Below are 57,671 nucleotides of genomic sequence, written 5' to 3'. Positions count from 1 at the left end.
TTCATACCTTTTTTGCCGGCCACAGTGAATAAATCTTTCTTGTCAGCTAATTCAATATGGTCGAGTAAATCGGTGAGCTGCTTACCCAAAAACGATGAGATAATGGCAGGAGGTGCCTCGTTGGCTCCCAAACGATGGTCGTTTGTGGCACTCATCACACTGGCTTTCAGCAGGCCATTATGCTTATAAACAGCCATCAAGGTCTCCACAATAAAGACCACAAAGCGCAGATTTTCTTCCGCCGTCTTACCCGATTTATGCAATAAAATGCCCGTGTCGGTCGTCAGACTCCAGTTGTTATGCTTACCACTGCCGTTAATTCCGGCAAATGGTTTTTCATGCAAAAGCAAACGAAAACCATGATGTTTGGCCACACGTTCCATCAAACTCATCAGCAACATGTTGTGGTCAACGGCCAAATTGCATTCTTCATAGATGGGCGCTAATTCGAATTGACCGGGCGCAACCTCATTATGTCGGGTCTTACAAGGTATGCCCAACTCTAAAGCTTGACACTCTAAATCTTGCATAAAGGCCTGGACACGCTCGGGAATGGTACCGAAATAGTGGTCGTCCATTTGCTGATTCTTAGCCGAATCATGCCCCATCAACGTGCGACCCGTCAACATTAAGTCGGGACGTGCATGGTATAAATCTTCATCAACCAAGAAATATTCCTGTTCCCAACCTAAATTAACGGTCACCTTTTTCACATCTTTATTGAAATAATGACACACGGCTGTGGCCGCCAAATTGACGGCATGTAGCGAACGAAGCAAGGGACATTTATAGTCTAAAGCCTCACCTGTATAGGCAATGAAAATAGTAGGTATGCACAAAGTGTCGTCGATGATGAACACAGGTGATGTAGGATCCCATGCACTATAGCCCCGCGCTTCAAACGTATTGCGTATGCCGCCATTGGGAAAAGATGAGGCATCGGGTTCTTGTTGCACCAATAGTTTACCCGAAAACTCCTCTAACACGCCACCTTTACCATCGTGTTCGATAAAGGCATCGTGCTTTTCTGCCGTACCTTCTGTTAAGGGTTGAAACCAATGGGTGTAGTGTGTGACGCCCATATCCATAGCCCATCGTTTCATTCCTTCAGCTACAGCGTCGGCAATAGAGCGCTCCAAACGCTCACCATCATCCATCACATGACAGAGCTTTTTGTACACTTCAACGGGTAGATACTGATACATTTTCTCACGATTGAAAACATATTTGCCGAAATAAGCCGATGGACGGTATGCACGAGCAGCCATCTTCACGGGCTGTTTGTGTGATGCTGCTTCTACAGCTTCAAACCTTAAATTTGTCATGTTGCACGTTATTTTAATTCGATGAAGCCGCCTATTTCGTCCATGCTGTCATTCTTTCCATCGCTTCGATACAGTCTTCACGATCGCCAAAAGCTGTAAAACGAATGTAACCTTCACCACTTGGACCGAAACCTACACCCGGAGTGCATACCAAAGCGGCACCCTCTAACAACCGATGGAAGAAAGTCCAGCTGTCAATACCATCAGGTGTCTTCACCCAAAGATAAGGAGCATGCTCGCCACCAAACACGGTATAGCCTAATGTCTGTAAGGTTTGCCGCATGCGTGTTGCATTCTCCATGTAATAATCAATGGTTTCTTGCACCTGCTTCTTACCTGCTTCGGTATAAATAGCCGCAGCAGCACACTGGCTGATATAACTTGTTCCATTAAATTTTGTGCACTGACGTCTGTCCCAAAGTGCATTCAATGACACTCGTTTCCCATCCCTATCAACCACCGAAACTTCCTTAGGAACAATGGTATATCCACAACGTACACCGGTAAATCCGGCTGTTTTAGAATAGCTTCTAAACTCTACTGCCACGTTTTTTGCACCCGGGATTTCATAAATAGAACGTGGAATTTCGGCATTACGAATATAAGCTTGATAGGCGGCATCATATAAAATGATGGCATCATGCTGCTGTGCATATTCCACCCAACGCTGCAATTCGCGCTTCGAAAGCACCGTTCCTGTGGGATTATTGGGATAGCATAAGTAAATGAGATCGACCTTTTTAGTTGGTAACTGAGGCACAAAATCATTCTCCATCGTGCAGGGAAGATAGGTCACTTCGGTCCATTTGCCATCAGCAAACACACCCGTTCGTCCACTCATCGCATTGGAATCGATATAAACAGGATACACAGGATCGGTGACAGCCACGCTGTTTTCACGTGCAAAAAGCTCTTGAAAATTGCCTGTATCACTCTTTGCACCATCGTTAACAAACACTTCATCGGCTTCTAAAGCAATACCCCGAGGAACATAATCATTGGCGATAATGGCCTCACGCAGGAAACTATACCCACGCTCGGGGCCGTAACCACGAAACTTTTCGTGCTGCCCCATTTCGTCAGTAGCACGATGAAGCGCATCGATTACCGCTGGACAGAGTGGACGTGTGACGTCACCTATACCCAAACTAATCACCCGTTGTTGCGGATGAGCAGCTTTGAAGGCTACCACTTGCTTTGCTACTTCTGCAAAAAGATAATTACCTGGAAGTTTTAAAAATTGCTCATTTACTTTTGCCATATCTTTATTTTTTATATCATCTGCTATTCCTGTGGTAACGCTATCTCACCTTCGAAAACAAAAGCTGCAGGACCTGTCATATAAATATGGTGGTCATCGCGATGCCAGTCAATGTGAAGCGTCCCACCATCCATCACGACATCTGCCGCATGATCGACCCGCTTGGTGTGCGATGCCGCAGCCACTGTGGCACAAGCACCTGTTCCACACGCCATTGTGATGCCACTTCCACGCTCCCAAACACGTGTTCTTAATGTACCAGGAGCCGTTAATTGTACAAATTCTATGTTACAACGCAGTGGGAAGGCGGCATCATGTTCTAACCGTTTGCCATGCAAAGCCACGTCTATGGTTTCGATATCATCCACAAAAATAACATAATGTGGGTTACCCATTGACACGAAAACGCCTTCTTTCACACCCGGGATGGCTGTTAAAGAGGGCGCAATGCCTGTGAATTGCTCGGCAACTTCGAAAGAAGGAGCCAACATATCAACCGTGACTTTCTCAACTTGATGCTGCGTATTTAAGGTGAGATGAAGCACCTTGATGCCTGATAAAGTCTCTAAACGAATCGTTGTTTTATCGGTCAATCCCTTCTCATAAAGATATTTTCCAATGCATCTGCTGGCATTACCACACATCATTGCTTCCGAACCATCCGCGTTAAAAATGCGCATAGAGAAGTCAGCTTCTGCCTCATTCTGTGCACGATTAATTAACACTAAGCCGTCACTTCCTATGCCAAAATGTGGTGTACTCCACCGTTTTGCAGCCAATTCGGGATTAGGTATAACATATTTTTGCAAATCAACATAAATATAGTCATTGCCAGCCCCGTGCATTTTTGTAAAATGAATATAATCTGCCATCTTTTAATTTTGAACGAATGCTATTGTCTCTTTTACCCCTTCAGTCCGCCACTTCTTTGCAATAAGGGGAATAAGCCTACTGCTTCTCGCATGACTGAAGTTCACTATATTGCACAAAGATAAAGGTTTTAGTCAAGACGCCCAATGATTTTAGCACGAACAGCATCATTTTTTAAGAAAAATAGCAGAAGCGTTAAAAGTCTTATTAAAAGTAAAGTTTTCGGCTTTTTATTGCTAAAAAGTTTAAAATACAAGTATAAAAGTAGGGCTATCTCTCACTACTTTTTGACTACTTAGTGCTGCAAATAGCATCCCCTTGCAAGTTCTATCAAATTTATTGCGTAACTTTGCAGTCTTGAAATCCTTTCATGATGAAAGCCATATTGAAATTATTCTCCATTAAAAAAGATGAGCGATGGGCTACTTTGCTACTAACTTGCTACCTTGTCATGCTCAATGTGCTTGCTATTCAGCAGCATTTTGAGGAATTTACATGTAGTGAACACGTTGGATTTTACTCGCTCTTTTTTCAATATTTCCATCTTTCGGGCTTCGATCCTTTTACCTATGTCATCCTTTCCGAGTGGCGTTCGCTTTATGTTTTGTCGCGTCATCCCCTGTTAGCTGTGTTCATTTATCCGCTTTATGCGCTTAATTCGTGCCTCATGGCGCTAACAGGTTTCAACTGTACGATATTCATTTGGAGCGCCGTTTTAGTGGTGCTTGGGGTCTATTCTTTCCTATTTTTAAAACGTATTTTGCACGAGATTGTGGGCTGTAAAAGGGGAGATAGCTGGCTACTCGTAGCTTTCTTTGCCTCTTTTGGCTATATTATGTTGTCGTTGGTTGCGCCCGATCATTTTGCTCTCTCCTTGTTTTTTTTACTGCTTACACTCTATGTTTGCGGTAAAGTGCTGGTTCATCATCACGTAGAAATCAGCGATTGGCATATCGCTATCCTCCTTTTTCTCACAACAGGTATCACCACAACGAATGCCCTTAAGATAGCCTTAGTACAATGGTTCATGCGGGGTCGCAAATTCTTTCAGCCGAAATCATTCCTCATCAGCATCGTCCTACCCATCGTTTTAGTGGCAGGCGGCTATGCACTTGTGAATGAATATATTCAAAAACCCGAACAAGAACGAAGAGAACGCAGCATTGCACAGCGCATGGAACGCGATGCTTCGTTTAAGAAGAAGTTAGCACTTTCGCATGCAGCCGCAAAGAAACGCCATGCCAAGGGGCTCGCTGAAGGCGAGAATCTATATTGGGTTGATTTACATTTGTCGCGTCCTCGCTCCATCATCGAGAATTTCTTTGGGGAATCTCTCCTCTTCCATGCCGACCATTTATTCGAAGATGTCAATGTCAGTCGCCCCATATTTGTCAGCTATCGCCATTCCTGGTGCTACAGTGCTGTGTATATTGTGCTGGCACTCCTGATATGGAGCTGCATCATTGCGTTCAAAAACCGTTTCATGCAACTATGTCTTTCTTGGTTTGGCTGCGATGTCCTCTTGCACCTTTGCTTAGGATTCGGCCTCACTGAAGTTTATATCATGACAGCACATTGGGCATTTGTCATTCCCATTGCCTTCGGCTTCTTATGCGTAAGACTGCAACAACAAGCCCAAGGTCGGCTTATGCGTCAAGCTGTTTCTACGTTTCGTTTGCTGATAGGCAGCTGTACCTTGCTGTTTTTCAGTCATAATTTGCAACTATTCATCACCTTCATGCTTCAGAAATAACATGCAGAAAGTATCTATTTTAGTCCCTGTCTATGGCGTTTCGGCCTATATAGAAGCGTGTGCACACAGCCTCTTTTCACAAACTTATGACAATCTTGAATTTATTTTTGTAGACGATTGTAGCCCCGACGATAGCATTGCGCGCCTTCAAAAGGTGCTCCACGACTATCCTTCACGGCAACAACAGGTGCGCATCATTCATCATACTGAGAATAAAGGTTTAGGTGGCGCACGCGAAACTGCTTTGCAAGCTGCTACAGGAGAGGCAGTGATGATTGTCGATAGCGATGACATGGTGCCGCGCCATGCCGTAGAACGATTGATGACTACGCTTGAAAAAGACAATTTAGACGTGGTTACAGGCAACTATAACCTTTACCATCAGGGCCAAGAAACGCCCATACTGAGTAAACCTTTCACCTCAAAACAGCAATTCTTGCGCAAGGTGTTATGCCAAAATTTAGTGAAACATCAGGTTTGGGCACGCCTCTATCGCCGACCATTTTTACAAGAACAAGACATTCATTTTCACCCGGGAATTGATTATGGTGAAGACTTTTCTGTCACGCCTTGTGTGTTTTTTGCAGCGCATGCCGGCTGGATTCCCGATGTCGTTTATAGCTATCGCACCGACAATTTCAATTCCTATACGCATCAAATATCCGAAAAGAACTGGATTTCCAACATGAAATCGAACAGTGTGGTACAAGCCTTTTTCCGTCAACACGATGTAAAACACGTTTACGCTCAAGCGCTTGATATGGGACTTTTAAACCTCTATCGTGGAGCACTTGCTGCAGGTTTCTCCCCAGAAACCATTCAACAACACTGCCCTTTCTTGCCACTTAAGCTGCGCAATCGCCTGTTTCTACACGCAATGATACATCTCCTTCCGCTGAAATGGGCAGACTTCATGTACTTAGTTTATCGCAGGCTCAACGTTTTTTAATAAAAAGAAGCAACTCATCCATCATTTCTACATGCAACAGCTTCATGATTGCGGCATAAAGCAATGCAGCGATGAGGATGCGACAGATAAGCAACAGCAACAAATGGTGTAACGAAAGTGTCACGAAGTAGGTTGTTGCCATCACCAACAGTGCAATACACAGCGTGGGCATAACGTCTTTTATCACTTCCCAAAACCGCAAGCCAATGATGCGACGTGCGGTCCATTGCCAGACAAAAAGCCAAGCAATGGTGAACAATGTGTAGACCATCACCATTGTATTGATGCCGAGATGATAGAAGAAACCAATGATGACAAGCTGCAAAACGATTTGCACAATGTTGCAAAACATATAGATATCCGAACGTCCATTGCTAATTGCTACGTTTTGATAAAGCGTGTAAAAAGGAACAAAAGCACCACCAATACAGAGCATTTGCAACAAGGGAACGGCATCAATCCAGCGCTTTCCGATGGTGAGTAGGATAAATTCATTTGAAATTATCGCTAAACCAAACATCGCAGGAAAGGATAGAAAGGCTGTGAAACGCAGCATTTTTCGAAACACCCGCACCGAACGTCCTTGCTCTTCTTTCACAGAAGCCAACACAGGTTGCGCCACTTGCCCCACGGCATTCGCCACAAATGCACTTGCCATCGTGTTCCATTTGTAGGCTTGTGAATAGTTTCCAACGGCCTTTATGGGATACAACCGACCGAAAAGCAGCGTGAGAATGTTATTACTCAAGGTGTTGATGATGTTGGTTATCAAAATTTTTACACTGAAACCAAACATTTTTCTTACGGGTTCGAAAGTGAAATGCCACGACGGCCGCCATGGGGTGTAATAGTAACGGCCGATGTTGAGCACCGTAATATAAATGATTTGCTGCCACGCCAAACTCCAATAAGAGAAGCCATAGAAAGCTAAAAATGTGGCTACCCCACCCGAACAAAGCAGCGCAATCGCACCGATAATGGCCAATTCACGATTCATCATGTTCTTCGTCATATAAGCATTGTGGGCAATGCCAAATGAAGAAATGACGAAACTAAGGAACACAAAGCGCGAAACCTCTACTAAACAAGGCTGATGAAAGAACCGCGCAATGAGCGGAGCCGATAGGAATAGGAGCGCATAGAGCACGAAACTGGTGAGGGTGTTAAACCAAAACACGGCTGTATAGTCTTCATTTCGCGGTGCTTTTAGGTTGACTAACGCCTGCGTAAAACCACTACTTTGCAAATTTCCTGCAATGAGTGTAAAGATAGATAGTACGCCAACAATGCCATATTCGGCGGGAGTGATGAGCCTTCCGAGGAAAATGCCAAAGATAAGATTTAGTAATTGTGTAGAACCGCTATTCAAAGCACCCCACAATAAGCCCTTCGCCGTTTTCTCTTTCAATCCGCCTTCCATGCACACTGCTGTTTCTTTGCAAAATTACGACTATTTGATAGAAAATCAAAAGAAAAGCCTTATTTTTGCAAGATGATGAAAATGGTTGTCTTTCATGTTATTTCTCACCTTGATGTTGGCGGCGCAGAACGCGTGGCTTTCAGCATTGCTGCATCGCCAAACCCAGCGTTTGAATATCACATTGTGGAAGTCATCAGAGGACGAAGTGCCTTTACCCAGCACATGATTCGTGAACTTCAGCAACGCCACATTGCCTACCATCGCAGCTATGTGCCCTCAATTCAGTTTCATTATCTGTTTGAAAAGCTCGCTACATGGGTCTTCCCGCTGTGGTTTCTATGGCTGTTTCTCCGCTACAAACCCGCCATTATCCACAGCCACACCGAAATTCCCGACTTAGCTGTCTATCGTTTTTTTCAATGGTTTCCATCGCTTTTTCAGCGTGTAGGGTTGGTGAGAACCGTTCATAACACGCAACTGTGGACCGGCATGTCGCACACAGGGCTACGCGTAGAAGCCTTTTTCCAGGCACACAACGCCAACATTGCCATCTCGAAATCGGTGCAAGAAAGTTATCAGAAAAGATATGCTGCGCTACCACCTATTATATATAATGGTGTGGCTCCCGTGGAACAACGACCCTATGCGCAACTGAAAACTGGGAAAATAAATGTGCTTTTTGCCGGCAGATTTGAAGAACAGAAAGGCATTGACGTGCTGATAGCTGTGATTAAGGCACTGAGAAATGACGAGCATTACCACTTTCATGTGATGGGAAGTGGCACCATGCAAGCCCTGATTGAGCGAGAATTGGGGGCTATGCCCCATGTGAGTCTTTCAGCTCCTTTAGCCCATCTGTCGCATTACTTGGCCTCGTTCGATTATCTTTTCATGCCCTCGCGGTTTGAAGGGCTGAGCATTTTAGCGCTCGAGGCTAATTTTAATGGGCTTCCTATCGTGGGCAATGCCTGCCCGGGGCTGCGCGACACGCTGCCAACAGACTGGCCATTGCTGGTGAAGCACAACGACATTTCAGCCTATTTGCAGCTCTTTTCTGCACAACTGCAAACTTTCTCACGGGCGCAACTGCAACAGCAAGCTTATGATTTTGTAGCACAACATTTTTCAATGGGCACGATGCAGCAACGCTATGAGGCGGTTTATAATGAGAAACGAAAGACGAGAACACCGGCATGAGATGCGGGATTTAAGGCAAGGAAACAAAAAAAGGAGTTCTTTTAGAACTCCTTTTTTAATGTGAAGTCGGGATGACCAGACTCGAACTGGCGACCTCGCGCCCCCCAGACGTGTGCGCTACCTACTGCGCTACATCCCGCTTTCGGGTGCAAAGGTACATAGGAAAAGCGAAATATCCAAATTTTTAAAGTGGGATGTTCGCATTTTTTCCACAAATGTGACAGCAGTTTCAAATCCTAATTTTGCTACCCTCATTCAGTTACACCATGAGGATTCGTCCGCAAAACAAGCCAGATGGTGAGCAAAAAGTTCACGAAGGTGGAAAGAAAAAAGATAGGCTGCTTGATTACAACCTACCTTCTTTTGCTTTGTAGCGCCATGTGTACTGGGGGAATAGTGGGTACACGCAGCATCGTAGCCATAGAGACGGTGCGTCCTATCGCACTATTCTCGTCCCCAAGCACAAATTATTTTGCGGCCAACACCTCTACTTCTACCAACGCACCCTTTGGCAAATCTTTCACTGCTACAGCCGAGCGCGCAGGAAAGGGTTGTTCGAAGAAAGTAGAATATACTTCATTCATCGCAGTAAAGTTGGCCATATCAGAGAGAAAAACAGTAGTTTTTACCACACGATTCAAGTCAGTTCCTGCAGCAATTAATATGCTTTTTGCATTGAGGAGCGACTGACGTGTTTGTTCTTTGATGCCACCTTTGACAAATTCTCCCGTTGCAGGGTCGATAGGAATCTGTCCAGATGCGAAAATAAATCCATTGACTTCGATGGCCTGGCTATAAGGTCCAATGGCCGCGGGTGCATTGTTTGTTTGAATTGCTTTCATAATGATGTTTTATTTTAAATGTGAATTAACATAGGGTTCAAAACCTTTTTCACGCAAGGCTTGCAGGATGTTGTCGATGTGGGTTTGGTTTTTCGTTTCCATCGTGAGCCGCAACACACACGTGTTCACCTTTTTGCGATTGGTCGAACGGTCGTGATGCACACTCGTTATATTGGCACCTTGCTGCGCAACCACACCGCATACATCAACGAGTTTGCCGGGTTGGTCGTCAAGTTCAAGGTCGATGGTGCAGAGTCTTCCGCTCTTTGCCAAGCCACGATTAATGACCCGATTGAGAATAGTGACATCAATGTTGCCGCCACTCACCACGCATACCACCTTTTTCCCTTTCAAAGGCACCTTGTTAAACATAGCAGCGGCCACCGTAGTTGCACCAGCTCCTTCGGCAATCATCTTCTCGGCCTCGATGAGTTGCAGGATAGCTGCACAGATTTCGTCCTCACTCACGGTAATAATGCCATCCACATATTGTTGGCAAGTGGCGAAAGTGAGCCGTCCAGGCACCTTTACTGCAATGCCATCAGCGATAGTTGAAACGCTATCCAAAGCAATCACGTGATGCGTCTCAATACTTTTTAGCATGCTGGGTGCACCTTCTGCCTGCACCCCATAGACTTTAACATGGGGCCGAAGCTGCTTGATGACAAAGGCAATGCCCGCAATGAGGCCGCCACCTCCCACGGGAACAATCACCGCATCGACATCGGGTAGTTGCTCTATCAGTTCCAATCCGATGGTGCCTTGCCCAGCAATGACATGCGCATCGTCGAAAGGATGCACAAAGGTGTAGCCATATTCATCGCGTAATTGCAACGCCTTTTGGTAGGCATCGTCGTAGACACCCGGAACCAAATACACCTCTGCGCCGAGCCTTCGTGTCGCTTCTATCTTGCTGATCGGTGCACTTTCGGGCAAACAAATGAGGCTTTTCACCCCCATCGACGTTGCTGCTAAGGCCACACCCTGTGCATGATTGCCCGCCGAGCAGGCAATAACACCCTTTGCCTTCTCGGTATCCGAGAGTTGAGATATCTTGTAATAGGCACCGCGCACTTTAAAAGACCCTGTGCGTTGCAGACATTCGGGCTTCAAATAGACCTCCATTTCAGGATTAATCTTCCTCGCTTGCACCAATGCCGTGGGGCGCAAAACCTGATGTAAAACGGAACGTGCGTGATAAAAGTCATCTAATTGCAGCATGCGAATAAAGGGTTTTATGTTGGAGTGGCAGCAATGGGGGCAACATTTTTCGTGCGCAACATCGAGCACCGAAGCCTTTGCAAGCGCTGCACTCTTTGCAAAGTTACAATTATTTTTGTTACAGCCCAACCACAGAGTTTATTTCTTTTTGGTGAGCCATTCACATTTTTTTATGTACCTTTGCGCCTGTATATGTTACATTTATCGCCCTATTTCCCCATCACCGACCCCACACTCATTTTCTTTGTGGTGCTGTTGATTATTTTGCTGGCGCCCATTGTCATGGGAAAGTTGCGCATTCCGCATATCATTGGCATGGTGTTGGCAGGCATTGTGATTGGGAAATATGGTTTGAATATCTTGGCGCGTGACGACTCGTTCGAGCTGTTTGGTCGTGTAGGTTTGTATTATATTATGTTCTTGGCCGCATTGGAAATGGATTTAGAAAGCGTGCGCAAGAGCAAAAGCAAACTCATTGTGTTTGGCCTACTCACCTTCATGGTGCCGCTGTTGCTCACCTTTTTCATGAGCATCTACCTCTTGGGCTATGGCACATCGGCCTCGTTGCTGTTGGGATGTATCATGGCCAGCAACACGCTGGTGGCCTATCCCATCGTGAGTCGCTATGGCCTTCAGCGCAAGGCGAGCGTGGCATTGAGCGTGGGTTCGAGCATGCTTTCATTTCTGTTTGCCCTCATCTTGCTGGCTGCCATCGTGGCATCCAACAGCGGCGACGGCGACATTGGCTTTTGGTTGCTGTTTGGTTTGAAATTCGTGGCCTATTGCAGCCTCGTCATTCTGTTGCTTCCTCGAATCACACGCTGGTTTCTTCGGCGTTATAGCGATGCCGTGATGCAGTTCATCTTTGTTTTGGCCATGCTCTTTTTGTGTGCGGCTTTGAGTGGTGCCATAGGCTTAGAAGGTATCTTTGGCGCGTTCCTTTCGGGTTTGGTGCTCAACCGTTACATCCCGAGTGTATCGCCTTTGAAAAACCGATTAGAATTCATCGGCAACGCCCTCTTCATTCCCTATTTCCTCATCGGCGTGGGCATGCTCATCAATGTGCGCCTGCTCTTCGCGGGCGGCAATATTCTTTGGGCGGTAGTTTGCATCGTCTTCTTCGGCACTTTGGGCAAAGCCATGGCCGCCTATGCCACCTGTTTGGGATTTAAGATGCCCATTTCCTCGGGCAACATGATGTTTGGTCTCACCTCAGCCCACGCTGCCGGCGCCATCGCCATGGTGATGGTGGGCATGCGTTTGCCGCAAACCAACGGCTTGATGCTGGTTGATGCGCAGATGCTCAACGCCGTGGTCATCATGATTCTCTTCACCTGTATCATCTCAAGCATCACCACGGAGCAGGCCGCACAGCAGATTATTTTGCGCGACAAAGACCGACCCGCCGAGAACATGACGGGCGAAGACGACGAACGCATCCTCATTCCCGTGCGCTATCCCGATTTTGCCGAACAGCTCATGAGCTTTGCTTTGCTCATGCGCAACCGCAAACTCAATCGCAGTTTGGTGGCGCTCAATGTGGTCTATGACAGCGAGCACATGCGCCGCAACATGGAACAAGGGCAACAACTGCTGCAGCGCGTCACCCAATATTGTGCTGGGTCGGACGTGGGCGTGCAGACACAAACACGTGTGGCGGCCAACATCGCCAACGGCATCAAGCATGCCTTCAAAGAGTTTCAAGCCTCCGAAATCCTCATCGGCATGCACACCCACACCGACGTGTCGCCAAAATTCTGGGGCGAGTTCCATCAAAGCCTCTTCAATGGGCTCAACCGACAAATCATGATGCTGCGTCTTCATCAGCCCCTCAACACGCTGCGGCGCATACAAGTGGCAGTGCCTTCGCGTGCAGAGTTTGAACCCGGCTTCTATCGTTGGCTGGAACGCCTCGCCCGTGTAGCCGAAACATTGGAGTGTCGCATCCTGTTTCACGGCCGAACAGAGACGCTAAGCCTCATCACCGAATACATCAACAACCGCCATCCACAGGTGCGTGCCAACTATATTGCCATGGGGCATTGGAACGAATTGCCCCAATTAGCCACCCAGGTAGCCAACGACCACCTCTTTGTCATCGTCACAGCGCGCAAAGGAACCGTCTCCTATAAAAACGCTTTAGAATATCTTCCCGACGAGATACAACGCTATTTCTCGGGCCGCAACCTGCTCATCATCTTCCCCGACCAATATGGCAACCAGGAAGAAATGACCATTGCACAACCGCAACACACCGAAGAGCACAGTGCATGGGAGTCGCTCTTGCGCATGGGAGCACGCTGGTGGCTATGGATTGTTAAACAAACAAGAAAAAACAAGCATGATTGATATTAAAAACATCACCAAGAGTTTCGGACCATTGCAGGTGCTTAAAGGCATCGACCTGCACATCAATGCACGCGAAGTGGTAAGCATCGTAGGACCTTCGGGCGCCGGAAAAACCACCTTGCTGCAAATCATGGGTACCTTAGACAAGCCCGACCAAGGCACCATCCGCATCAATGGCGTCGACGTGAGCAGCCTCTCGAAGAAAAAGCTCAGCAACTTTCGCAACCAACACATCGGTTTCGTGTTTCAGTTCCATCAGCTGTTGCCCGAATTTACGGCCATGGAGAATGTCATGATTCCGGCCTTCATCGCCGGGAAAAGCTATAGCGAAGCCCAAAAAAGTGCCGTCGACTTGCTCACATTCATGAGCTTAGCCGACCGTGCCAACCACAAACCGGCCGAACTCTCGGGCGGCGAAAAGCAGCGGGTGGCTGTGGCACGCGCACTCATCAACCAGCCTGCCGTCATCTTTGCCGACGAACCGTCGGGCAGCTTAGACACAAAAAACAAAAACGAACTCCATCAACTCTTCTTCGACCTGCGCGACCGCTTTGGCCAAACCTTTGTCATCGTCACCCACGATGAAGACCTCGCACGTCTCACCGACCGTACCATCCACATGAAAGATGGCATCATCCTGTCGGACAGTAACCCATCCGCGTCCGCAACACCTGCCATCATCTAAATCCAAATCGACCATTAGATTCTGTTCAGATTTTATTTGATTGTGGAACAGATTGGCCACGCTATCCCGAAAACGTAGTGGGCTACGTCAAGAGATGATGACAGACAAGATTAGATGCCGACATCATCTTTAATACGACATATTTTGACATCGACCCCTCATATAAGTCATTCCCTCATAAGAGTAAGCATTTTGAAAATGCTTACTCTTACCGAATTACTTTCGAAGATTGACCGTTGCGCGTGACAATGCGCACCACATAGGTGCCCTTAGGTAGCGACATGGTGGCACGATTGTCCGCAACGGCATGGCTATGGCTCACGAGCATGCCGCTCAGACTGTAGACTTCGATGCGAACAAGTCCCGCCTGCTGCACCTCTAACATGCCGTCGGCAAAGCGCAGATGCCCCGTGAACGGCACGGTTTGAATGCCATTGGGCTGCTCGTCGGGATATTTATTGAACGGCCCTTTGACAATCGACACGTAGAAAGGTGGTGCTGCAGCCGGCCACAAATCTTTCGCCTTGCCATCCACCTCACCCATGACGGCCAAACGATAGCGGCGGTTGTTGATGATCTTCAAATCGCGCGGGCGGAGCCATCCTGTGACGATTTGCTCGGAGAAATGGGCATCGCTGAGATTCACCTGCTGCGGCTTCTTCATGAGCACAATCTGTCGTTCGTTCTCGGTGTCGATTAAACACAAGGAAAGGCCGCCCTGATAGTGTGCACCATCGGCCAAGGTAACGACGCAGTTGAGTTTGAAAAGCGGCGTGAAGCTGATGTCGATATCCTCATTGGGGATGGTAGACATGGCGTTGTCCTGCACAAAGCCGACCGCATTTTGCAACAGGTTGCTCGGCACTTCGCCCTGCTCCACCGTTGCATAGAATGGTGTTTCGCGCATATCGGTGCGCACGGGGCATTGCTCGTGGGTATCGGCTTGGAAGATAGTGGTGCGCAATTCGTAGCGGCCGGCGGCCATGTCGGCGGGCAAGGAAATGGGGAGCGTGACGCGTGTGGCGGCAAACATTTCGAAATCTACTTTGTTTTGCGTTTGTACGGTATAGGCTACCACCCCTTGATCGTTGATGAAATCCACCTTCACCTGCCCGTCGAAGGGCATGCTGTTGAGTTTGCGAATGTTCAGACGCAGGGTGTTGGTGCCGCCCGTCCGCAGTTTCTTGTCAAACGTGGGCAGCGTTTCAAACTGATAGGCGTTGGTTGCTGTGGGCAGTTCGACATAGGTGATTTTTCCTTGTTTCACCTCCATCACCACACGCGGCGCCTGCTTCATGCGCACCCAATCACCCCAAAGGGTGCCGCCTTTCCATGCCGCGCAAATGGGGGCGAGGATGTATCGCCCATCCGCAAGCCCCGAGAGGTCGGTCGTGATGACGACATCTTCTTCAACCAACCCGCCGGAAGGCTGTTCGCCATCGTTAAACTTAAAGCGCTCTTGCGTGTAGCCGCCCTTGCTGTGCGCGGCAGATGCACACGGCCGCACCAACTGATGGTCGGTGGTGTAGATACCGATGCCCACGTCGCCGCGGAACTTATCGTAGCTTTGGTTGACGAAATGGCTGAACGACAGCTGCGCATGGGCCGTTAACTGCGTGGGCGGCGTGCCGACAAAGTGCATCTCACCGCTCAGATTAAACGCCAAGTTGGGTGCACCGGCAGCAATGTCGGGATCGAGTTTCGGTGTGCCCGGTTTGTTGGGATGTGCCGCAATGATGTGCAGACGCAGACCGAAACTCAGCGGCCGGCCTTGAAACTCACTGCCTGTAGACGAGAGGTTGAGCGCCGTGAGCGAGTAGTAACCATCGGCTCCCCCGTCCCATCCGAAGTTCATGTGGAACATACCTTCGCTGTCGAAACCGTCGCAAACCCAAGCGTGACCGCTGCCGCCACCACGCGGATCGCCCGAGATGTAGAGTGGAAAGCCATGGCGAAGCTCGTCCTGAATGATTTCGGCGAAATGAGCGTTACCCTCGTTTGCCTTGGTCACGATGGCCGCATCATAATCGAAATGGTCGCGCAAGGCCTTGGCTGCCGACGAGCTTTGCGCGCCACTGCCGCTCGGTGTATATTGCATGTAGACGGAGATGCCGGCATCGTTCATCAGCAAAGCCACAGCATCTTCCTGCTGTGCCGTGGCCCGTTGCCGGCTATAATCGTTGAGCATGTTGCCCCAATCATAATGCGACTGGCTGAAGTCGGCTTCGCGTTGCGCATGTTCATAATTCACCGTGTAGCGATTTTTGCCGCGTCCTTGTGCGGGCCAACGATGGAAATTCATGATTTGTGCCATCGCCGTAGCCACACATCCCGTGAAATAACCTGTTTTTTTATTGTAGGGATAGCCCTGCCCCCATTTCGTTTTCAACAGCGGAGCCACAACGCCTCCGCCGGCCGTTCGGGTGGATTTTGCAGCCCCAACGAGGCGGCTGCCCTGTTTCAAATGCGTGTAAACCTGCCGATAGGCCTGCAGCAGATAGCGCGCTTCGGGGTTGAGCCTCGTCGTGTCCATTTGCCCCGTCGCGCTATAGGCCAACACTTCGCCCATGGCATCGTCGCCCGCCACCACAACGAAGCCGTGCCCACGCGCATCATTCACTATATAATAAGGTGAGGCGTTTGCCACTGCGCCACTGCGTGTGGGCTGCCGCTTCAGCGCATCCTTCCCCACTTCCACATAGCGGCGGGCTATGGACAAGGCCGCTTTGGGCGTGATGTCGCGTGCCGAAAGCTGTAGAGAAACGAATAAAAACAAACTGAAAAGCAAGGAGCGAGCCACACCACGAGCCGCATTTTTTCCCCTTGTAAAACGAATAAGCGCGTAATCTATTTGCATGAAAAAAAATCTTATCGCATTAAGTACGGCTGCAAAGTTAGCGCTTTTTCCGTGAAAACCAGACTTGTTTGTGGAAAAACTCCCATCAAAAAGGTGGGAAAACACCCCCTTCTCCATCGGCAAGCCCTCGCCAGCAACCTTTTTTCGATTTCATCCGCCAGAGAGCACCTTGCCACGACTATACACTTATATTTGTGATGCGGCAAACTATTCGCCACGACTATACACTTATATTTGTGATGCAGCGAACTATTCGCCACGACTATACACTCATGTTTGTGACGCGGCGAACTATTCGCCACGACTATACATTTATGTTTGTGATGCGGCAAACTGTTCGCCACGACTATACATTTATGTTTGTGATGCGGCAAACTGTTCGCCACGACTATTCACTCATATTTATGATGCGGCAAACTATTCTTCGGCAATTTTGTGACACGGAGCCACATGAGAAATGGTAGGGGCGGCGCCTGTGTGCCCGCCCGAACGTCTGCGCAGCGACGTTTCCATGCGTAAAGAGCACGTCCCCATGCGCAAAGGAGACGTTTCCATCTGCAAAGAGCATATCCCCCACCCACAAAGGAGCCGTTTCCATGTATAGAAATGTTTGTGCATTACGCATGATGCACATCTGTTACCGATGGATTCGTCCTTGCAGGGCGACACGGTCGGGTACGCAGGCACCGACCCTATCAAGCCTCCATCAAACCTCTCTGCCACGCAACCTTCCTCAGTTTAGTTCGTCGGCGAATACCTCGCCGCCAACCATCCCGCGCGTTTGTCTGTCGGCGGAGCCTTTGCCGACGGGCATGCAACAAGGTGTGGTGGCCAACGTGGCGCGCCTGGCAATATAGCTGTAACTGACGTAGCCCGCTAATTTAACATGGCCTTGCCTGGCACGGCAAATATCACTAAAATCTTGATTATCTCGTTGCAAAGCCGTGCCTACTTCAGTTATTTTTTGTACTTTTGCAGCACATTTAATATAGGATAATTAAGGAAAGAACATGCAGGACATTAGGAATATTGCGGTGATTGCGCACGTCGATCACGGAAAAACAACGCTGGTGGACAAGATGATGCTGGCCGGAAAGTTGTTTCGTGAAGGGCAGGATAACAGTGGCGAAGTGCTCGACGCCAACGATTTGGAACGCGAACGCGGCATCACCATTCTCTCGAAGAACGTGTCGATCACTTGGAAAGGCACGAAAATTAACATCTTGGACACGCCGGGCCACTCGGACTTTGGCGGCGAAGTGGAACGTGTGTTGAACATGGCCGATGGCTGTTTGTTGCTCGTCGATGCCTTCGAAGGTCCCATGCCACAAACGCGTTTCGTGCTACAAAAGGCGTTGCAATTGGGTTTGAAGCCCATTGTTGTCGTCAACAAGGTGGACAAGCCCAACTGCCGCCCCGAGGAAGTTTATGAGATGGTGTTCGATTTGATGTGCGACCTCAATGCCACCGAAGAACAGTTAGACTTCGAGGTGGTTTATGGTTCGGCCAAAAACGGTTGGATGGCTGCCGATTGGAAGCAGCCTACCGACAACATCGATTACCTGTTGGATAAGATTGTGGAGGTTATTCCCGCGCCCAAACATATCGACGGCACACCACAGATGCTGATTACATCGCTCGACTATTCGAACTACACGGGGCGTATCGCCGTTGGGCGCGTGCATCGCGGCACACTCAAGAGCGGGCAGAATATCACCATTTGCCACCGCGACGGCACACAAGAGAAGACGAAGATTAAAGAACTGCGCACCTTCGAAGGCATGGGGAGCACGCCTGCCGAGAGCGTAAGCAGCGGTGACATCTGCGCGGTTGTAGGTTTAGAACGCTTCGAAATCGGCGACACCATTGCCGATTGGGAAAACCCCGAGGCCTTGCCTCCCATTGCTGTCGACGAACCTACGATGAGCATGCTCTTCACTATAAACGATTCGCCTTTCTTTGGTCGCGAAGGAAAGTTCTGCACCTCTCGCCACATCAACGACCGACTCAATAAAGAGTTAGAGAAGAACCTTGCTCTCCGCGTGCGTCCGTTCGAAGACACGACCGATAAATGGATTGTCAGCGGCCGCGGTGTGCTCCATCTCTCGGTGCTCGTCGAGACCATGCGCCGTGAGGGATATGAGCTGCAAGTGGGACAACCACAGGTGATTTATAAAGAAATCGATGGCGTAAAGTGTGAACCCATCGAGGAGCTCTCCATCAACGTGCCGCAAGACTACTCCAGCAAGATGGTTGATATGGTGACGCGTCGCAAAGGCGAACTCACCGGCATGGACACTGAAGGCGATCGCGTCAACATCACATTCGAGATTCCTTCACGTGGCATCATCGGCCTGCGCACCAACGTGCTCACGGCATCGCAAGGCGAAGCCATCATGGCTCACCGCTATAAAGAGTATCAACCCTTCAAAGGCGACATCACACGCCGACTGAATGGCTCGATGATTGTCATGGAGACGGGCACGGCCTACGCCTATTCGCTCGACAAGTTGCAAGATCGCGGAAAATTCTTCATCGACCCGGGTGAAGAGGTCTACGCCGGGCAAGTGGTCGGAGAGCACGTACACGACAACGACCTCGTTATCAACGTCACAAAAGCAAAACAGCTTACCAATGTCCGCGCAAGTGGTTCCGACGACAAGGCGCGCGTCATTCCTAAGACCGTGATGAGTCTTGAAGAATGTCTCGAGTATATCAAAGCCGACGAATACGTCGAAGTGACACCAAAGAGTATGCGCATGCGCAAAATCATCCTCGATCACACAGAGCGCAAGCGTGCCAATAAAGAATAAACGTTTAAAAACATCATTCACACATGACCGGATTGTATATTTTCGCAGCGCTGATTATCATCGCGCTTGCAGGATGGGCCGTTGCCGAGTTAAAGGCAAAGACCATCCACTTTGAACATTCAGAAGCTGAAAAAGAAGAGGCCAAGCTCCTCTACGAAGAGCAGAAAGAACATGGTTTCAGAGAGCAAAACCTCGACGATTTGCTCGAGCACAACAGCACCAAAGGTTACGACGCTGTATAGTTGGTTGTAAACCTTGCGCAGGCATTATTCCCGCGTGCAACACATCAAAAAGACGAGTGCTTCATCATGGATTTCTCCAATGATGAAGCACTCGCTTGTTCGTGCCGCATCAAAATGCAATGTCAAGACCGGCATCAACCACCGTGTAGTCTTTGCGCACGGGCACGATAGGCGAAGTGTCGTAAATCAAGCGATAAGTACCCCGAATGCCTATCTTGGGCGTGACATGATAAGCCACATCCACTGCGCCACCAAAGCGCGCAGCCTTAAAATAGCTATCGGGCTTACCCTGATGTATGGCAGTGGCGGTAAATTCCCAATGTTCACCTATCGAATGTCTGAAACTCAGCGACACATGGCTCTTCACACTGCGGCTATAGGCGTTGTCGTCGACACCCGCAGGAGCATCGGGATAGGCCCATTTCTCAAACTCATAAAACATGCCAACCGCCGCAAACATCAGACAGTGTTCGCTGTTCACTAAGCGATAGCGCGACTGCAACCCACTCGACACTTTGAACGTCATGCCACGGCTCCCGGCCCACTGAGATTCGGCGTAGGGATAAACTTCAAACGCATGGCTCAGCAAGTAGCGATATTCTGCGTGCACGTACCCCCCACTCACCGTCACTTTCCTTCCATAAGTCGAAAACTCCAACTTGTTGATGAGATTGACTACGCGATTGCGGTTAATCAGCAAATTCAAATTGGCGGTGTTCTTCAGCGTCAGCACATTCTCCTTCTCTGTCTTGAAGTCAACCACCGGCTGTAACGATCCTTGAATAGTCTTCGTGCTGTCGATAACCATCGTCATATTTTCCGTGAAAAGCATCTGTGCACGCATAGGAAGCGCAAGCAACAGCCCCAACCAAACATAGAGCATCCTATTCGCCCACGTGCAATTTTCCATTAAAACCTTTCGTTTCATTCTGTTACGTCTTATCATAAATGATTTGCGGCTGCAAAGGTAACGATAAAACCTCACATCACCAAATGATAGCGCTCCTTTCATTTCCGCAGCACCCCTTCTCACCTGTCTTCGCTTGTGCCGGATGACCGCAGAAGCCCTCGCTGCAAATGCTCGCTACAGCTGCATTTACCTACTTTTAGGTATTGCCTACCTCCCCCACTGTCGCTACCTTTGCGTCATCAAATCCATCAATCAAACAGTATGCACATACTCCACAACAGACTATCCCTACTTAGTCTCATCCTCTTAGCATCGTTAGCCACGATGGCGCAGACAACAACCAACAACACAGCTACGACCAAACGCGACTCGCTGAAACCACAAAAGCACATCGGTGACGAAACCATCCTCCTACAAGGAATTACCGTCATGGGACGTAACGAAGCGCGCCAGTTGCGCGAAAGCGGCATGCCCGTATCAGTGATGACATCGAAAGAATTGCAGGGTACCGCCTCATCTATGAACGATGTGTTGGCACGCGTCGCAGGCGTCACCATTCGTAATACGGGCGGCGTCGGCAGCGCATCAAGGCTCTCTGTGCGCGGTTTGGAAGGCAAGCGTTTAGGCCTATTTGTCGATGAAACAGCGATGAATCAATTCAGCAATTTCATCACGCTCAACGATATACCTACCGACATGATTGCGCGCATCGAAATTTACAAAGGCATTGTTCCCTATAAGTTCGGCGGCAGCGCATTAGGCGGTGCAATCAATGTCGTGACGAAGGAATATCCGCCTATCTATTTCGATGCATCATACGAGATTGGCTCGTTTAACACTCACCGCCTCAACACCGTGTTCAAGCGCACGTATGCGCCGTTAGGGTTGCAATTCGGTATGGGCGGTTTCTTCACCTATTCGGCAAACAACTATTACATGACACTCCACAATTTGGGCGATTTGCGTGTGAGGCGCAACCACGATGCCTTTCGAAAGAGTGTTATCGCAGGGAGCATCAAAGCCACTAAGTGGTGGTTCGACGAGTTGAAAGCCGAACTCATCTACACCGCCACGCATCAGCAGTTGCAGGGCATCGACTTAGACGTGCGTGAGGCCTACACCCATTCGCAAGCTATCGCCACCTCACTCAAAGCCAAGCGTGAGACGTTTTTCATCGACGGACTGGCTTTCGATTTCGAAGCGGCCTTCGATATCGGAAACTACGGCGTCAGCGATTACGCAAAAACCGTTTACGACTGGTTTGGCAACAGCCGCCCATCGCAATCGCCCCTCGGCGGCGAAACCAGCACGCATCCTTATGACGGACACAACAAGAATCTCGATGGCACCGGCAAGCTCAATCTCAACTACACCATCAATCGGCATCACTCCCTCAACCTCAATCTCTACGAAGCCTACACGAAGCTCAAGCCGCACGATGAATTAATGGACGCAGCCTATGGTTTCCGTACGCAATTCGACAGCTATATGAACAGCCTCACTGCCGGACTGTCCTACGACCTCCTTCTGTTCCGCGATCGCTTTCAAAGCGCATTCACCCTCCGCAGCTATCACTATCATTCGTCCACCGAGAAACTCCCCTCCTTCTACGTACCGACGCCCGAGCAAGTGCGCGTCACCAAACACTCCTTCGGATGGAACGAATCCATGCGTTATCGTCTCACCCCCGAACTCATGTTCAAAGCGTCCTACAGCAGCGAAATGCGCATTCCCAGCGATGAGGAACTTGTCGGCAACGGCTATTCCATCCTTCCTTCCCCAACGCTCAAACCCGAGCATGTACGATCCTGCAACCTCGGCGCACTCTATCGGCGCACGCTGAAGACCGACGGCATCTTCGAAGCAGAGGTCAACGGCTTCTACACGCATCTCACCGACATGATTCGTTACACACCTTCGATGGTTCCCACACTCGCGCAATACGTCAATGTCGGCGAAACCACCACTTACGGCATCGAAGGCGAAGTTAAGTGGGACGTGTTGCCGTGGCTCTATACCTACGCCAACGCCACTTATCAGAATTTGCGCGATACGCAACGCTTCACCGAAGGTTCAACCGTGCCCAACCCCACTTATCGTAAGCGCATCCCCAACATACCTTATCTTTTGGGCAACGCCGGTATCGAATGCCACCGCGAAAACCTCATTGGCAAGCACAGCAATACTCGTTTCCTCATCGATGCTTCCTATGTGCACCAATACTTCTATGACTACGAGATGACCATTTACCAAGATCGCAAAATTCCAACAGCGATCACCTTCGACACGGCGCTCGAACACAGCGTGATGAACCAAACACTCACGTTCAGTCTCAAAATCAAGAACGTGCTCAACCGTGAAGTGGTGAGCGAACTCAATCACCCGCTCCCGGGACGTTATGTAGCCTTCAAAGTACGCTACTTACTGCATTGAGCCACTCCTACCCCATCGAACATTCACAATTTTATGTAATATAAAAACAAAACGTATGAACAAACATCTTTTATTCAGTGCTTTTGCACTCATGTGCTGCTTGACAGCGTGCGAAAAGAACGACGATCCAACACCGGCTCCACAGCCATCGCGCATCGGCGGCACACTCGTCATGGCGACAACCGTTCTCAATCCCAGCGGAAATTCCGGCAGCTGTTATGTACAGACGCTAACCGACACCGCAGCCGTTTCCATCGACAACAACCGCGCGATACCGGGCGGATTTGGCAATCCTTTCACTGTGCAAGGCAAGAATGTTTACATCTTCCCCGATTACATGGGGCAGTCAAAAGCAGCGTTACAGCGCTTTGTCATCGATGCCAACCATCAGCTCGTGAAGGCCGGCGAAATGATGTTGCCGGCCGGTTCTGCAGCTTCGCAGGTCATCGAAGTAAACGATCACACAGCTTATGTTTCGTGCCAGAACTTAGGAAAAGTGCTCGTCTTCGACTTTAAACAGATGAAGCAAACCGGCGAAATCGATTTAAACAGTCTGTCGGGTGCAGGAGTACGCGTAGGTCCCTCGTGCATGATTGTGCGCGACGGGAAAGTGTTCATCGCGCTCTCACAATTCAATGCGCAATGGATGCCGGCTAAAAACAGCATCGAGTTTGCCATGGTGGATGCCCAGACCAATCGCCTCGAGAAGCACATCAAGAATGAATCACTCGGCTTGGCGTTTCCCTCACGCCCCATCGACAGTGGAACGCTCTTCATGGATGAGAAAGGCGACATCTACTTCGCATGCATCGGCTCGTTTGGTTTGATTCCCGGCATCAACGCCGGCTTTGCACGCATCAAAAAGGGCGAAACCGACATCGATCCCACCTATAGCATACGGCTTGATCAGACCAACATCGAAGGGCTCAACATCAAGGCCGACTATGTGGCGAGCCTTAAGTATGCCGGCAATGGCATCGCTTACGGACATGTGGGCTGCAACGCGTTAGCCCCATCGGCAACAGCCAACCCTTACAGCGCGAAGACATCCGTCGCGGTGGCCGTTGATCTCTATAACAAAACCATCACAGCCATCAAAGGAATCCCCGTGTCAAGTCCCCACGGTCTCGCCGTCACGAAATACAACGATCTCATCATTTTCGGTTGTTCGAGCGACAACGCCACAGGCTTCTTCTATTATGACACAAAGACGAAACGCACCCGTGGTCCTGTCATCAAGACTGCCGGCAATCCCATGCACATCGAATATATCAAAGATTAAAATACGCCAATCGTCATGTTTCACGCCTGCAACAGCGTGACCATACGATAGCGTAAAAGCATCAAAATAAACGATGGTCTGCACCCACTGTGCAGGCCATCGTTTTTGATATCCTATAGGCTGTTTGAATCATGCAGTGGCAGCGTTGCCCATACGATGCTCGTGCAGGCTACGCGCAACGGTATCTCGGTCATCACCATTTCTCTTGCTGCTACGACGCACGCAGCGTTGCAACGATGAGAAGTGGCGAGGCATCAGCGCAGCCGGCTGCGCACGACATCAACCTTTCGGCGTGATTTCGGCATGGCCCTGCCCAGAGGGTTTTCCACTTTCTCCGCCACCTTCGCTTCCCTGCTGTGGCGTTGTGCCGGGCTTGTTCTTATCCTTGCCACCTTGATTTGCATCAGGCTTCGGTGTGATCTCAGCGCTGCCATGCTGCCCGTTCGCTCCGTTCGAAGGTTTGTTATGCGCATTGTTCTTCTTTCCGCCTGCGCCACTGCCCTCTTTCTTGCTATGCTTGTCAGCAGCGTTTGGGCGAGCTTTGATCTCTACTAATTGCCCTTTCACAACGCGTGCCCACAGCTTCGTGTCTTTGCTCTTCACGTGCAATTCATAACGCGCAATCTGATTGATGTTCAATACTCTACCTGTAAACACTACATCATTAGCAGCATAACCCTTGCTTACTGCAAATGCGGGAATCAGAGGCACGATGCGTCGTGCAACTCTCTCTTTTGCCATAGCCTGCGTGATGGAATGTTGCTTCTTTTTCGACTTCTTCTTCGTAGCATAGTCAGCCAATACGTGGTTGAGTGCATCTACCAACTCAACAATCATCTGCTTGTCGGCCTTGTCCGTTGCTTGGTGATAGGCACTTTGAATCTTACTGCAAATTAGTGCAAAAGCAGCATTGGTGTCCTTGCGATGGTTGCTGAATGGCGCCTTCTCCAATGCCGATTCATTGAGATGGCGCTGCTTCATCAACTTGTCGCACTCTTCGCTGACGGTCTTTAGCTCGCTGATAACATTGGCCACATTCAGTTTGGTGAGTGCTGCGTTGAGCGGCTTTAAATCCATCAGTACGCCATCAATATAGCCGCTCTTCGCCTCGACCGGCCTACGTTGCATACCGTGATAAGGCTTCAGCACCCACGCCACCTTCTCTGCGGCCTCGGCGATGTTGCCAATCACCGACTTTTGCTGCACGCGCACCATGCTGAATAGCTGCGAAATGAGCGACACGCGCTTTTTGTCTAAATCATTTAACTGCTTGACAAGTTCCGAAGCCTTGCGCCGATTGTTGTTGTCCACTTCGCCGTCAATCGATGTATGCCACGACGACAAATCATTGTCGGTGAGCGTAAGCTTCTGCTTGTCATAACCGGTTACCAACTGATGCAGCCGTTGATGCAACTGCAAATGAGTGACATTGTTGTGCTGTTTGTAGCCAGCTCTAATCGTTACAAATAAAGGTAATACTTTCTCTACCATAATCTTACTATTTAATAGATGAATAAAAAAAATAAATCTGTTTTAAATCGCTGATGCACCGACCCATGCTGTCGGCATGCATCGCTTCAAGTGCATAATCGTGCAGCATGCTGCCGTGGTGTCGTTTCGGCACCTTACCAACTGTTTTGTATGCCTTGTTCTTACGTTCTCCAACACCATCTTATTATTTGTGTTGTTCGTTATAGTATTTTGCCACACAACTTTATTGTTTGTGTGGTTGAATATCGTGTTTTGCATCACTGTTGCACTGCAAAATAGTTTTTGTGTTGTATTAATCGACTTTGCTGCACAGCAAAATCGTTTTTGTGTTGTATTAATCGACTTTGCTGCACTGCAAAATCGTTTTTGCGTTGTATTAATCGACTTTGCTGCACTGCAAAATCGTTTTTGTGTTGTATTAATCGACTTTGTTGCACTGCAAAATCGTTTTTGCGTTGTATTAATCGACTTTGCTGCACTGCAAAATCGTTTTTGTGTTGTATTAATCGACTTTGTTGCACTGCAAAGTCGTTTTTGTGTTGTATTAATCGACTTTGTTGCACTGCAAAGTCGTTTTTGTGTTGTATTAATCAACTTTGTTGCACTGCTTGTTATGCAGCGCACAGTATTTTGCCTCACAACATGATTGCTGCATCGTTGCATGATGCTGCGCGCCATCATTATGTTGTAAGCCCATGCACAGCACAACGTGTTGACACAACTTGTATGCGTGCATGATGCTTCGGCTTTCGCAAACGGCAAATTGAGTTGCAAAGCCAAGGATTGAAATATAGTGTTTAGCATTTTCATCAATCTTGTTTGTATTTGTTTTCTAAAAAGAGAAAGAGCCTTCCATTTTCCGCCTGCTCATCGCAACGTTTTTCGGGGCATCTATCGTCTCTGCACCTGTCAAAGGTCGGTGCTCACCCTTTCTAACTGTTTACTGACCACAAAACTAAAGGATGTAAACGAGAAAAGCAAGTTTTTTAGATGTTATTTCGTGTTAATCTTTGCTAACAACTCGCTGCATGCTTTCGCCACGTGCTTTCTTGACGCATCAAAGCACAATATAAATAGGTAAAATCTGATATGCAAAACATCGGTCGCAGCGACTGTGTGGCAAAAAATAAATGTAGGATGAATAAAAAGTGTGCATGTTTTCTTGCTTGTACTAAAATAAATAGGTATCTTTGTGGCAGATTGCCAACAGCATACGACGAGCATATCAAAACCCAACACAATAGCTATGAACATCAAAAACTTATTTCGCAAGCAGCTACGCCTTGTGATCGAATGGAAAGAACAGGACATGAGCATTCTGTTCCATCAGCTTAACACGCCAACCGACGAAATTAAAAATGCCAGCCAGTTGATTGTGGCACCGGGGCAGGGATGTCTCGTGGTATATGATGGGAAACCGAGAGAGGTGCTTACTGCTCCCGGCATCTATCAGTTGCAAACCGACAATCATCCCTTTATCACCACACTGCTCAACTTGGCGCAACAGGCCGAGAGCGAACATAAAATGCGGTTCTACTTCTTCCGCACGGCAGAGTTGGTCAATGTGCTGTGGGGCACTGCGTCGCCTGTGAAATATGAGGAACCACACTATCATTTCCCCGTCGCACTGGGCGCATGCGGCAACTTCTCCGTGAAGATTGACGATGCCGCGACGATGTTTTGCACCCTTCTGGGCACGGTGAGCGACTACACGGCGCAAGACGTGCAAACATTGGTATCGTCGAGGATTGTCGCACCGCTCACCTCCTACCTTGCTGCCAAGGCCTATCCCTATACCGAGATCGACAGCCACCTGCTCGACATATCCTTAGTGCTGAAAGCGCGCACGGCCGAAGAGCTGCAACGGTTGGGCCTGACACTCACCGATTTTCGCATCGATGCAGCCACGTTTGATACCGAAACGATGGCACGCATCAACAGCATCGCAGCGATGACCGCCGAAAAGCAGGCCGCGCAAGAGGTTGATTTAGATTATGTGGGCATGCAGAAGCTCGCGGCGCTACGTGATGCTGCGCGCAATGAGGGCGGACTCGCCGGCGCGGGATTGCAATTAGGTGCCGGTGTGCAACTTGCCAAAGATGTCTTCTCTGACGTGCGGAGCAATACTGCCACAACGCCGCCGCAGGAAACAGACGCCGGAACGCGTTTGCAAAAGCTGAAAAAACTGCGTGCCGACGAACTGATCAGTGAGGAAGAATATCAACAAAAGAAACAAGAAATTTTGTCACAATTATGAAACGCATTCTCATCCTATCGGGCATCGTGTTGCTTACCAATTTGCTCGTGGGCTTCATCATTTCGGGCTATGCCGGTTTGAATTTGCTCTTCACGTGCATGGCCATCGTGCTCAACACGTTGCTGCTGTTCGCCACTTTCATACGTCCCATGAAGTCAACCCATCGTTATTCGTTGGGCATGGTCTTCTTTGGCATCGGTGGTTTGGAATTTCTCACGGGCTTCTTCGCTCCGCAGACATGGCATGATAATTGGTGGCTCGTGATGACATTGGTGCTCACGTGTGTTCAGGTCATTGTGCTGGTTTTGAACTTCACACTGGCAAAAGAGTCGTAAAACGTGCTATGGCAACCCAGCTGAAACCCATCAAGTGTCCGCAATGCGGCAGCGAGAAGCACGACGACCTCGGCGAAAAGCTGTTTCGCTGTCGCAGCTGTGGCACCGAGTTCTTCTTAGACGATGATGACATCACCATTCACATCAAGCATCATTTCGATGCGCCGCGCACCTCTCCGCTTGGTAACTTGCGCACAGATACATCGAAGAAAATTGCGGTGATCATCGCCACCGTGGTCATTACATTGTTCTTTTTGCTTTTCGAAGTTGTGCTTTGGGACCATCCATCGCCGCCGAAGATAAAAGCGGCACCCATCGAGGTCTACGATAACGTGGAATTCTCTTCGCTCCTTGTGCGCAAGAAAAAAGCAGTGCTTTTCTACATCGTCGACCGAAATTGTGTCAACGTTGAAGACGAGGATGAGCGCAAAGCAAAAGAGGGTGTGTTTTGTGGGTTTAAAGATTGCGACACGGGCGAAGTGCTCACTGAGTATCGGTTGGCCTCGCGTGATGAAAGCGAAATGCGGCAGCTGTTCACCTCTTCATCTATAGAATTTTTGCGCCTTTCGGCAAGTCCGCGGTGTTTCATTGTGTTTGGCGAAGCAAAACTCTATGAACTGAAAATAGATGAAATGCTGCTCGACGACCTTACGCCAACATTGATACAAGAGAAAAAGCCGCTGTCGACGGGTATTGCCAACATGAAGGTGTTGAGCCGCTCCTACGGCGAAGGTCTGATCATCACGAACAATCTTTCGGAGAAGTATTATTACTTTCCGCAGTCCAATCGGTTATACAGCGATGAAGCTTTTGACTATGCGCAAGACTTGAATATGCACGAATTGCAAGGTCAGAAGATAGAAAAGGTGATGTTTATGCTGGAAAGAAAAGAAAATGACGGTCGGCAGATGCAACAGGGTAACTTGCGACTGTGGCGCGTGCCTGTGACCTATTATCCGGGTGACCCAAACAAGATTTATGACTTCTGGGTGTTCAACGGTTACTACAAAACGCAGCATGGCAATCGCATTCACGATGCACAACCCATCGGCAAGTGGTTTATTGGCTTCAATGCAGCCATCATGTATCAAAATCAGCATTTTCTGCTGCTCAAATACAACCCCATAGTGGGCGAGAATGCCAATGTGGTGTTTCAACTGCGCAGCAATGTCGGCGAAGTGCTGTGGACGCAAGCCATTCCGCATTGCCGTCTTGACGAGCAGGTGGTTTATGATGGTTCGGCGCTGTGGTTATCGCAATCGCAGTGGAAAAAAGATAGCTATGGCGATACCCGTTTCGTTCGGCTCGATATTTACAATGGCAGCGTGACGATGAGAGAGGGGCTACACACGCGTTACACCCTAAATGAGAAGAAAGAGTGATGCAACAGCGTGATTTCCCCGTGCAACAGATGCGCACATGCTTGCAGGGCATGTTGCTACTCATCGGACTGTGGATTTGTGGTGCAGAACAGGCTGCGGCGCAAAAGCACTATGTCGACTATTACGCCAACGGTCGTCTTTGCGAAGAGGGCACAATGGACACTGTCAACGATTGCAAGGTGGGCGAATGGAAACGCTATTACAAAACGGGCGAATTGCGCGAGGTGGAACACTATCAGCACGGCCGATTGGAAGGCGAGATGAAAAGTTATTTTGAAAGTGGGCGCCTGTTTTTCCATGGCTTTTATGCGGCAGGCAAGCAGCACGGTCAACAGCTGACTTACTTTGACAAGGTCAACGCCAAGGGCAAACAATATCTGTATAAGCGTGAATACTATCAGGACGGGCTGCGCGAGGGCATGCAATACGAGTATGACGGAAAGGGACGTCTTTACAATAAGGCGCGTTACGAGGCGGGGCAATGTGTTGCCGACACCACATTCGAGGTTGATGGCATTTACACGACTGCCCTGCGCAGGTTAGCGCCCACCAATGATCGTTCGGAATGGCGATGGGTCTGCGATGAGCATTTTTATCCCTATCCGGCTCCCGCTTCGGTGCGCAGCATCGCAAAAGGCAAACGAAAGACTACCAAGCGGCAAGGCCTATCGACCGCGAAGCCTAAGCCGGCACCTCAACAGGCCGCACCAAGGCCCAAACGCATGAAAGTGAATCCCGATGGGAGCGTCATTATGGAATAACGGCAGCAGCGCAAAACTTGCAGCACGGTTTCTTTGCGACCTTAATTAAATTTAAAAAGCAAAGGGCAACGCATCATTTCTTTCACCTATTTTATTATCTTTACACCCTATAACAAACCTGTTTATGCGACTACTTTTCAATATCAATTATGTAACCATGTTGGGCGAAGAGCTTTTGCTCAACCTCGTCAGACAAACTGGTGCCGAAACAACGAAGCGTACGGTCTATAGAATGTCGTCTGATGATGGAAAGAACTGGTGGTATGAATGCAACGACCCATCGCTGACGCAGGGCATGCAACTGAGCTACTATTACAGTGTGGATGATGGCGGAAACACGCCACGGACGGAATGGCGCACGCTGCCCCATCGCTTGGATTTGACTGCCGTCAAAGGTGATTGTTACACCGTTTACAATCAATGGTCAGCGATGCCCGAGGACACCTATCTTTATAGTGCGGCGTTCACTGCTTGCATCGAGCCACGACGACTTAAGTCTTTGCAGGTGACTCCTTTTGAAAAGACTGTGCGCCTGATTGTGCGCGCGCCACAACTGCGCAGTAACGAATGCCTCCGCCTAACGGGCGAGGCCGATGTTTTGGGTACTTGGGATGCTTTCAAAGCGCTGCCGATGTATGAGCATCAACACAACGAGTGGGTGATAGACGTAAACTTTGATACGCTCCGTACCAATCAGCTTGTTTTTAAGTTTGTTGCCGTGCAGCAGAATAACATACATGCTTTGTTGTGGGAGACGGGAGCCAACCGCACGCTTCAACTGCCCAAGATGAATGCCGGCGAAGTGTTGGTTTATGACTTGTCGCAGGCTTTCTTTGCCATCAGCAACCGTCGCGTGGCAGGAACACTCGTGCCGTTGTTCTCACTGCGCAGCAAGCAGAGTTTCGGTGTGGGTGACTTTGGCGATTTAAAGCGTTTCATTGAATGGGCGGCAGTGACCCATCAACGTGTGGTGCAATTACTGCCCATCAACGACACAATAACTACCCACACGTGGCATGATTCCTATCCCTATAGCTGCATCAGTGTGTTTGCGCTTCATCCGCAGTATGTTGATCTCAATGCCCTACCGCCGTTGAAGGATGTCAAGCAAAAGGAACACTTTGCTGCATTGCAAAAAGAGCTTAACGCGCTGCCTGAACTGGACTACGAACGCGTGAATGAGGCTAAGCAGGCCTATCTCCGCGCCATCTATCGTCAAGAAGGGGCTGCTGTGCTGATGAGCGAGGCTTTCTGTTCGTTCTTTCATGCTGCGCAGGAATGGCTCGTGCCTTATGCTTATTATGCTTACCTGCGCGACAAACACGGCACGGCCGACTGTGCGCAGTGGCAGGGACACACGCAATGGAGCGAGGCCGACAGAGCGGCGTTGAGCACACCGGGAACAAAGGAATATGGGCGCGTGTCGTTCTTTTATTATGTGCAGTATATTTTGCACACGCAGTTGTTGGCGGCGCATGCTGCTGCGCGTAAGGCCGGCATCGTTCTTAAGGGCGACATTCCTATTGGCGTTAATCGGCAAGGATGCGATGTGTGGACGGCGCCTCATTTCTTTCATTTAGACGGTCAGGCTGGTGCGCCGCCCGATGATTTTGCCGTCTGCGGACAAAACTGGGGCTTTCCCACCTATAATTGGGAAACCCTGTTGGCTGACGGATGTCAATGGTGGACGAAGCGCCTGATGCACATGAGTCAGTATTTCGACGCTTACCGCATTGATCACGTCTTAGGCTTCTTCCGTATTTGGGAAATTCCCACTTCGGCTATGCAAGGCCTTGTCGGACAGTTTTCGCCTGCTTTGGGGCTCACCTGCGAGGAAATCAAAGCTCGTGGTTTGCAGTTTTCAGCGTCTCAATCTACGCAACCCTTTATTCGCGACTGGGTTTTGGAACGTCTGTTTCCCACGCAGGTGGCGCATGTTAAAGCACACTATCTGCAACAGCTGCATGAGGGTGTCTACGCTTTCAAACCGGAGTATGATACGCAACAGAAAGTAGCGCAAGCATGCGCCGGCAAGCATGCGTCGCAAGATTGCATGCTTCGCGATGGCCTCTACACCCTACTCGCCAATGTGCTCTTTCTGCGCGACCGACGCGACAGCAACCTGTTTCATCCGCGCATTGCTGCACAAAGCACTTTGGCATACGAGGCACTTGCCGATGACGACAAACGGGCTTTCGACGCACTCTATAATGATTATTATTATCAGCGCAACAATCAATTCTGGTATCGCGAGGCCATGAGAAAGCTGCCGAAGCTCATCGCAGCTACTTCGATGCTTGTTTGTGCTGAAGATTTGGGCATGGTGCCTACTTGCGTGGCTTGGGTAATGGAGAAATTGCGCATTTTGAGTCTGGAAGTGCAAAGCATGCCCAAGGCGAGCAACACTGCGTTCACCTGTTTGAGTGACAGTGCTTATCGTTCTGTTTGCACGCCTACTACGCACGACATGCCTACGCTGCGACAGTGGTGGGACGAAGACAGAGGGCGTGCACAGTGTTACTACAACACTGTTCTCCATCGCGGCGGCGCTGCTCCACATCCGCTACCCGGTTGGCTGGCACATGACATCCTTGCACATCAGTTAGAAAGCCCCAGCATGCTTTGTGTGCTGTCGATACAAGACTGGATGGCGATAGATGAGAAACTGCGTTTGCCTGACGCTATGGCGGAGCGCATCAACATCCCATCTGATCCGCAGCATTATTGGCGTTATCGCATGCACGTGAACCTTGACGACTTGCTGCATAACGATGATTTCAAAGAAAACGTCTCGGAACTGGTGTTGCAGTCGGGGCGTTACTGATGCTCGCACTGTTATCTTGCGACAGATACGCCAAACAGGCTTGTGAGGCAATGTGCAGGGCAGTCTTATGGCATGCGTTCCATCATCTTGAACTATAAAATCGTATTTAATTCTTTATTCATACAATGCTCATCAAGCGTTATTTCGTGACATTATTAGTCACCCTCATTTTGCAAATGGCGCAAGCCCAGCGCCTCTTCAATGAGCTTTTTCTGCAACCTCATCAAACCACCTTTACGCTGAATGCGCCTCAGCAACCTATATTGCGGCTTTATGCTGATGACGAAGGAGGCAAACCGCTGCAGCAATATAAGATGAGAGCGGTGGGGAAGCATCGTTGGACACTCACCCTGAAGCGCAATTTGCAAGGAAAGTTCTATACGTTCGACATCGGGCGTGGCGAAACGCCCGGCGTCTTTGCTACGGCCGTTGGCGTGAATGGCAAACGCGCCGCCATCATCGACAGGGCTATCACCAACCCTGCCGGATGGGCGCAAGATAAGCGTCCGGCACTCCTTTCGCCTGCTGATCAGGTGATTTATGAACTGCACGTGCGCGATTTCACCCACAAGATGCCCAACAACGCGCATCCCGATAAGTTCCTTGGTGTTGCAGACACCGCAGCCCTTGCGCACCTCAAGCGTCTTGGTGTGACAGCCGTGCATTTGCTTCCGAGCTTTGATTTCTCCTCTATTGATGAGACGAAACCTCATCTTCCAGCATACAACTGGGGCTACGATCCACAGAATTACAATGTTCCTGAAGGCAGTTATGCCACCAATGCTTATGATCCTGCTACGCGCATCAAGGAATTCAAACAAATGGTGCAAGCGTTGCATCGTGCCGGTATCCGTGTCATCCTGGATGTGGTTTATAATCATACTGCTGATATTGAGCACAGCAACTTCCAGCGCACTTATCCTGATTATTATTACCGTAAGCGTGCTGATGGCGGCTATTCCGATGGTTCGGGATGTGGTAACGAGACGGCATCAGAAAAACCTTTGATGCGAGCATTCATCATCGAGAGTATAGTTTATTGGGCGCAAGAATATCATATTGATGGCTTTCGCTTTGACTTGATGGGCGTGCACGACATCAAGACCATGAATGCCGCATGTCGCGCGCTGCATAAAATCGATCCTTCTATCTTCGTCTATGGCGAAGGATGGAGTGCCGGGCAATGCGCTTATCCGTCTCATTTACTCGCAAGCAAGACGCACATGAAGCAAATGCCCGGCATAGCTGCGTTCAGTGATGAGCTGCGCGACGGACTGCGTGGCCCATTCTATGACGACAAGAAAGGGGCATTCATCGCAGGCGTATCAGGTGCGGAAGAGCGTATTAAGTTTGGCATCGTGGGCGGCATAGCGCATCCGCAGGTTAATATGCAACAGGTGGGCAGTGATCATTTGCCGTGGAACGATGATCCGACACAGTTCATCAGCTATGTAAGCTGCCACGATGACATGTGCTTAGTTGATCGTCTGCGCGCATCTGTGCCTAACCTTACGCCCGAAATGCTCGTGCGTCTTGATTGCTTGGCGCAAAGTGTTGTGATGCTCTCACAGGGTGTGCCATTCATGTTAAGCGGTGAAGAGATGCTGCGCGACAAGCAAGGTGTGCATAACAGCTATCAGTCGCCTATCGAAATCAATGCTTTACCTTGGCAAAACCTGCAACGCTATCCGCAGCTGTTTACTTATTATCAGCGCCTCATTGCGTTGCGTCGCCATCATCCTGCCTTTCGTTTGGGCAATGCCAACTTGATACGTCAGCATCTGTCGTTCTTACCCACACAACCTAATCTCGTGGGATTTATACTCACGGGACATGCGGGAGGTGACGTGTGGGACAACATCGTCGTGGTGTTTAATGCGAATAATGAAGCGCGCAAAGTAACAGTTCCCAAAGGACGTTACACGATAGTGGCCAGCAACGGCACAATCAATGAGACGGGTTGGGGAAGTGTTGAAACCGACCACTTATGGGTTGATGCACATAGCATGCTGATAGCGCATCAATAATGTTGCAGAACACATGTTTTGAAAAATGATTGATGCATGGAGTGAGGCACACTGATGCCTGCTCCATGCATTCCTGTTTGGTAATAATCCTATAATTTTGATGAAACAACTTCGTCCTTCTGCCAACAAACCTAATCGTTTGATGTCCTTATCATGGCCTATCAATCATTTGATTTAGCCGCATCATCCACCTTCTGTGTCCCACGAACATGATCCTTTGCCGTCAGTCCCTGCTTCACTTCGATGTTGATACCATCACTTAAGCCTGTAACGATCTTGCGCCGCACATAGGTCTTCGTCTTTCCGGCACCTTGCACTACGTACACGTATGTGTTATTTCCTTCAAACTCTACCGCGCTTTCAGGAATCGTCAGCACATGATTGGCAGCGGCCAAGATGATTTCTGCGTTAGCGCTATAACCTGACCGTATCTGCGTTTTGCCTAATTTTGTCACAGCCGCCTTAATCTCAAACTGATTGGCGCCATTATTATCAACCGCCTTGGGTGAGATATATTCCAAACGCGCCTCTAACGTTTCATCCTGCAAAGCGCCGATTGTAATTTTCATCGGCATGCCCACAACCAAACGTCCCACCTCGGTTTCGTCGATATTGCCGCGGAAAATGAGATCGCTCATGTCTGCAACTGTGGCGATGGTCGTACCATCATTGAAGGTGTTACTCAGAATAACGGTGTTTCCCACCTTCACAGGAATGTCGAGAATCAGTCCACTAATGGTTGAACGTATCAACGTAGAGCTCGACTTCGCATTACTCTTCGAAACACCATCACGCACCACTTCGAGCGCCTCTTCTGCTGATCTCACCTCCTCTTGATTCTGTTTGTAAGTCTGTTTGGTCTTCTCAAACTCCTCCGCTGCAATGAGTCCTTTGTCAAACAACGCCTTCATTCGCTGGTAATCCGTCGTTGCTTGCCGCATGTTGATACCGGCCAAACGCACACGTGCCTGCGCCGAACTGAGCTGTCCCATATCGGGAATGACTTTGATTTTAGCAATCACTTCGCCTGCTGTTACGGTCTGTCCCGCCACTTTCAGCATCTCAGAGATGATGCCACTCATCTGTGGTTTTACATTAATTTCTGTACGTGGTTCAATTTTACCCGTGATAATCGTAGTCTTTTTCAAATCTAACACACGTGGTGTAAACTCCTCATACACCACCTCTTGCGGACGTGATTTCGCCCAAAGAAATACGAATGTGCCCACAAAAAGCAAGGCCACAAGGCTTGCAACAATGATTTTTAGATACTTTTTCATGCTGTCTATCGAATGTTTTATTGTTTTCTTATTTCAAATTCTACTACTCGTCACGCATCGCATCAACAGGCTTGATGGCCATAGCACGCAAGGCTGGTGCCAAACCCGCCAATACACCAAGAGTACTCAGCAAGACAACGGCGCCCCAAGCCGTCCAAAAACCTATTTGATAATGCGTGGTGACGACGCCGTCTGTTGTCGAAGCTAACTCGGCCATCTGCAAGATTCCCACAGCAAAGAGCAATCCACCCATGCCGGCAGAAATCGTAAGAATGATGCTTTCCGCAATGATTTGTCCGAGGATAATACGCGGTGTGGCTCCGATGGCGCGCCGAATACCAATCTCATTGGTGCGTTCTTTCACCGTCACCATCATGATGTTCGATACGCCAATGGCACCGGCGAGTATCGTTCCGATGCCCACGAGGAGGATTAAGAAGTTGACACCGCGGAAAAGACTGTCAATCATACCAAACATCACTTCAGTGTTAAAGATGCTGATGGCTTTTTCATCGGTGGGGTTAATCTGATGGTTGTGCGCAATGACACGGCGTATCTTGGGCATGATGTCACTCACATGCACGCCCGGTTTCGCCGTTCCGCAAATGAGAGGTACTTCGTCTCCATAGTTATAAGCCTCACGCATGAGCGAGATGGGCAGCACAACGGCTTCATCACTACTTCCGTTGACGCTGATTTTTCCATGAGCATAGTCAACACCCACCACACGATAGTAAATAGAATCCACACGGATAAGTTTTCCCAAGGGATTGTCACCGTTGGGAAAAAGCGTCTTGTAAACGCGCTTTCCGATGACACATACCTTGCGCTTTTGCTGCATATCCATGGCATTGATATAGCGTCCATACTTCAATTTGGGCGTTTCAACACCTTGATATTCGGGCAATACGCCTTTCACATTGCACGAATATTTCTTGTCACCATGGGTTGCATTGGCCCCCCACCGTGCAAGCACTGGCGCCACAATATCCAACTCCTTCACCTGTGCTTTCAGGCGTTCAATATCGTCATAGTTCATCTTCCACGAACGGCCTTTGCGGAAACCTGCATAGGGTTTGGTGGTGTTCTGCGCAAAAACAATCACCGAATTGGTGGCAAAGCCTTCGAAATTGCGCGACAACAGTTGCTGCAACCCACTGCCTCCACCAATCAAACCGAGCAACATAAACACGCCCCAAAACACCCCGAAGCCCGTTAAGAACGAACGACTCTTATTGCGTGAGAGGGTTGTAAAAATCTCTTTATAGGTATCTATGTCTAATTTCATGCTGCGTTTTATTTTAAATTGCGTTGCCAAACAAGCATTTCTTTCTCCCCATATATATAATAAGGTGTAACCATCATGCTATTTATTCGGCTCTCAATGCCTCAATAGGACGAATCTTAGCTGCCTTTCGTGCAGGCATCAAACCAGCCAATGTGCCCGCAACAACCATCACAAGCAATGCTTTGACACACACATCCAAACCCACTGTGGGGTTAACAAACATGGAAACCTGAAATAAACCCGCATCCACTTTGTCGTTTCCTACTGTCACACTCATATATTCATTAGCGGCAATTCCAAACATCATCCCAATGTAACCAAAGAAAGTGGTGATGATGATGCTCTCAATGATAATGAGTTTCAGCACAGCCCAGGGAGTAGCTCCAATGGCTTTTCGAATACCAAACTCGCGGGTTCGTTCTTTTACGGTGATGAGCATAATGTTGGAAACGCCCACAATGCCGCTCAACAACGTAAACAACCCTACAATCCACAGTGCCGTTCGGATGATATTCGAGCCTTGATCCATCTGCATATTCTGGGTAAACCGATTGTCAATCCACACGGCATTGTCGTCATCAGGCGCAGCTTCGTGCCGCTTGTTGATACTGGCACGCAGGCTCTTCTCAAAGGCTTCATTAGCCTCTTCAGTTTCCAAACCGTGAAATGAAAAATTAATCTGCTCCATCTTGTTGCCTCCACCATACATGGTTCTCAACGTAGTGAAAGGCGTGTTGCCATAGGAAATGCTCCCCGATTGATTCTTTTTATAAATGCCCACTACCTGAAAAGCATAGTTACCCACATCAACATATTGCCCGATGAGACTCTGAATAGGGCGCGAAGTGAGTTCTTTCGCCTGCTCGTCAGCCAGCACAATCACCTTTCGTTGCCTTTCGTTGTCCATATTGTTGATGAAGCGTCCGTAGCGAATTTCCAACTTGTTAATGGCCTGATAGTTGGGAAACACACCCAAAACCGGACTCGAAGTATAGTTATCACCATAGGAAATGGTAAGCGGTCCTTCAGAAAACACGGCACCAATCTCGTCGATATGGGCGGGAAAATGATCTTTGGTCAAGGCAAAATCCTGATCGTTTAATTGCACCGAGCGCCCCTCCTTAAACCCCTTATAAGGCTTAGACGTCGTGTTACCAAAGACCTCCATCGAGTTAGCCAAAAACTGATTGCTGTTTTGTTCGGTGGCATGAATGAGTCCATTGCCTGCACCCAAAAGGAAAATGAGCATAAAAATACCCCACGCCACGGCAAAACCTGTGAGCGCAGTGCGCAACTTATTGCGCTTTGCAGTAGACCAAATTTCGGATAGAATGTCTCTCATAAATTGCTATTGATTGCTCCCATGAACATGAATAACGTGGAAAAGGCCCTGATGATGCCCCGCAAACCATGCCCCACACAAATGTTGTTACACAACAGTGGCAAGGCACATTGCAAGGTTTGAAGCCATTTTCATTTCATCATACCATTGATACCAAAGGGCGAAGCATCGTGGTCGCGGTTCTCTTCAATGCGCCCTATGATGCCGTCTTTGATGTGAATAATCTTATTGGTTTCGTTGGCTACGCCACTTTCATGCGTCACCACGACAATCGTCTTATGCTCTTCGGCATTGAGTTGCTTGAGCAACTGCATCACCTCAACCGACGTTTTGCTGTCCAATGCACCCGTAGGTTCATCGGCAAGGATGAGCTTGGGTTGCGTAATCAAGGCCCGTGCGATGGCCACACGCTGCCGTTGTCCGCCCGACATTTCATTGGGATAGTGAGCAGCCCACGGCAGAAGTCCCATCTTTTCAAGATATTCCATCGCCAACTGTCTGCGCTTTCGCCGGCTCACCCCCTGATAGAACAACGGCAATTCAACATTTTCAACGGCCGTCTTGAACCCAATAAGGTTGAAACTTTGAAAGATAAAACCAATCATCTCGTTGCGATAGTGTGCAGCTTTCGTTTCCGAAAGGTCGCGTATCAGCGTGTCACCGAGCACATATTCGCCGCAATCATAGTTATCAAGGATACCTAAAATGTTGAGCAAAGTGGATTTACCCGAGCCCGAAGCGCCCATAATCGAGACAAATTCTCCCGCTGCAATGTCAAGGTTGATGCCTTTCAGCACGTGCAAAGGTTGTGCACCTTGATAGGTTTTGTGTATATTTTTTAAATGTATCATACGCCTGTTTGACAACAAAATGAAGTAGAAGGTTGCATCACCGATAACATTTTTCGCCTTAAACCTTATATTTTTTCAATTTTTAAGGTTGCATCGCAATAATCAATCACGGCAGGTCGGTGGGTGATAAAGATAATAGTCTTGGCATGATTCGAGAGAATGTTCTTCAGCAACTGCCGCTCAGTCGCAGGGTCTAACGCACTCGTCGCCTCATCAAAAAGCATGATAGCACGGTCTCTGAGCAGGCTTCGAGCGATGGCTATGCGCTGTGCTTGCCCTTCACTAAGCCCGCCTCCTTGCTCCGAACAAAGGGTATTAAGCCCCAAGGGCAGCGATTTCACAAAGTCAGCACAACTCGTGTGCAAGACTTCATACATCTCTTCGTCGGTCGCATCCAGCTTTCCAAGCCGCAGGTTCTCGCGTATGGTGCCACTCAACAGCGTGTTACCCTGTGGCACATAGACGAAATTGCAGCGGTGTCGCGGCGTGAGGGTCTCGTGATGTCGTGCATCATAGATTTCAACCTCCCCCTCTTGCGGCGACAAGAGCGCCAGCAACATGCGCACAAGGGTTGTCTTTCCCGCCCCCGTTTCGCCCAAGATAGCGGTGCAACTGCCGGGTTTGAAATCAAACGAGAGTTGATTTATCACCTTCTCCGTGCCATCGGCATAGGTATAACCAATGCTATTCAACCGAATGCCGCATGGCGTTTTCATGTAGATGGGCCCTCCTTGCTCCTCAAGCGGCTCCTCTTCAAGCTCCATCAGCCGCTCTGCTGCGGTGAAAACACTGACAAATGCCGGAAAGAGTTTTGTCAGACTGCGTGCCGGACCCTGTATCTTGTTCACTAATTGCAAGAAAGCTGTCATGCCGCCAAAGGTCAATGTGTGGTCCAACATGCGCAAGGCTGCCCACAAAAAAGCAATTAAATAGCCCACAGCAAAGCCCAAATTCACAATGACATTGCTGAGAACACTGAACTTTGTTCGGCGCACAACATGGTGGCGCAGCTCACTTTGCATGTCCTCTAAGCGTTCAACCATCGTGCGATTGCGCTCCAAAGTCTTGATCAACATGCGATGTTGCAGTGTCTCTTGCAACACGCTTTGCACCTTGCTGTCACTATCTCTCACTTGCCGGGTGAGCCTACGCATCTGCCCAACATAAAGCTTACTGAAAAGCAAAAACAACGGAAAGATGGCAATAACGGTGACAGAAAGCCACTTATCCATCGAGAAAAGATAGCAAAAAGCACCGACAAACAAGGCCAAGACGGACAACGTATTGGGAATGACTTCGGTTAAGAAATTCACCACATTGCTCACATCAAACTCCAAACGGTTGAGCACATCGGCCGAGTGATGATGCTCCCTACCCTGCCAAACAGCTTTCAACAGCCGGTCAAGCATGCGCTGCTGCATGCGGTTTTGCGCCTGAATACCCAGAATGTTGCGCACCCACACGCCAGCGATGTTCAACGAAAAGTCGAGTAATATCAAGGCTGCCATCAGCCCCACCGCACCATAAATGCTGCCCGGAAGCGTGCCCGAAGCCACATCAATCGCATGCTTGACGGCCCACACCTGCGCCAAATTCACCACCACGCCCAATAAACCGATGAGCGCATTGAGCACCGCTTGCAACTGATTGCCGCGCCAAGCATGCCACAACCATTTCATAATGGTGCGCGCATCGTACTTGAAATCAGGAATCTTTAATAATGTCTTTATCCGCATGCCTTCATCGTTGATCTACACCCCACATCAATTTTTCGCGCAACGTGGTAAAAAAACTTTGTCCTTGCAGCTTCACCACCTTCACCACATGCTGTGCCTTGGTAATCGAAAGCTGCACCCCGTCGGCCATTTTCATGCTACGTCCGTCAATGGCTACCAAGAAACTATGCGACCGCGACTCCACTTCTAAATCAATCTTGCTGCTATCGTTGATGACGATGGGACGCAGATTGAGACTGTGGGGTGCCACAGGCGTCAGGCAAAGGCTACCGCTCTGGGGCACAATGATGGGGCCTCCATTCGACAAGCTGTAGGCCGTACTACCTGTGGGGGTTGCGACAATCAGACCATCGGCTTGATATTCTCCCAACAACGCACCATCAACACGTGCCAAAATGCGAATCATTGCAGCCGTATCGCGCTTCAAAATGGCAATATCATTGAGTGCAAACGGATTCCATTCGCCCGCCGAACAAGTGGCATGAAGCTGAATCACAGTGTGGTTTTCAAGGGTGTAATGTCCTGCAAGCACCTCTGACAACATCGGCAAAAACTGCTCAGGATGCACATCAGCCAAGAAACCTAAACGCCCCATATTCACCCCAATGATAGGGATTTCGCGTGCACCAATGCGATTCACAGCACGCAGAAAGGTGCCATCACCACCCATTGAGAGTACAAAATCGACCTGTTCCAATGTCTCAGGCTCAATAAAAAGCTGTGCATGGTGCGCTGCTAAAAAACTCATGGCTTGCTCGAGATAGGGGGCAATTGCCTCACTTCGATATTCATTGCCTAAGAAAGCAAATGTTAGTTGCCGTTGCATGGATAGAAATGCTTTGCTAAATCAATTTTTATTATTATATTTGCAAATATAAACAAAATATCAAAGATAATGGCAAAAGTATATGAGTTTTTAGCCAATGGCTTCGAAGAGATGGAAGCCCTTGCCCCGGTTGACATTCTACGTCGTGGCGGTTTAGAGGTGAAAACCGTGAGCATCACGGGGAGTTTGGAAGTAACCAGTTCACATGGTGTGACTCTCTTGGCCGATCTCCGCTTTGAAGATGCGGGCCATTTCGACGATGCCGACATGCTCTTGCTGCCGGGTGGCCTGCCCGGCTCTACGCATTTGAATGAACACGAAGGCTTAAAAGCATTGCTCCGGCGCCACCATCAGGCGGCAAAGCGCATCGGAGCCATCTGCGCAGCACCAATGGTTTTGGCCGGTTGTGGCATCCTTGATGGCAAGAAAGCGACGTGCAGCCCTGGGTTTGAACGCTACTTCAATGCGTCAACCACCTACACCGGCACACTGTTTCAAGAGGATGGCAATGTCATTACGGGCGAAGGTCCGGCGGCAACCCTCCCCTATGCCTATCAGATTTTAAGCTACTTCGTCGACAAGTCTGTCGTGAAGCAGTTGCAAGATGGCATGCAATACACCCATTTGCTAAGCCAAGCATAAACCAATGGCCAGGCCTTTGTGGGCGGGCAAACAAAGATAAAACGGCAATTCATAAGGCACACGTCGTGCAAAAGCATAGCAATGGGTCGCTAAAAGCATGGAAATTGCGTCACAATAGCCATGCTTTTACCACCTAAAAGCATAGCTTTTGCAAGACATGGTGCCGCTAACGTTATTATGGACTATATCATTATCGTCGCTGGTGGCAAAGGCATGCGCATGGGAGCCGATATTCCCAAGCAGTTTCTTTTGCTCGGGGGAAGGCCGATTCTCATGCGCACCATGGAGCAGTTCTACAACTATTCGGCAGACTTACAGCTGATTGTGGTGCTCCCCAAAGCACAACAGCACCATTGGAAACAACTGTGTAACGATTACAATTTCACCATTCCGCATTGCATTGTCGATGGCGGACAGACACGTTTCGACTCGTGTAAGCATGGGTTAGCCGCTATTCCCGCAGGCGAAAGCGGCGTGGTGGGCATCCACGATGGCGTGCGTCCGTTCGTTACACCCGACCTCATTGACCGCTGTTTCACAGCTGCCCGCGAGCATGCAGCCGCACTACCGGCACTTCTCCCCCACGACTCGCTCTGTCATGTGGGGCAGAATGGCGAGGCACGGCATGTGCCACGCGAGCAATACCGCTTGGCGCAAACCCCACAAGTGTTTGACATCGCCCTTCTTCGGCGCGCCTATCAACAGCCCTTCCAAGACCATTTCACCGACGATGCATCGGTGGTTGAAGCCTTGGGAGAGCCAATAACCTTGGTAGAGGGAACGCGAGAGAACATCAAAATCACGACCCCCTTTGATTTAAAAGTGGCTGAAACCCTGCTGTAACCATGCCCGACATTCTCGAACAAGACATCATGTATCTGCCCGGAGTGGGGCCCAAACGCAAAGAAATTTTGGCGAAAGAGCTCCAAATCAACACGTGGGGCGACCTCTTAGAGTACTATCCTTATAAATATGTAGATAGAAGTAAGGTCTACACCATCAACGAGTTGAACGGCAATATGCCTTTTGTGCAGCTCAAAGGTAAGATACTCAGTTTCGAGGAGTTTGCCACAACGCCACGCAAAAAGCGCTTGGTGGCACATTTCAGCGATGGCCATGGTGTGGTCGACTTGGTGTGGTTTCGCGGCGTTCAATATGTCAGCAAAACCTATCAGTTAGGCGTTGAATACATTGTTTTCGGCAAACCGTTGGTCTATGGCGGCCGTTTTCAGTTTGCACATCCCGAAATAGAGGAGGCAACCACCTTGCAACTCAACGAGATGGGCATGCAACCTTATTATATAACCACGGAGCGAATGAAGAACGGGGGCATCACAAGTCGGGCCATAGAGAAGCTCACCAAGACGCTCATCGCAAGGCTTCCGCAAGGCAGTTTGCCCGAGACATTGCCGCCATTCATCACGCAACCGCTGCATCTTCTTTCGCGCGAAGCGGCCTTTCATGGCATTCACTACCCCCACTCTTTGGACGAATTGCAGCGCGCACAAGTGCGATTGAAGTTTGAAGAGCTTTTCTATGTGCAGCTCAACATTCTGCGTTATGCGCACGACCGCCGCCGAAAATACAGCGGATACCGCTTCCATCAAGTGGGACAAGTGTTTCATCAATTCTACGAAAACAACCTGCCCTTTGCTCTAACGGGTGCACAAAAGCGCGTGATGCACGAGATAAGAGCCGACATGGACAGTGGAAAACAGATGAACCGACTGCTGCAAGGCGATGTGGGGTCGGGCAAAACGCTGGTCGCTTTAATGACGATGTTGATTGCCATTGGTAACGGTTTTCAGGCCTGCATCATGGCACCTACCGAAATTTTAGCCGAGCAACATTTTGTCACCATCAAGGAATTTCTGCACGATATGCCCGTAGAAGTGGCGTTGTTGACCGGCGTTGTAAAAGGGAAACGTCGCCAAACGCTGCTCGAACGTCTGGCCAAAGGCGAGATAAACATTCTCGTTGGCACCCACGCTGTCATCGAAGACACCGTGCAATTTGCACGCCTTGGCTTGGCTGTTGTCGACGAACAACATCGCTTTGGCGTGGCACAACGCGCACGATTGTGGGCAAAAAGCGAGCAACCGCCCCACATTCTCGTGATGACAGCTACCCCCATTCCGCGCACCTTAGCCATGACCATCTATGGCGATTTGGAAGTAAGTGTGATTGATGAGCTGCCTCCCGGCCGCAAACCGATTGAGACCTTGCACAAATATGACACCCAAATCACGAGTCTGTATCAAGGCATACGCCAGCAGATTGAGCAGGGGAGGCAGGTTTATGTGGTGTTTCCGCTCATCAAAGAGAATGAGAAAAACGATTTAAAAGATTTGGAGAAAGGCTACGAAAACCTCTGCGAAATCTTTCCACAATATGCTATTAGCAAAGTGCATGGCAAACTGAAACCGGCTGAAAAGGAAGAGGAAATGCACAAGTTTGTGCAGGGCGAGACGCAAATCTTAGTGGCAACGACGGTGATAGAAGTGGGAGTCAACGTGCCCAATGCATCGGTAATGGTCATTATGGATGCCCAACGGTTTGGCCTTTCGCAGCTCCATCAGTTGCGAGGGCGCGTGGGACGTGGCGCGAAACAATCCTATTGCATTCTCGTCACAGGCTATAAACTCAGCGAAGAGACCCGCAAACGCATCGACATCATGTGCGAAACCAACGATGGTTTCCGCATTGCCGAGGCCGATTTAAAGCTGCGTGGTCCCGGCGATCTTGAGGGAACGCAACAGAGTGGCATTGCCTTCGACCTGAAGATTGCCAACATTGCACGCGACGGACAGTTGGTGCAAATGGCAAGAGAGGTGGCACAAAAGATTATAGAAAGCGACCCATTAGGCGAAAATCCCGCACACCAAATGCTGTGGCAGCGCCTGAAAGCCTTGCGTAAAACCAATGTCAACTGGGCGGCTATCTCATAAATAAAGTCGGTAGTGCATAGGCTAAAAAGGCAAAAACAGACGCGTTGCGTTTCTAAAAGTAGCCTAAAATACGTTAACAACAGATGAACGTGCGATTTTTTTTACTACCTTTGCAACGCTTTTCATTAGAAAACAGGTCTGTATTTGGACCTTACCCAATGCTTCCTTGATGCACATTGCTTTCATCTTGATTGGGTCTGAATCTAAAAACTGATGTATGAGTTTTAAAAAGAGCATTCAAAGAATTACAATAATTGCGACATTCGCTTGTGCAATCCTCCCTGCGCAGGCACAGGATTTATTAGCACGTCAGGCACCTATTGACAGAAAAATGAAGGCGGTTGACACGCTTGCACTGAGAAGTATCATCGAAAAAGAGCAAGAACAATCGCCGGCATCTGAACTTTATCAAGAGTGGGACAACCGCTATGCACACAAAAGAACACAGATGCCCGACACGTTTAAGATTGACTTGCGCCATTTTTGCATGCCTACTCCCAGCCGTGTGGTGACCAGTAATTTCGGTAACCGCTGGGGAAGACCGCACAAAGGATTAGACATCAAAGTGTATATTGGCGATACCATCCGCGCTGCATTCAGTGGTAAAGTGCGCATCGTACGCTATGAAGCAGGTGGCTATGGCAAATATATCGTCATCAGACATCCCAATGGTTTGGAGACGATTTACGGTCATCTTTCAGAGCAATTGGTAAGCGAAAACCAATCGGTTAAAGCCGGAGATGTGATTGGCTTGGGCGGAAACACAGGGCGAAGCACAGGTTCTCACTTGCACTTCGAGACACGATTGTGTGGCGTGGCGCTCAATCCGGCATTGATGTTCGACTTCAGAAATCAGGATGTCACGGGCGATTACTATGTATATAATGTGAATACCTACGACGAAGAGTCGGTTGAAGCAACACGCCTTCGTGGAAAAGTGGGTAATGGTGGCTACACAAGAGATTTGGTACAGAATGGCGAACCCGGCAGCTACAAGGACAAGAAGCATGCTGATAATGACGAGTTGCTCTATCATAAGGTGAAGAATGGCGAAACACTTGCGTCGATAGCGAAGCTAAGAGGCGTGACTGTTGAGAAGATTTGCAGCCTCAACCACCTCAGTGCTAACGCCAAAGTACGTCCGGGAATGATTCTAAGATACTCATAACAGATCCTTTTTCAACATCAATAAATACTTGAAAGTTTTTGGAGTCGCGGGCGTTATGTAACGCTTGCGGCTTTTTATTTCACCCCCTACGAGACATTTTGTTTCATCAATTCACAACTTCTGTATAACTCTTTTTGCACATGCGCAAGATTATTCATATTGATATGGATGCTTTTTTCGCGAGCGTTGAACAGCGCGATCATCCCGAACTGCGAGGAAAACCCATTGCAGTGGGCTATGATGATGTGCGTGGAGTGGTGTCAACTGCCAGCTATGAAGCACGAAAATATGGCGTACGGTCGGCCATGTCGATGCAAATAGCCAAGCGCATGTGCAAGGATTTAATCGTGGTTCCGGGTCGCTATGAACGCTATAAAGAGGTGTCATGGGCCATCCATTCCATCTTTCATGATTATACAGATTTGGTGGAACCCCTATCACTTGATGAGGCATTTTTAGATGTAACGCACAATAAAAAAGGCATGCCGTTGGCCTCAGAGATTGCAAAAGAGATTAAACAGCGCATCAAAGACGAGCTGCATCTCACGGCATCGGCCGGCATATCTTACAACAAATTATTGGCTAAAATTGCATCCGATTATCACAAACCCGATGGCCTATACATCATTCATCCCGATCAAGCACTCGACTTTATCGCACAATTACAGGTGGAAGACCTATGGGGTGTTGGGCCAAAAACGGCACAGAAGATGCACAAAATGGGGATTTTTAATGGCGAACAGCTGCGCCAATGCTCAGTAGGACATCTCAAATCGGTCTTCGGAAAGATGGGACCTGTCTTCTATAACTATGCACGTGGCATTGATGAACGACCGGTTGTGACCAACTATGTGCGCAAATCGGTGGGGTGTGAGCACACTTTTTCAGAAGATCTCATCCGACCTTCGGCTATATTGATTGCGCTTTATCACTTGGTAGTGGAGCTTACCGAGCGCTTAGAAAAGAGTAAATTTGTGGGAAAGACGGTGACCTTGAAAATAAAATACAACGATTTTCAGCAGATTACGCGTAGCATCACCACCCACAAAAAGCTGCAAACCAAGAAAGATATTCTACCTTTGGCCAAACAATTACTGCACCAAATCCATTACAGCAATATGCACCCCATACGCCTGATGGGCTTAACAGTCTCTAATTCGGTGACGGAAGATGGCAAAATAAAAACAGAATGGGTGCAATTAGAGCTTGACTTTAAGGTGTAATAGCAATAAATACTTACCTTTGTAGCATGGAAACAATCGCACTCAACGACCTCACAATTGGTTATCATCACAACTGTATTGCGGCGCATTTGCAGGCCTCTTTGTCGGCAGGAACCCTCACTTGTCTGTTAGGTTCAAACGGCATGGGCAAATCAACCCTACTCAACACCATGAGCGGAGCATTGCCTCCACTCGGTGGAACCGTCGACATTGCGGGGAAAAGCATTGCAGCCTATTCGGCAAAAGCTTTGGCCAAACAGATGAGTATCGTGCTCACACGTCCCATAACCGTGCAGCAATTATGCGTCAATGAATTAGTGGCTTTAGGGCGATACCCCTATACTGACCACTGGGGACGTCTCACTTCGCACGACGAAACCATTGTCATGGAGAGCCTATCGTTAGTGGGGATGCAGGCTTTCTCCCAAAGAAAGGTGGGCACACTCAGCGATGGCGAACGCCAAAAGGTGATGATAGCGAAAGCTTTGGCCCAGCAAACGCCCATCATTCTCTTAGACGAACCCACGGCATTCCTCGATTTTCCGAGTAAGATTGACATGCTCAAGCTACTCAAACACTTAGCTCATCGATTGCAAAAAACCATTCTTCTGTCAACCCATGACCTTGCTTTTGCCTTGAAAATGGCCGACAACCTGTGGCTTATGCAAGCCGGAAAGCTGCACGAAGGCACACCAAAACAGTTAGCCGATACAGGCCTTTTGGCAAACTATATCCATCAAAAGGATGTGACTTTCAACCCACAAACCATGGAAATATCATATCAATCAAAGGTCGATATATAGCCCTATTGCTCACCACATCACTCCCACCTGCGCGTAAGAGCATTCACCGTTCCTTGCAATATCATTCACTTTTACATGCAATATCATCGATATTTGCATGTAATATCATCCATATTTGCTCACCATATCGCCTATATTACTTGCCCTTAACGCATACTTCGCACGACATTCCTGCAGGGAAGGCACAAAAAGAAAAGGACACTTCGTATAGCGGAGTGTCCTTTTTATTTATCTGCCTCATGAACTATTCCAAGGCTTGTTCAATATCTGCAATGATATCATCAACGTTTTCAATACCCACAGAGAGTCGAATTAAGTCGGGCGCAATACCTGCTTCACGGAGTTGTTCATCTGTAAGTTGTCTGTGTGTGTGGCTTGCTGGATGCAAAACGCATGTACGCACATCGGCCACATGGGTCACAATTGAAATAAAATCAAGGCGATCGATAAACCGAATTGCATCTTCTCGTGAACCTTTCAAGCCAAAAGCGATAACACCACACGACCCATTTGGGAGATATTTTTGCCCTAAAGCGTAATACTTATTTGAAGGAAGACCGCAATAATTCACCCATGCCACCCTCTCATTCTTTTCCAACCACTCGGCAACCTTCTGCGCATTCGCACAATGTTGCTTCATTCGAAGATACAAAGTCTCAAGACCTAAATTAAGAAGGAATGAATTTTGAGGTGCAGGAATACTTCCTAAATCTCTCATCAGTTGCGTGATAAGTTTGGTGAGATAGGCCATTTTTCCAAAGGTTTGGGTATAAATAATCCCATGATAGCTCTCATCTGGCGTAGTCAGCCCATGGAACTTCCCAGGATAGGCCTCCCAATTAAAGTGGCCAGAGTCAACCACTGCGCCACCAACCTGTGTAGCATGTCCATCCATATACTTGGTTGTAGAATGGGTAACGATATCACAACCCCATTCGAATGGGCGGCAATTGATGGGTGTTGCAAACGTATTGTCTATGATTAAGGGTATACCATGCTGATGAGCCATCGTTGCAAAGCGTTCTATATCGAATACCTTTCCCCCAGGATTGGATATGGTTTCGCCAAAGAAGCATTTTGTGTTGGGGCGGAATGCAGCCTCTATTTTGGCGTCATCCCACTCCGGATCGATAAAGGTGCATGTAATTCCTAACTTTTTCAGCGTAACTCCAAAGAGATTGAATGTACCACCATAGATTGTATTGGACGTAATAAAGTGGTCGCCAGCCTCACAAAGATTGACAATCGCATAGAAGTTTGCCGCCTGACCAGACGATGTGAGCACCGCACCAATACCTCCTTCAAGGGCAGCTATCTTCTTTGCAACAGCATCATTGGTAGGGTTTGCCAGGCGAGTATAGAAATATCCGCTATCTTCTAAGTCAAATAGGCGTGCCATTTGCTCACTACTCTCATATTTGAAAGTTGTGCTTTGGTAGATAGGCAACTGTTGGGGCTCTCCTTTTTTAGGCTTCCATCCGCCATGAATGCAGATGGTTTCAAGACTTTTTTTCATCTTATCATTGCTTTTTATATACGGTCTAACTTTGTCATGACTTCTGTTTCTTGATGCTTTTCGGAGAAACCCAACGATGGATAATACGGTTGACAGGACCAAGGATAAATATTATCTAAAGATAGGAATCGCATCTAATTATCGTGTTGACGCGTGTTCATGCGCGCTTCCACTACATTTACGACATAATCACCAAGCTTTTCACACTCCTGAATAATGTCCATATATATCGTTCCGATGGTGTAAGTGTAAGCATGTGAGTTGACATCATTGATGTTTTGCGTGCGCAACTGATTGCGATAGTTGTTGATTTCGTTCTCAATATTGAACGACTTATTCACGTCAATGGTCTCGCGATTGTGCTTAAACATGTAGTTCATTTGCTCCAAAGCATTGTTGGTAAGCGTGAACATCTGGTGGATATGGTTGTATTGTTGCGGCGTGAAATCCTCCTTTCCATTCACGCGTCGGTGAATAGTTCGCGCCATATTGAAGCAGCTATCGCCGATACTTTCAATCTCACTAATCTCACGAAGCATGGCACGAATCTTAGCCTTTGTCTCATCACTCAAATGCAAATCGCTCACCTCATTGAGGTAGTTGGCAATCTCAATCTCCATGCTATCGCTGATACCTTCATATTTTTCAATGCGGTTATAAATATCCATGAATTTCTTTTCGTCGCGCTCTTCCAAGAGATTGCGCACCATACCAAACATGCGTTGAATGCGTTCGGCAAAACTGGAAATCTCCTTTTGCGCTTCAAGCACCGAGAGTTCGGGGGTCTTCATGATACCCGTTTGGATGAAACGCAAGCGGAAATCATCCTCATCGGCCTGCTTCTTAGGCTTAATAATAAAGCAAACAATCTGTTCAATCTGCTTGATAAAGCCCATCAATACGCAAGTGTTGATGACGTTGAAAGCCGTATGGAAGGCCGCCAAAGCAAAACTCAATTTCGCTGCATTAGCCGCAAATCCCGGGTCGTGGGCCTTGAGTTGATCATCATAGTCCACCAATCCGCACACCGCATGCACAAAGGGATGGAAGACAATGAGCATCCAAAGCACGCCAAAGAGGTTGAAGAACATGTGGGCAAAAGCCGCTCTTCGCGCCTGCGTGTTGGCCGTGAGCGAAGCCAATATCGAGGTAACAGTGGTGCCAACATTCTCACCCATTACCAAAGCTATGCCCTGATAGATGGGCAAAACGCCCGTAGAACAAAGAATCATCGTGATGGCCATGATGGCAGCCGAGCTGTGAACGAGCATCGTTAGCACGCCACCAATGAGCAAAAAGAGAATGGTTGTCGAGAAACTTGTGGGGTCGAAAGTGGCAAAGAAATCAATAACGGCTTGGTTATGTGCTAAATCCATCTCCTTACCGGTGGCGCTTAACGTGCCCAAACCAAGGAACAGAAAGGAGATACCAAAAATAAAATCGCCGATAATCTTGCGTTTCTTCGAATAAATTAAGACGAGGGCTATGGTGAAAGCGGGCCACACAAAGTCGGTGAAATGAAACGAAAAGCCCGCACTCATGATCCAAGCCGTGAGCGTTGTGCCGATGTTTGCACCCATAATCACCGAAATAGCTTGCGCCAAGGTGAGCAATCCTGCATTCACAAACGACACCGTCATCACCGTAGTTGCTGTGGAACTTTGTACCGCTGCCGTGACAAATGCACCTGTAAGAATGCCTGTGAAACGGTTGGTTGTCATAGCGCCTAACACATGTCTGAGCTGTGGTCCCGCCATTTTCTGCAAGCTGTCGCTCATCGCTTTCATGCCATACATCAGCAAGGCCAACGCGCCTATGAGCTTAAAAATTATCCAAATCGACATATTATTTTGATTTTATATCATCTAAATCATGTGGGAATACAATCTTTTTTATACCTTTGAATAGGTCGAAGCGCACTTTGCACGCCTGACCGGACATCACATTGCAGAGATATAAACATTATAAACATGGAACATCAAGTTCAAATTCGTTGCAAAAATAATAAAAAAACAATGAAAGTGGCCATCGGAAGCACACTTTCTGAAGTTTTTTCTGCTTTTCAGTTGACAATGGCTTTTGGTCCCATCTGCGCCAAAGTGAACAACAAGGTCGAGGGAATGCACTTTCGCGTGTACCATAATAAAGATGTGGAGTTTTTGGATATGCACAGCGCTTCGGCCTCAAGAAACTACACGCGCACGCTGTTCTTTGTGCTGTGCAAAGCCGTGCACGACTGCTATCCCAAGAGTTATGTGGTGATTGACATACCTGTTTCCAACGGTTATTTTGTGAATGTAGACCTCGGTCGCCCGCTCGAAGCTACCGACATCACGCGCATTCGCGAGCGCATGCAGGCCATTATCGATGCGCGAATGCCCGTGAGACGTTTCGAAGTGACCACCGAAGCGGCCGTAGAGATGTTCAGAACGCGTGGCGACGAGGCCAAGGCTAAGCTGTTGGAAAGCTCGGGAAAGCTCTACACCACGTATTATCAGATTGACGACTACGTAGACTTCTACTACGGTTCGCTGCTCACCAACACGCGTCAGCTCTATCTTTTTGGATTGGAACCCTATTTCGACGGTCTGTTGTTGCGCATCCCTTCGTTGGACAATCCGGCGCAACTGCCCGAGATAACGCAACAAAACAAGATGTTCGAGCTGTTTAAAGAACACCACGCGTGGCAGAAAATCTTGGGCATTCGCACCGTGGGCGATTTCAATGAAGCCGTGAAACAGGGGCATGCCATTGATTTAATTCACGTGAGCGAGGCCTTGCAAGAGAAGAAAATTGCGCAGATTGCCGACGAGATTGCCGCGCGCAATGGTGTGAAATTGGTGTTGCTGGCGGGGCCTTCGTCGTCGGGAAAGACCACCACTTGCAAGCGCCTTTCGATTCAACTCTTGGCCAACGGCATCAAACCGCTGCAGATTAGTTTGGACGATTATTTCGTCAACCGTGCCGATACGCCGAAAGATGCACAAGGAAATTATGATTACGAGAGTCTTTATGCACTCGATTTGCCGCTGCTCAACCAGCAATTCAACGCGCTGTTTCGCGGCGAAGAGGTGGAACTGCCCAAATATAATTTCCAAACGGGCATGCGCGAAAAGAGTGGCAAACGCTTGAAGATGCAGCCCCACAACGTGCTCGTGGTCGAAGGCATTCACGCCCTCAACCCCGAGCTCACCGCGCAAATTCCGAGCGAACAGCAGTATAAGGTGTATGCATCGGCGCTGACAACCATTCTACTTGACGACCATAACTATATCCCCACCACCGACAATCGGTTGCTGCGCCGCATTGTTCGCGACAACAAGTATCGCGGCGTGAGCGCACAAGAGACCATCAAACGCTGGCCATCGGTGCGGGCCGGCGAGAACAAATGGATTTTTCCGTATCAGGAGAATGCCGATGCCGTGTTCAACACCGCCATGCTTTTCGAGCTGGCCGTGCTGAAAACGCAAGTCGAACCCTTGTTAGAACAAGTGCCCGAATGGTGTGATGAATACAGCGAAGCCTACCGATTAAAGAAGTTTTTGCACTATCTTCGTCCCATCAGCAACCACGACATTCCGCCCACATCGCTGCTGCGCGAGTTCTTAGGCGGAAGCTCATTTAAGTATTAAACGCACGCCGTTCATCGCCGACGAGTGGCACAAGCAAAAAGAAACACGGCCACTTTTCAACGCAAAAGCTATCACTTTGCCGGGCAATGTCAATGACTTTACCCACAAAAGTGATAGCTTTTTCTTGGCGCCATGCCGCGCTTGCGACAACAAGCACAGGGCGAACCGCCTACAATGATTTGCGATAACAACGGTGGCGCCGATGCAGCTCGGAGTCGAAATACGTCCATTCGCTTTGCACCGCATGATTGCTTTCCATCTGGTGCATGGCCTCGGCCCACTGAAAACCGCACTTGCGGAAGCGCGAGATGAGATCGTTAAAGATCAAGGCGTTGGCACCTTTCTTGCGATATTCGGGCAGCACGGCAATCATCAGCAGGTCGACGGTGTCGGTTTTGTGCCACTTCAACACCTTTAACAGCTGCCACCAACCGAAAGGAAACAGCCTACCGTCGCGCGTCTTTTGCAATGCTTTGGCAAACGAAGGGAAACAAATGCCCACGCCAATCATCTCGTTGTTGCGCGAGCGATCGACCACCGACGACACCAAATCCAAATCGGCCACCTTAATATATTCGTTCACCAACTGCGTGATTTGCGCATCGGACAGTTCCGAATAGCCATACAACTCCTTAAACGTGGCGTTGATAATCTCGAACACACGCCGCCCCTTGCCCTCGTGCAATAGCTCGTGACGGGTGAACTTGTGCACGTGAATGTCGTAGCGCTGCTCAATCATCTCGCCAATCTTCGCAAACTTTGGCGGAATCACCTCGGGCACTTTGATGCGAAACTCCACGTAGTCGTTGTCCTTTTCAAAGCCCGCCATGTGCTCCATGTGGCGCACGTAATAGGGGAAATTATAATTGACATACATCGTGGCGAGGCGGTCGAAACCCTCAACCATCATGCCTTCGCGATCCATATCGGTGAACCCCAACGGGCCAACGATGACATTCATACCACGCTCGCGCCCCCATGTCTCCACCGTTTCGAGCAATTTGCGCGACACTTCCTCGTCGTCGACAAAGTCGAACCAGCCGAAACGCACCACCCGCTGCTGCCATTTTTCGTTGGCCCGACGATTGATAATGGCTGCCACACGGCCCACTATCTGCTCGCCTTTGAAGGCCAGAAAATAGCAAGCCTCGCAACATTCGAACGACGCATTGCGGTCGCTGCGCAGCGTGTTCATCTCATCTTGAAACAAAAAAGGAACGGCGCAGTCGTTGCCCCGATAGAGGTCGTAATAGAATTGGACGAACTTTCGCAAGTCAGCCCTACTTTCAACCCGCTTGATTTTAATCATTGAATGCTCCATCATGCAATTTTTAACGCACAAAAGTAGCAATTATTTCTGAATTAAAGCGTATCTTTGCCCCACAAACCGGCGGAGCACCCCGATGAAAGGGCGCTGCTGCACAGGTAAAAAGATTGTAGAAATGAAAACAGGATTAGTGCTCGAAGGCGGCGCATTGCGTGGGCTCTACACCATGGGCATCGTTGATGTGCTCACCGAGCAGCGCATTTTCTTCGATGGCATGATTGGCGTTTCGGCAGGGGCAGCCTTTGGTTGCAACTACAAGAGCCGGCAACCCGGCCGCGTGTTGCGCTATAATCAGCGCTTTGCCCACGACTGGCGCTATTGCAGTGTGCGCTCGTGGCTTTGCACGGGCGACTTGTTTGGTGCTGATTTTGGCTACCATCAGGTGCCCGAAGAGCTCGATCTGTTTGATTTCAAGACGTTCTATGCCAACCCAACTGCGTTTTGGCTCGTAGCCACCGACGTGGAAACGGGCGAAGCCGTCTACCGACAAGCCACCGAAGGCATGCACATCGATGAGCTGTGCGAGTGGATTCGCGCCTCATCCTCCATGCCGCTGGTTTCGCAATGGGTTGAAATCAAGGAGCAGAAGCTGCTCGACGGCGGGCTGGCCGATGCCATTCCGCTCCGGTTCTTCAACGAGCAAGGCTACGAGCGCAACGTGGTCATCCTCACGCAACCGCGCGGCTACATCAAGCAACCCAACGCGCTCATGCCCCTCATGCGCCTCGTTTACTATCGCCATCCGCGCTTTGTGCAGACCATTGCGCAGCGCCACGAGATGTACAATGCGCAACTGCGCTACGTCGAGGCACAAGAGAAGGCCGGCAAGGCTTTCGTCATTGCGCCCGAGGCAAAACTGCCCATCCGGCACATCACCCACGACCGGCAGCGCATGCAACGCACCTACGACATCGGCCGCGCGCAGGCTTTGGCGCTCCTGCCACAGCTAAAAGCGTTTCTCGAAAACGAAACAACACGATAAAACAAAATATAACAACGAACATTTTAAATTTTTTGAATATGGAAAGATTACCCAACGACCCGATGATTTTGTTCAGCACAGTCAACATGTTGCTGCGCGACAACTATCAATCGTTAGACGAACTGTGCGACGACATGCACGTGAAACGTCAAGACATTGAATCGAAGTTGGCCGATGCCGGTTTCGAATACAATGTAAAGAACAACAAGTTTTGGTAAATCCCCGCGTGCCGAAAGGCCGCAAACGCTCATCGGGGCGAAGATGCAACACAACATCTTCGCCCCGATTGTTTTTCGCTTCGCCTGCCGGCATCGTTGCATCAACGCACCCATGTCGTCCAGAAAAAGTCACTGTTTTTTGACGAACGAGCTTCCGGCGCAGAAAAAAGTCACCGTTTTTTGACGCTCGAGCCTCCGGCGCAGAAAAAAGTACACTGTTTTTTGTACGAACGAGCCTCCAGCGCAGAAAAAAGTCGCTGTTTTTTGACGAACGAGCCTCCGGCGCAGAAAAAAGTCACTGTTTTTTGACGAACGAGCCTGCGGCGCAGAAAAAAGTCGCTGTTTTTTGACGAACGAGCCTCCGGCGCAGAAAAAAGTCACTGTTTTTTGACGAACGAGCCTG

45 protein-coding genes and 1 tRNA gene (1 of these 46 running past the window's edge) are annotated in these 57,671 nt (G+C 48.9%); 26 read left to right on the top strand and 20 right to left on the bottom strand.

Annotated features, from left to right (window positions below; genetic code table 11):
- The 3 genes in view from HMPREF9431_RS11195 to dapF are tightly spaced (at most 31 nt apart) and all read right to left on the bottom strand, a layout consistent with a single transcriptional unit that may run on beyond the window.
- A protein-coding gene (locus HMPREF9431_RS11195; RefSeq protein ID WP_004381420.1) for a glutamine synthetase III family protein crosses the window boundary here: on the bottom strand, window positions 1-1,325 show its 5' portion. The gene continues 865 nt to the left of window position 1, outside the view; the window shows 1,325 of its 2,190 coding nt (coding positions 1-1,325); it begins with the start codon at window positions 1,323-1,325; its stop codon lies beyond the left edge, outside the window.
- 31 nt (window positions 1,326-1,356) lie between these two features.
- The gene (locus HMPREF9431_RS11190; protein WP_004381419.1) at window positions 1,357-2,586 is read right to left on the bottom strand and encodes an LL-diaminopimelate aminotransferase; all 1,230 of its coding nucleotides are present in this window, start codon (window positions 2,584-2,586) and stop codon (window positions 1,357-1,359) included.
- A gap of 23 nt (window positions 2,587-2,609) precedes the next feature.
- Complete coding sequence (gene dapF / locus HMPREF9431_RS11185; protein WP_004381418.1) at window positions 2,610-3,458, bottom strand: diaminopimelate epimerase; 849 nt, start codon at window positions 3,456-3,458, stop codon at window positions 2,610-2,612.
- Window positions 3,459-3,826: 368 nt separating this feature from the next.
- Here dapF and HMPREF9431_RS11180 point away from each other — a divergent pair, with 368 nt between their 5' ends.
- Entirely contained in the window at window positions 3,827-5,209 is a 1,383-nt protein-coding gene (locus tag HMPREF9431_RS11180) for a DUF6080 domain-containing protein (protein ID WP_231287819.1), read from the top strand.
- A 1-nt stretch (window position 5,210) separates the two neighbouring features.
- Window positions 5,211-6,158 carry a glycosyltransferase family 2 protein gene (locus HMPREF9431_RS11175; protein ID WP_004381415.1) on the top strand — a complete coding sequence of 316 codons (948 nt, stop codon included), beginning with the start codon at window positions 5,211-5,213 and terminating at the stop codon, window positions 6,156-6,158.
- On the opposite strand, the gene HMPREF9431_RS11170 is transcribed toward HMPREF9431_RS11175, so the two are convergent.
- Window positions 6,145-7,578, bottom strand: coding sequence for a lipopolysaccharide biosynthesis protein (locus HMPREF9431_RS11170; RefSeq protein WP_004381414.1), 1,434 nt, complete (start codon window positions 7,576-7,578; stop codon window positions 6,145-6,147). The genes HMPREF9431_RS11175 and HMPREF9431_RS11170 overlap by 14 nt on opposite strands.
- 72 nt (window positions 7,579-7,650) lie before the next feature.
- Here HMPREF9431_RS11170 and HMPREF9431_RS11165 point away from each other — a divergent pair, with 72 nt between their 5' ends.
- Entirely contained in the window at window positions 7,651-8,775 is a 1,125-nt protein-coding gene (locus HMPREF9431_RS11165; RefSeq protein WP_004381413.1) for a glycosyltransferase family 4 protein, read from the top strand.
- Window positions 8,776-8,841: 66 nt separating this feature from the next.
- On the opposite strand, the gene HMPREF9431_RS11160 is transcribed toward HMPREF9431_RS11165, so the two are convergent.
- From HMPREF9431_RS11160 to ilvA, 3 genes are all read right to left on the bottom strand, one after another.
- Window positions 8,842-8,914, bottom strand: a tRNA-Pro gene (locus HMPREF9431_RS11160).
- 328 nt (window positions 8,915-9,242) lie between these two features.
- Complete coding sequence (locus HMPREF9431_RS11155) at window positions 9,243-9,617, bottom strand: RidA family protein (protein ID WP_004381412.1); 375 nt, start codon at window positions 9,615-9,617, stop codon at window positions 9,243-9,245.
- 9 nt (window positions 9,618-9,626) lie between these two features.
- Window positions 9,627-10,838 carry a threonine ammonia-lyase gene (gene ilvA / locus HMPREF9431_RS11150; RefSeq protein WP_004381411.1) on the bottom strand — a complete coding sequence of 404 codons (1,212 nt, stop codon included), beginning with the start codon at window positions 10,836-10,838 and terminating at the stop codon, window positions 9,627-9,629.
- Between the two features lie 192 nt (window positions 10,839-11,030).
- Between ilvA and HMPREF9431_RS11145 the strand changes: the two genes are divergently transcribed.
- Together HMPREF9431_RS11145 and HMPREF9431_RS11140 are read left to right on the top strand one after the other, a co-directional pair.
- Window positions 11,031-13,187, top strand: a complete 2,157-nt coding sequence (locus HMPREF9431_RS11145) for a cation:proton antiporter (protein WP_040561623.1) — start codon at window positions 11,031-11,033, stop codon at window positions 13,185-13,187.
- Complete coding sequence (locus tag HMPREF9431_RS11140) at window positions 13,180-13,872, top strand: ABC transporter ATP-binding protein (protein ID WP_004381409.1); 693 nt, start codon at window positions 13,180-13,182, stop codon at window positions 13,870-13,872. The genes HMPREF9431_RS11145 and HMPREF9431_RS11140 overlap by 8 nt, the downstream gene beginning before the upstream one ends.
- Window positions 13,873-14,080: 208 nt before the next feature.
- Here HMPREF9431_RS11140 and HMPREF9431_RS11135 read toward each other — a convergent pair whose 3' ends face one another.
- A complete protein-coding gene (locus HMPREF9431_RS11135) occupies window positions 14,081-16,729 on the bottom strand; it encodes a thiol protease/hemagglutinin PrtT (protein WP_004381408.1) in 2,649 nt (882 codons plus the stop codon).
- A gap of 596 nt (window positions 16,730-17,325) precedes the next feature.
- On the opposite strand from HMPREF9431_RS11135, the gene HMPREF9431_RS13035 reads away from it, so the two are divergent.
- The 3 genes from HMPREF9431_RS13035 (at window position 17,326) to HMPREF9431_RS11120 (ending at window position 19,784) form a co-directional block, all read left to right on the top strand.
- A complete protein-coding gene (locus HMPREF9431_RS13035; RefSeq protein ID WP_155813027.1) occupies window positions 17,326-17,586 on the top strand; it encodes a hypothetical protein in 261 nt (86 codons plus the stop codon).
- Between the two features lie 153 nt (window positions 17,587-17,739).
- Window positions 17,740-19,542 (top strand): translational GTPase TypA, encoded by a 1,803-nt coding sequence (gene typA / locus HMPREF9431_RS11125; protein ID WP_004381407.1) that lies wholly within the window; start codon window positions 17,740-17,742, stop codon window positions 19,540-19,542.
- 23 nt (window positions 19,543-19,565) lie between these two features.
- The gene (locus tag HMPREF9431_RS11120) at window positions 19,566-19,784 is read left to right on the top strand and encodes a hypothetical protein (protein ID WP_004381406.1); all 219 of its coding nucleotides are present in this window, start codon (window positions 19,566-19,568) and stop codon (window positions 19,782-19,784) included.
- Between the two features lie 109 nt (window positions 19,785-19,893).
- Here HMPREF9431_RS11120 and HMPREF9431_RS11115 read toward each other — a convergent pair whose 3' ends face one another.
- Window positions 19,894-20,667, bottom strand: a complete 774-nt coding sequence (locus tag HMPREF9431_RS11115) for a hypothetical protein (RefSeq protein WP_404827961.1) — start codon at window positions 20,665-20,667, stop codon at window positions 19,894-19,896.
- 288 nt (window positions 20,668-20,955) lie between these two features.
- Between HMPREF9431_RS11115 and HMPREF9431_RS11110 the strand changes: the two genes are divergently transcribed.
- On the top strand, window positions 20,956-23,127 hold the full coding sequence (locus HMPREF9431_RS11110) for a TonB-dependent receptor plug domain-containing protein (protein ID WP_004381404.1): 2,172 nt from the start codon (window positions 20,956-20,958) through the stop codon (window positions 23,125-23,127).
- Between the two features lie 55 nt (window positions 23,128-23,182).
- Window positions 23,183-24,409 carry a hypothetical protein gene (locus HMPREF9431_RS11105; RefSeq protein WP_004381403.1) on the top strand — a complete coding sequence of 409 codons (1,227 nt, stop codon included), beginning with the start codon at window positions 23,183-23,185 and terminating at the stop codon, window positions 24,407-24,409.
- Between the two features lie 279 nt (window positions 24,410-24,688).
- Here HMPREF9431_RS11105 and HMPREF9431_RS11100 read toward each other — a convergent pair whose 3' ends face one another.
- Window positions 24,689-25,900, bottom strand: a complete 1,212-nt coding sequence (locus HMPREF9431_RS11100) for a DUF6261 family protein (protein ID WP_004381402.1) — start codon at window positions 25,898-25,900, stop codon at window positions 24,689-24,691.
- A gap of 232 nt (window positions 25,901-26,132) precedes the next feature.
- On the opposite strand from HMPREF9431_RS11100, the gene HMPREF9431_RS11095 reads away from it, so the two are divergent.
- The 7 genes from HMPREF9431_RS11095 (at window position 26,133) to pulA (ending at window position 35,486) form a co-directional block, all read left to right on the top strand.
- The gene (locus tag HMPREF9431_RS11095; RefSeq protein WP_155813025.1) at window positions 26,133-26,546 is read left to right on the top strand and encodes a hypothetical protein; all 414 of its coding nucleotides are present in this window, start codon (window positions 26,133-26,135) and stop codon (window positions 26,544-26,546) included.
- Between the two features lie 600 nt (window positions 26,547-27,146).
- Window positions 27,147-28,157: an SPFH domain-containing protein gene (locus tag HMPREF9431_RS11090; RefSeq protein WP_040561618.1), complete on the top strand. Its 1,011-nt coding sequence runs from the start codon at window positions 27,147-27,149 to the stop codon at window positions 28,155-28,157.
- The gene (locus HMPREF9431_RS11085) at window positions 28,154-28,492 is read left to right on the top strand and encodes a hypothetical protein (RefSeq protein WP_004381399.1); all 339 of its coding nucleotides are present in this window, start codon (window positions 28,154-28,156) and stop codon (window positions 28,490-28,492) included. The genes HMPREF9431_RS11090 and HMPREF9431_RS11085 overlap by 4 nt, the downstream gene beginning before the upstream one ends.
- Window positions 28,493-28,500: 8 nt before the next feature.
- Window positions 28,501-29,874 carry a hypothetical protein gene (locus HMPREF9431_RS11080; protein ID WP_004381398.1) on the top strand — a complete coding sequence of 458 codons (1,374 nt, stop codon included), beginning with the start codon at window positions 28,501-28,503 and terminating at the stop codon, window positions 29,872-29,874.
- On the top strand, window positions 29,874-30,635 hold the full coding sequence (locus tag HMPREF9431_RS11075; protein ID WP_004381397.1) for a toxin-antitoxin system YwqK family antitoxin: 762 nt from the start codon (window positions 29,874-29,876) through the stop codon (window positions 30,633-30,635). Before HMPREF9431_RS11080 ends, HMPREF9431_RS11075 begins: the two co-directional genes overlap by 1 nt.
- 124 nt (window positions 30,636-30,759) lie before the next feature.
- Window positions 30,760-33,459: a 4-alpha-glucanotransferase gene (locus HMPREF9431_RS11070; protein WP_004381396.1), complete on the top strand. Its 2,700-nt coding sequence runs from the start codon at window positions 30,760-30,762 to the stop codon at window positions 33,457-33,459.
- A 125-nt stretch (window positions 33,460-33,584) separates the two neighbouring features.
- Window positions 33,585-35,486: a type I pullulanase gene (gene pulA, locus HMPREF9431_RS11065; protein WP_004381395.1), complete on the top strand. Its 1,902-nt coding sequence runs from the start codon at window positions 33,585-33,587 to the stop codon at window positions 35,484-35,486.
- A 161-nt stretch (window positions 35,487-35,647) separates the two neighbouring features.
- Here the strand turns inward: pulA and HMPREF9431_RS11060 are convergent, their stop codons facing one another.
- From HMPREF9431_RS11060 to HMPREF9431_RS11035, 6 genes are all read right to left on the bottom strand, one after another.
- Complete coding sequence (locus tag HMPREF9431_RS11060; RefSeq protein WP_004381394.1) at window positions 35,648-36,766, bottom strand: efflux RND transporter periplasmic adaptor subunit; 1,119 nt, start codon at window positions 36,764-36,766, stop codon at window positions 35,648-35,650.
- A gap of 43 nt (window positions 36,767-36,809) precedes the next feature.
- A complete protein-coding gene (locus HMPREF9431_RS11055) occupies window positions 36,810-38,054 on the bottom strand; it encodes an ABC transporter permease (protein WP_004381393.1) in 1,245 nt (414 codons plus the stop codon).
- 82 nt (window positions 38,055-38,136) lie between these two features.
- Entirely contained in the window at window positions 38,137-39,396 is a 1,260-nt protein-coding gene (locus tag HMPREF9431_RS11050; protein ID WP_004381392.1) for an ABC transporter permease, read from the bottom strand.
- A gap of 131 nt (window positions 39,397-39,527) precedes the next feature.
- Complete coding sequence (locus HMPREF9431_RS11045) at window positions 39,528-40,247, bottom strand: ABC transporter ATP-binding protein (protein WP_004381391.1); 720 nt, start codon at window positions 40,245-40,247, stop codon at window positions 39,528-39,530.
- 65 nt (window positions 40,248-40,312) lie between these two features.
- Window positions 40,313-41,983, bottom strand: a complete 1,671-nt coding sequence (locus HMPREF9431_RS11040; protein WP_004381390.1) for an ABC transporter ATP-binding protein — start codon at window positions 41,981-41,983, stop codon at window positions 40,313-40,315.
- Window positions 41,984-41,987: 4 nt separating this feature from the next.
- Window positions 41,988-42,809: an NAD kinase gene (locus HMPREF9431_RS11035; RefSeq protein WP_004381389.1), complete on the bottom strand. Its 822-nt coding sequence runs from the start codon at window positions 42,807-42,809 to the stop codon at window positions 41,988-41,990.
- Between the two features lie 69 nt (window positions 42,810-42,878).
- Between HMPREF9431_RS11035 and HMPREF9431_RS11030 the strand changes: the two genes are divergently transcribed.
- The 6 genes from HMPREF9431_RS11030 to HMPREF9431_RS11005 all read left to right on the top strand — a co-directional run bounded on the left by HMPREF9431_RS11030 (window position 42,879) and on the right by HMPREF9431_RS11005 (window position 49,593).
- Entirely contained in the window at window positions 42,879-43,451 is a 573-nt protein-coding gene (locus tag HMPREF9431_RS11030) for a DJ-1 family glyoxalase III (protein WP_004381388.1), read from the top strand.
- A gap of 177 nt (window positions 43,452-43,628) precedes the next feature.
- Window positions 43,629-44,294, top strand: a complete 666-nt coding sequence (locus HMPREF9431_RS11025; RefSeq protein ID WP_004381387.1) for a 2-C-methyl-D-erythritol 4-phosphate cytidylyltransferase — start codon at window positions 43,629-43,631, stop codon at window positions 44,292-44,294.
- A gap of 2 nt (window positions 44,295-44,296) precedes the next feature.
- Window positions 44,297-46,399: an ATP-dependent DNA helicase RecG gene (recG, locus tag HMPREF9431_RS11020; RefSeq protein ID WP_004381386.1), complete on the top strand. Its 2,103-nt coding sequence runs from the start codon at window positions 44,297-44,299 to the stop codon at window positions 46,397-46,399.
- A gap of 217 nt (window positions 46,400-46,616) precedes the next feature.
- Entirely contained in the window at window positions 46,617-47,567 is a 951-nt protein-coding gene (locus HMPREF9431_RS11015) for a peptidoglycan DD-metalloendopeptidase family protein (protein WP_004381385.1), read from the top strand.
- A gap of 140 nt (window positions 47,568-47,707) precedes the next feature.
- Complete coding sequence (dinB, locus tag HMPREF9431_RS11010; RefSeq protein ID WP_004381384.1) at window positions 47,708-48,790, top strand: DNA polymerase IV; 1,083 nt, start codon at window positions 47,708-47,710, stop codon at window positions 48,788-48,790.
- Between the two features lie 26 nt (window positions 48,791-48,816).
- Window positions 48,817-49,593, top strand: coding sequence for an ABC transporter ATP-binding protein (locus tag HMPREF9431_RS11005; RefSeq protein ID WP_004381383.1), 777 nt, complete (start codon window positions 48,817-48,819; stop codon window positions 49,591-49,593).
- A gap of 244 nt (window positions 49,594-49,837) precedes the next feature.
- On the opposite strand, the gene HMPREF9431_RS11000 is transcribed toward HMPREF9431_RS11005, so the two are convergent.
- Window positions 49,838-51,109 carry an O-acetylhomoserine aminocarboxypropyltransferase/cysteine synthase family protein gene (locus HMPREF9431_RS11000; protein ID WP_004381382.1) on the bottom strand — a complete coding sequence of 424 codons (1,272 nt, stop codon included), beginning with the start codon at window positions 51,107-51,109 and terminating at the stop codon, window positions 49,838-49,840.
- A gap of 134 nt (window positions 51,110-51,243) precedes the next feature.
- The gene (locus HMPREF9431_RS10995) at window positions 51,244-52,953 is read right to left on the bottom strand and encodes a Na/Pi cotransporter family protein (RefSeq protein WP_004381381.1); all 1,710 of its coding nucleotides are present in this window, start codon (window positions 52,951-52,953) and stop codon (window positions 51,244-51,246) included.
- Between the two features lie 126 nt (window positions 52,954-53,079).
- Here HMPREF9431_RS10995 and HMPREF9431_RS10990 point away from each other — a divergent pair, with 126 nt between their 5' ends.
- Entirely contained in the window at window positions 53,080-54,741 is a 1,662-nt protein-coding gene (locus tag HMPREF9431_RS10990) for a nucleoside kinase (RefSeq protein WP_040561614.1), read from the top strand.
- Between the two features lie 169 nt (window positions 54,742-54,910).
- Here the strand turns inward: HMPREF9431_RS10990 and HMPREF9431_RS10985 are convergent, their stop codons facing one another.
- Window positions 54,911-56,062: a hypothetical protein gene (locus tag HMPREF9431_RS10985; protein ID WP_004381378.1), complete on the bottom strand. Its 1,152-nt coding sequence runs from the start codon at window positions 56,060-56,062 to the stop codon at window positions 54,911-54,913.
- Window positions 56,063-56,183: 121 nt separating this feature from the next.
- Here HMPREF9431_RS10985 and HMPREF9431_RS10980 point away from each other — a divergent pair, with 121 nt between their 5' ends.
- Window positions 56,184-57,050: a patatin-like phospholipase family protein gene (locus tag HMPREF9431_RS10980; RefSeq protein ID WP_004381376.1), complete on the top strand. Its 867-nt coding sequence runs from the start codon at window positions 56,184-56,186 to the stop codon at window positions 57,048-57,050.
- A gap of 38 nt (window positions 57,051-57,088) precedes the next feature.
- Window positions 57,089-57,268 (top strand): DUF4250 domain-containing protein, encoded by a 180-nt coding sequence (locus tag HMPREF9431_RS10975; RefSeq protein ID WP_004381375.1) that lies wholly within the window; start codon window positions 57,089-57,091, stop codon window positions 57,266-57,268.
- A gap of 129 nt (window positions 57,269-57,397) precedes the next feature.
- On the opposite strand, the gene HMPREF9431_RS13570 is transcribed toward HMPREF9431_RS10975, so the two are convergent.
- On the bottom strand, window positions 57,398-57,671 hold a 274-nt coding region (locus HMPREF9431_RS13570; RefSeq protein ID WP_231287818.1), incomplete at its 5' end, for a hypothetical protein.

Source organism: Segatella oulorum F0390, from assembly GCF_000224615.1.
Lineage (GTDB): Bacteria > Bacteroidota > Bacteroidia > Bacteroidales > Bacteroidaceae > Prevotella > Prevotella oulorum.
This window is presented reverse-complemented; position numbering and strand designations above follow the sequence as displayed.

Excerpts from the sequence above, each read along its gene's own strand:
- HMPREF9431_RS11190 (WP_004381419.1), bottom strand. The coding sequence starts at position 2,586 with ATGGCAAAAGTAAATGAGCAATTTTTAAAACTTCCAGGTAATTATCTT.
- dapF (WP_004381418.1), bottom strand. The coding sequence starts at position 3,458 with ATGGCAGATTATATTCATTTTACAAAAATGCACGGGGCTGGCAATGAC.
- HMPREF9431_RS11180 (WP_231287819.1), top strand. The coding sequence starts at position 3,827 with ATGATGAAAGCCATATTGAAATTATTCTCCATTAAAAAAGATGAGCGA.
- HMPREF9431_RS11175 (WP_004381415.1), top strand. The coding sequence starts at position 5,211 with ATGCAGAAAGTATCTATTTTAGTCCCTGTCTATGGCGTTTCGGCCTAT.
- HMPREF9431_RS11170 (WP_004381414.1), bottom strand. The coding sequence starts at position 7,578 with ATGGAAGGCGGATTGAAAGAGAAAACGGCGAAGGGCTTATTGTGGGGT.
- HMPREF9431_RS11165 (WP_004381413.1), top strand. The coding sequence starts at position 7,651 with ATGATGAAAATGGTTGTCTTTCATGTTATTTCTCACCTTGATGTTGGC.
- HMPREF9431_RS11155 (WP_004381412.1), bottom strand. The coding sequence starts at position 9,617 with ATGAAAGCAATTCAAACAAACAATGCACCCGCGGCCATTGGACCTTAT.
- ilvA (WP_004381411.1), bottom strand. The coding sequence starts at position 10,838 with ATGCTGCAATTAGATGACTTTTATCACGCACGTTCCGTTTTACATCAG.
- HMPREF9431_RS11145 (WP_040561623.1), top strand. The coding sequence starts at position 11,031 with ATGTTACATTTATCGCCCTATTTCCCCATCACCGACCCCACACTCATT.
- HMPREF9431_RS11140 (WP_004381409.1), top strand. The coding sequence starts at position 13,180 with ATGATTGATATTAAAAACATCACCAAGAGTTTCGGACCATTGCAGGTG.
- HMPREF9431_RS11135 (WP_004381408.1), bottom strand. The coding sequence starts at position 16,729 with ATGCAAATAGATTACGCGCTTATTCGTTTTACAAGGGGAAAAAATGCG.
- HMPREF9431_RS13035 (WP_155813027.1), top strand. The coding sequence starts at position 17,326 with ATGTATAGAAATGTTTGTGCATTACGCATGATGCACATCTGTTACCGA.
- typA (WP_004381407.1), top strand. The coding sequence starts at position 17,740 with ATGCAGGACATTAGGAATATTGCGGTGATTGCGCACGTCGATCACGGA.
- HMPREF9431_RS11120 (WP_004381406.1), top strand. The coding sequence starts at position 19,566 with ATGACCGGATTGTATATTTTCGCAGCGCTGATTATCATCGCGCTTGCA.
- HMPREF9431_RS11115 (WP_404827961.1), bottom strand. The coding sequence starts at position 20,667 with ATGCTCTATGTTTGGTTGGGGCTGTTGCTTGCGCTTCCTATGCGTGCA.
- HMPREF9431_RS11110 (WP_004381404.1), top strand. The coding sequence starts at position 20,956 with ATGCACATACTCCACAACAGACTATCCCTACTTAGTCTCATCCTCTTA.
- HMPREF9431_RS11105 (WP_004381403.1), top strand. The coding sequence starts at position 23,183 with ATGAACAAACATCTTTTATTCAGTGCTTTTGCACTCATGTGCTGCTTG.
- HMPREF9431_RS11100 (WP_004381402.1), bottom strand. The coding sequence starts at position 25,900 with ATGGTAGAGAAAGTATTACCTTTATTTGTAACGATTAGAGCTGGCTAC.
- HMPREF9431_RS11090 (WP_040561618.1), top strand. The coding sequence starts at position 27,147 with ATGAACATCAAAAACTTATTTCGCAAGCAGCTACGCCTTGTGATCGAA.
- HMPREF9431_RS11085 (WP_004381399.1), top strand. The coding sequence starts at position 28,154 with ATGAAACGCATTCTCATCCTATCGGGCATCGTGTTGCTTACCAATTTG.
- HMPREF9431_RS11080 (WP_004381398.1), top strand. The coding sequence starts at position 28,501 with ATGGCAACCCAGCTGAAACCCATCAAGTGTCCGCAATGCGGCAGCGAG.
- HMPREF9431_RS11075 (WP_004381397.1), top strand. The coding sequence starts at position 29,874 with ATGCAACAGCGTGATTTCCCCGTGCAACAGATGCGCACATGCTTGCAG.
- HMPREF9431_RS11070 (WP_004381396.1), top strand. The coding sequence starts at position 30,760 with ATGCGACTACTTTTCAATATCAATTATGTAACCATGTTGGGCGAAGAG.
- pulA (WP_004381395.1), top strand. The coding sequence starts at position 33,585 with ATGCTCATCAAGCGTTATTTCGTGACATTATTAGTCACCCTCATTTTG.
- HMPREF9431_RS11060 (WP_004381394.1), bottom strand. The coding sequence starts at position 36,766 with ATGAAAAAGTATCTAAAAATCATTGTTGCAAGCCTTGTGGCCTTGCTT.
- HMPREF9431_RS11055 (WP_004381393.1), bottom strand. The coding sequence starts at position 38,054 with ATGAAATTAGACATAGATACCTATAAAGAGATTTTTACAACCCTCTCA.
- HMPREF9431_RS11050 (WP_004381392.1), bottom strand. The coding sequence starts at position 39,396 with ATGAGAGACATTCTATCCGAAATTTGGTCTACTGCAAAGCGCAATAAG.
- HMPREF9431_RS11045 (WP_004381391.1), bottom strand. The coding sequence starts at position 40,247 with ATGATACATTTAAAAAATATACACAAAACCTATCAAGGTGCACAACCT.
- HMPREF9431_RS11040 (WP_004381390.1), bottom strand. The coding sequence starts at position 41,983 with ATGCGGATAAAGACATTATTAAAGATTCCTGATTTCAAGTACGATGCG.
- HMPREF9431_RS11035 (WP_004381389.1), bottom strand. The coding sequence starts at position 42,809 with ATGCAACGGCAACTAACATTTGCTTTCTTAGGCAATGAATATCGAAGT.
- HMPREF9431_RS11030 (WP_004381388.1), top strand. The coding sequence starts at position 42,879 with ATGGCAAAAGTATATGAGTTTTTAGCCAATGGCTTCGAAGAGATGGAA.
- HMPREF9431_RS11025 (WP_004381387.1), top strand. The coding sequence starts at position 43,629 with ATGGACTATATCATTATCGTCGCTGGTGGCAAAGGCATGCGCATGGGA.
- recG (WP_004381386.1), top strand. The coding sequence starts at position 44,297 with ATGCCCGACATTCTCGAACAAGACATCATGTATCTGCCCGGAGTGGGG.
- HMPREF9431_RS11015 (WP_004381385.1), top strand. The coding sequence starts at position 46,617 with ATGAGTTTTAAAAAGAGCATTCAAAGAATTACAATAATTGCGACATTC.
- dinB (WP_004381384.1), top strand. The coding sequence starts at position 47,708 with ATGCGCAAGATTATTCATATTGATATGGATGCTTTTTTCGCGAGCGTT.
- HMPREF9431_RS11005 (WP_004381383.1), top strand. The coding sequence starts at position 48,817 with ATGGAAACAATCGCACTCAACGACCTCACAATTGGTTATCATCACAAC.
- HMPREF9431_RS11000 (WP_004381382.1), bottom strand. The coding sequence starts at position 51,109 with ATGAAAAAAAGTCTTGAAACCATCTGCATTCATGGCGGATGGAAGCCT.
- HMPREF9431_RS10995 (WP_004381381.1), bottom strand. The coding sequence starts at position 52,953 with ATGTCGATTTGGATAATTTTTAAGCTCATAGGCGCGTTGGCCTTGCTG.
- HMPREF9431_RS10990 (WP_040561614.1), top strand. The coding sequence starts at position 53,080 with ATGGAACATCAAGTTCAAATTCGTTGCAAAAATAATAAAAAAACAATG.
- HMPREF9431_RS10985 (WP_004381378.1), bottom strand. The coding sequence starts at position 56,062 with ATGGAGCATTCAATGATTAAAATCAAGCGGGTTGAAAGTAGGGCTGAC.
- HMPREF9431_RS10980 (WP_004381376.1), top strand. The coding sequence starts at position 56,184 with ATGAAAACAGGATTAGTGCTCGAAGGCGGCGCATTGCGTGGGCTCTAC.
- HMPREF9431_RS10975 (WP_004381375.1), top strand. The coding sequence starts at position 57,089 with ATGGAAAGATTACCCAACGACCCGATGATTTTGTTCAGCACAGTCAAC.